The sequence below is a fragment of the Anaerocolumna sp. AGMB13020 genome, from assembly GCF_033100115.1.
In the GTDB taxonomy this organism is placed as follows: Bacteria; Bacillota; Clostridia; order Lachnospirales; family Lachnospiraceae; genus Anaerocolumna.
Genome location: NZ_CP136910.1, coordinates 2,597,672 through 2,655,342 on the forward strand (window position 1 = coordinate 2,597,672; position 57,671 = coordinate 2,655,342).

The 57,671-nt window shown below is 39.4% G+C and carries 49 protein-coding genes, 1 pseudogene and 1 other annotated feature (2 of these 51 running past the window's edge); of the genes and pseudogenes, 6 read left to right on the forward strand and 44 right to left on the reverse strand.

The genetic code is table 11. From position 1 onward, the window contains the following. The 7 genes from secA to R2R35_RS10440 form a co-directional block, all read right to left on the reverse strand. Positions 1 to 148, reverse strand: partial view of a preprotein translocase subunit SecA gene (gene secA, locus R2R35_RS10410; protein WP_317734453.1) — the 5' end (the start) only. Its footprint begins 2,423 nt before the window's first position; only the first 148 of its 2,571 coding nucleotides appear in the window; it begins with the start codon at positions 146 to 148; its stop codon lies off the left edge, out of view. Between the two features lie 250 nt (positions 149 to 398). Next, positions 399 to 926 (reverse strand): ribosome hibernation-promoting factor, HPF/YfiA family, encoded by a 528-nt coding sequence (gene hpf, locus R2R35_RS10415; protein WP_317734454.1) that lies wholly within the window; start codon positions 924 to 926, stop codon positions 399 to 401. A gap of 990 nt (positions 927 to 1,916) precedes the next feature. Beyond that, entirely contained in the window at positions 1,917 to 3,203 is a 1,287-nt protein-coding gene (locus R2R35_RS10420; protein ID WP_317734455.1) for a C40 family peptidase, read from the reverse strand. A 238-nt stretch (positions 3,204 to 3,441) separates the two neighbouring features. Continuing rightward, complete coding sequence (gene trxB, locus R2R35_RS10425) at positions 3,442 to 4,365, reverse strand: thioredoxin-disulfide reductase (RefSeq protein ID WP_317734457.1); 924 nt, start codon at positions 4,363 to 4,365, stop codon at positions 3,442 to 3,444. Between the two features lie 296 nt (positions 4,366 to 4,661). Beyond that, positions 4,662 to 5,708, reverse strand: coding sequence for a CPBP family intramembrane glutamic endopeptidase (locus R2R35_RS10430; RefSeq protein WP_317734458.1), 1,047 nt, complete (start codon positions 5,706 to 5,708; stop codon positions 4,662 to 4,664). 4 nt (positions 5,709 to 5,712) lie between these two features. Next, on the reverse strand, positions 5,713 to 6,312 hold the full coding sequence (locus R2R35_RS10435; RefSeq protein ID WP_317734459.1) for a class I SAM-dependent methyltransferase: 600 nt from the start codon (positions 6,310 to 6,312) through the stop codon (positions 5,713 to 5,715). Positions 6,313 to 6,371: 59 nt separating this feature from the next. Further along, positions 6,372 to 6,749 (reverse strand): RidA family protein, encoded by a 378-nt coding sequence (locus R2R35_RS10440; protein ID WP_317734460.1) that lies wholly within the window; start codon positions 6,747 to 6,749, stop codon positions 6,372 to 6,374. 251 nt (positions 6,750 to 7,000) lie between these two features. Between R2R35_RS10440 and R2R35_RS10445 the strand changes: the two genes are divergently transcribed. Beyond that, positions 7,001 to 7,705 (forward strand): acyl-[acyl-carrier-protein] thioesterase, encoded by a 705-nt coding sequence (locus R2R35_RS10445; protein ID WP_317734462.1) that lies wholly within the window; start codon positions 7,001 to 7,003, stop codon positions 7,703 to 7,705. Between the two features lie 15 nt (positions 7,706 to 7,720). After that, positions 7,721 to 8,698, forward strand: coding sequence for a CvfB family protein (locus R2R35_RS10450; protein ID WP_317734463.1), 978 nt, complete (start codon positions 7,721 to 7,723; stop codon positions 8,696 to 8,698). A 117-nt stretch (positions 8,699 to 8,815) separates the two neighbouring features. Here the strand turns inward: R2R35_RS10450 and R2R35_RS10455 are convergent, their stop codons facing one another. From R2R35_RS10455 to R2R35_RS10495, 9 genes are all read right to left on the reverse strand, one after another. After that, the gene (locus R2R35_RS10455; protein ID WP_317734464.1) at positions 8,816 to 9,229 is read right to left on the reverse strand and encodes a flagellar protein; all 414 of its coding nucleotides are present in this window, start codon (positions 9,227 to 9,229) and stop codon (positions 8,816 to 8,818) included. Positions 9,230 to 9,240: 11 nt separating this feature from the next. Beyond that, positions 9,241 to 9,963: a ComF family protein gene (locus tag R2R35_RS10460; protein WP_317734465.1), complete on the reverse strand. Its 723-nt coding sequence runs from the start codon at positions 9,961 to 9,963 to the stop codon at positions 9,241 to 9,243. Positions 9,964 to 9,972: 9 nt separating this feature from the next. Continuing rightward, positions 9,973 to 10,872 carry a nucleotidyltransferase family protein gene (locus tag R2R35_RS10465; protein WP_317734467.1) on the reverse strand — a complete coding sequence of 300 codons (900 nt, stop codon included), beginning with the start codon at positions 10,870 to 10,872 and terminating at the stop codon, positions 9,973 to 9,975. A gap of 160 nt (positions 10,873 to 11,032) precedes the next feature. Next, the gene (recD2, locus tag R2R35_RS10470; RefSeq protein WP_317734468.1) at positions 11,033 to 13,255 is read right to left on the reverse strand and encodes an SF1B family DNA helicase RecD2; all 2,223 of its coding nucleotides are present in this window, start codon (positions 13,253 to 13,255) and stop codon (positions 11,033 to 11,035) included. A 254-nt stretch (positions 13,256 to 13,509) separates the two neighbouring features. Continuing rightward, entirely contained in the window at positions 13,510 to 13,845 is a 336-nt protein-coding gene (locus R2R35_RS10475) for a rod-binding protein (protein WP_317734469.1), read from the reverse strand. Between the two features lie 11 nt (positions 13,846 to 13,856). Continuing rightward, the gene (locus R2R35_RS10480; protein WP_317734470.1) at positions 13,857 to 14,672 is read right to left on the reverse strand and encodes a flagellar hook-basal body protein; all 816 of its coding nucleotides are present in this window, start codon (positions 14,670 to 14,672) and stop codon (positions 13,857 to 13,859) included. A gap of 21 nt (positions 14,673 to 14,693) precedes the next feature. Beyond that, positions 14,694 to 15,467 (reverse strand): flagellar hook-basal body protein, encoded by a 774-nt coding sequence (locus tag R2R35_RS10485; RefSeq protein ID WP_317734471.1) that lies wholly within the window; start codon positions 15,465 to 15,467, stop codon positions 14,694 to 14,696. 211 nt (positions 15,468 to 15,678) lie between these two features. Continuing rightward, the gene (locus R2R35_RS10490; RefSeq protein WP_033164486.1) at positions 15,679 to 16,668 is read right to left on the reverse strand and encodes a rod shape-determining protein; all 990 of its coding nucleotides are present in this window, start codon (positions 16,666 to 16,668) and stop codon (positions 15,679 to 15,681) included. 838 nt (positions 16,669 to 17,506) lie between these two features. Next, positions 17,507 to 18,601 (reverse strand): glycerol dehydrogenase, encoded by a 1,095-nt coding sequence (locus R2R35_RS10495; RefSeq protein ID WP_317734472.1) that lies wholly within the window; start codon positions 18,599 to 18,601, stop codon positions 17,507 to 17,509. A gap of 369 nt (positions 18,602 to 18,970) precedes the next feature. On the opposite strand from R2R35_RS10495, the gene R2R35_RS10500 reads away from it, so the two are divergent. Then, on the forward strand, positions 18,971 to 20,065 hold the full coding sequence (locus tag R2R35_RS10500) for a helix-turn-helix transcriptional regulator (protein WP_317734473.1): 1,095 nt from the start codon (positions 18,971 to 18,973) through the stop codon (positions 20,063 to 20,065). A gap of 233 nt (positions 20,066 to 20,298) precedes the next feature. Here R2R35_RS10500 and R2R35_RS10505 read toward each other — a convergent pair whose 3' ends face one another. Next, entirely contained in the window at positions 20,299 to 21,291 is a 993-nt protein-coding gene (locus R2R35_RS10505; RefSeq protein WP_317734474.1) for an ABC transporter substrate-binding protein, read from the reverse strand. A gap of 323 nt (positions 21,292 to 21,614) precedes the next feature. Here R2R35_RS10505 and R2R35_RS10510 point away from each other — a divergent pair, with 323 nt between their 5' ends. Continuing rightward, the gene (locus tag R2R35_RS10510) at positions 21,615 to 22,586 is read left to right on the forward strand and encodes a helix-turn-helix domain-containing protein (RefSeq protein ID WP_317734475.1); all 972 of its coding nucleotides are present in this window, start codon (positions 21,615 to 21,617) and stop codon (positions 22,584 to 22,586) included. 142 nt (positions 22,587 to 22,728) lie between these two features. Here the strand turns inward: R2R35_RS10510 and tuf are convergent, their stop codons facing one another. The 23 genes and pseudogenes from tuf to R2R35_RS10625 form a co-directional block, all read right to left on the reverse strand. Further along, complete coding sequence (tuf, locus tag R2R35_RS10515) at positions 22,729 to 23,922, reverse strand: elongation factor Tu (RefSeq protein ID WP_317734476.1); 1,194 nt, start codon at positions 23,920 to 23,922, stop codon at positions 22,729 to 22,731. Positions 23,923 to 24,097: 175 nt separating this feature from the next. Then, on the reverse strand, positions 24,098 to 26,218 hold the full coding sequence (fusA, locus tag R2R35_RS10520) for an elongation factor G (RefSeq protein ID WP_317734477.1): 2,121 nt from the start codon (positions 26,216 to 26,218) through the stop codon (positions 24,098 to 24,100). A gap of 134 nt (positions 26,219 to 26,352) precedes the next feature. Then, the gene (gene rpsG, locus R2R35_RS10525; RefSeq protein WP_317734478.1) at positions 26,353 to 26,823 is read right to left on the reverse strand and encodes a 30S ribosomal protein S7; all 471 of its coding nucleotides are present in this window, start codon (positions 26,821 to 26,823) and stop codon (positions 26,353 to 26,355) included. A 313-nt stretch (positions 26,824 to 27,136) separates the two neighbouring features. Beyond that, entirely contained in the window at positions 27,137 to 27,556 is a 420-nt protein-coding gene (gene rpsL / locus R2R35_RS10530) for a 30S ribosomal protein S12 (protein ID WP_317734479.1), read from the reverse strand. A gap of 277 nt (positions 27,557 to 27,833) precedes the next feature. Further along, the gene (locus R2R35_RS10535; protein ID WP_317734480.1) at positions 27,834 to 28,268 is read right to left on the reverse strand and encodes a hypothetical protein; all 435 of its coding nucleotides are present in this window, start codon (positions 28,266 to 28,268) and stop codon (positions 27,834 to 27,836) included. A gap of 135 nt (positions 28,269 to 28,403) precedes the next feature. Continuing rightward, the gene (gene nrdJ / locus R2R35_RS10540) at positions 28,404 to 30,497 is read right to left on the reverse strand and encodes a ribonucleoside-triphosphate reductase, adenosylcobalamin-dependent (RefSeq protein ID WP_317734481.1); all 2,094 of its coding nucleotides are present in this window, start codon (positions 30,495 to 30,497) and stop codon (positions 28,404 to 28,406) included. A gap of 458 nt (positions 30,498 to 30,955) precedes the next feature. Beyond that, on the reverse strand, positions 30,956 to 34,681 hold the full coding sequence (gene rpoC / locus R2R35_RS10545; protein WP_317734780.1) for a DNA-directed RNA polymerase subunit beta': 3,726 nt from the start codon (positions 34,679 to 34,681) through the stop codon (positions 30,956 to 30,958). Positions 34,682 to 34,740: 59 nt separating this feature from the next. After that, on the reverse strand, positions 34,741 to 38,574 hold the full coding sequence (gene rpoB, locus R2R35_RS10550; RefSeq protein WP_317734483.1) for a DNA-directed RNA polymerase subunit beta: 3,834 nt from the start codon (positions 38,572 to 38,574) through the stop codon (positions 34,741 to 34,743). Between the two features lie 1,085 nt (positions 38,575 to 39,659). Further along, complete coding sequence (gene rplL / locus R2R35_RS10555; protein WP_033164475.1) at positions 39,660 to 40,025, reverse strand: 50S ribosomal protein L7/L12; 366 nt, start codon at positions 40,023 to 40,025, stop codon at positions 39,660 to 39,662. 52 nt (positions 40,026 to 40,077) lie between these two features. Further along, positions 40,078 to 40,572 carry a 50S ribosomal protein L10 gene (rplJ, locus tag R2R35_RS10560; protein WP_033164474.1) on the reverse strand — a complete coding sequence of 165 codons (495 nt, stop codon included), beginning with the start codon at positions 40,570 to 40,572 and terminating at the stop codon, positions 40,078 to 40,080. 17 nt (positions 40,573 to 40,589) lie between these two features. After that, positions 40,590 to 40,802 (reverse strand) — a sequence feature (ribosomal protein L10 leader region). Between the two features lie 54 nt (positions 40,803 to 40,856). Next, positions 40,857 to 41,552 carry a 50S ribosomal protein L1 gene (rplA, locus tag R2R35_RS10565; protein ID WP_033164473.1) on the reverse strand — a complete coding sequence of 232 codons (696 nt, stop codon included), beginning with the start codon at positions 41,550 to 41,552 and terminating at the stop codon, positions 40,857 to 40,859. A 112-nt stretch (positions 41,553 to 41,664) separates the two neighbouring features. Then, positions 41,665 to 42,090, reverse strand: a complete 426-nt coding sequence (gene rplK, locus R2R35_RS10570; RefSeq protein WP_033164472.1) for a 50S ribosomal protein L11 — start codon at positions 42,088 to 42,090, stop codon at positions 41,665 to 41,667. 124 nt (positions 42,091 to 42,214) lie between these two features. Continuing rightward, positions 42,215 to 42,730 (reverse strand): transcription termination/antitermination protein NusG, encoded by a 516-nt coding sequence (gene nusG, locus R2R35_RS10575; RefSeq protein WP_317734485.1) that lies wholly within the window; start codon positions 42,728 to 42,730, stop codon positions 42,215 to 42,217. Between the two features lie 16 nt (positions 42,731 to 42,746). Then, positions 42,747 to 42,956, reverse strand: a complete 210-nt coding sequence (gene secE / locus R2R35_RS10580) for a preprotein translocase subunit SecE (RefSeq protein WP_033164470.1) — start codon at positions 42,954 to 42,956, stop codon at positions 42,747 to 42,749. Positions 42,957 to 43,027: 71 nt separating this feature from the next. Next, positions 43,028 to 43,177 carry a 50S ribosomal protein L33 gene (gene rpmG, locus R2R35_RS10585; protein ID WP_081848529.1) on the reverse strand — a complete coding sequence of 50 codons (150 nt, stop codon included), beginning with the start codon at positions 43,175 to 43,177 and terminating at the stop codon, positions 43,028 to 43,030. Between the two features lie 98 nt (positions 43,178 to 43,275). Beyond that, complete coding sequence (locus tag R2R35_RS10590) at positions 43,276 to 44,286, reverse strand: LacI family DNA-binding transcriptional regulator (protein ID WP_317734487.1); 1,011 nt, start codon at positions 44,284 to 44,286, stop codon at positions 43,276 to 43,278. A 561-nt stretch (positions 44,287 to 44,847) separates the two neighbouring features. Then, the gene (locus R2R35_RS10595; RefSeq protein WP_317734488.1) at positions 44,848 to 45,360 is read right to left on the reverse strand and encodes a Gx transporter family protein; all 513 of its coding nucleotides are present in this window, start codon (positions 45,358 to 45,360) and stop codon (positions 44,848 to 44,850) included. Between the two features lie 124 nt (positions 45,361 to 45,484). After that, a complete protein-coding gene (locus tag R2R35_RS10600) occupies positions 45,485 to 46,528 on the reverse strand; it encodes an FAD:protein FMN transferase (RefSeq protein WP_317734489.1) in 1,044 nt (347 codons plus the stop codon). 272 nt (positions 46,529 to 46,800) lie between these two features. Then, the gene (locus R2R35_RS10605) at positions 46,801 to 47,814 is read right to left on the reverse strand and encodes a hypothetical protein (RefSeq protein ID WP_317734490.1); all 1,014 of its coding nucleotides are present in this window, start codon (positions 47,812 to 47,814) and stop codon (positions 46,801 to 46,803) included. Positions 47,815 to 47,911: 97 nt separating this feature from the next. Further along, positions 47,912 to 48,814 carry a UbiA family prenyltransferase gene (locus tag R2R35_RS10610; RefSeq protein ID WP_317734491.1) on the reverse strand — a complete coding sequence of 301 codons (903 nt, stop codon included), beginning with the start codon at positions 48,812 to 48,814 and terminating at the stop codon, positions 47,912 to 47,914. Positions 48,815 to 48,828: 14 nt separating this feature from the next. After that, positions 48,829 to 49,809 carry a polyprenyl synthetase family protein gene (locus R2R35_RS10615; protein ID WP_317734492.1) on the reverse strand — a complete coding sequence of 327 codons (981 nt, stop codon included), beginning with the start codon at positions 49,807 to 49,809 and terminating at the stop codon, positions 48,829 to 48,831. Next, positions 49,802 to 51,778 carry an NAD(P)/FAD-dependent oxidoreductase gene (locus R2R35_RS10620; RefSeq protein ID WP_317734493.1) on the reverse strand — a complete coding sequence of 659 codons (1,977 nt, stop codon included), beginning with the start codon at positions 51,776 to 51,778 and terminating at the stop codon, positions 49,802 to 49,804. The genes R2R35_RS10615 and R2R35_RS10620 overlap by 8 nt, the downstream gene beginning before the upstream one ends. 302 nt (positions 51,779 to 52,080) lie before the next feature. After that, a pseudogene (locus tag R2R35_RS10625) lies at positions 52,081 to 52,242 on the reverse strand (sporulation transcriptional regulator SpoIIID); the annotation flags it as partial. 165 nt (positions 52,243 to 52,407) lie between these two features. Here R2R35_RS10625 and R2R35_RS10630 point away from each other — a divergent pair. Beyond that, positions 52,408 to 52,632 carry a helix-turn-helix domain-containing protein gene (locus R2R35_RS10630; RefSeq protein ID WP_033164462.1) on the forward strand — a complete coding sequence of 75 codons (225 nt, stop codon included), beginning with the start codon at positions 52,408 to 52,410 and terminating at the stop codon, positions 52,630 to 52,632. Between the two features lie 56 nt (positions 52,633 to 52,688). Here R2R35_RS10630 and R2R35_RS10635 read toward each other — a convergent pair whose 3' ends face one another. The 3 genes from R2R35_RS10635 to R2R35_RS10645 form a co-directional block, all read right to left on the reverse strand. After that, positions 52,689 to 54,155, reverse strand: a complete 1,467-nt coding sequence (locus tag R2R35_RS10635) for a recombinase family protein (RefSeq protein ID WP_317734494.1) — start codon at positions 54,153 to 54,155, stop codon at positions 52,689 to 52,691. Next, entirely contained in the window at positions 54,152 to 54,319 is a 168-nt protein-coding gene (locus tag R2R35_RS10640) for a hypothetical protein (protein WP_317734495.1), read from the reverse strand. The genes R2R35_RS10635 and R2R35_RS10640 overlap by 4 nt, the downstream gene beginning before the upstream one ends. A 463-nt stretch (positions 54,320 to 54,782) precedes the next feature. Beyond that, positions 54,783 to 56,204, reverse strand: a complete 1,422-nt coding sequence (locus tag R2R35_RS10645; protein ID WP_317734496.1) for an NCS2 family permease — start codon at positions 56,202 to 56,204, stop codon at positions 54,783 to 54,785. A 324-nt stretch (positions 56,205 to 56,528) separates the two neighbouring features. Between R2R35_RS10645 and R2R35_RS10650 the strand changes: the two genes are divergently transcribed. After that, positions 56,529 to 57,461 carry a magnesium transporter CorA family protein gene (locus tag R2R35_RS10650; RefSeq protein WP_317734497.1) on the forward strand — a complete coding sequence of 311 codons (933 nt, stop codon included), beginning with the start codon at positions 56,529 to 56,531 and terminating at the stop codon, positions 57,459 to 57,461. On the opposite strand, the gene R2R35_RS10655 is transcribed toward R2R35_RS10650, so the two are convergent. Beyond that, positions 57,456 to 57,671 carry the 3' portion of a hypothetical protein gene (locus tag R2R35_RS10655; RefSeq protein ID WP_317734498.1) on the reverse strand. 117 nt of this gene lie beyond the right edge of the window, so only the last 216 of its 333 coding nucleotides appear in the window; its start codon lies off the right edge, out of view; its stop codon occupies positions 57,456 to 57,458. The genes R2R35_RS10650 and R2R35_RS10655 overlap by 6 nt on opposite strands.

Genomic DNA, 57,671 nt, shown 5'->3' on the forward strand with positions numbered 1-57,671 from the left:
TTTTAAACTCTGCGGTCTTGTTTTTTAGTTCCGCATCGGACAATACCTTTATAGAGGGTTCCAATGCTTCAATCTTGTCAACTATGGGCGTAATAAGCTTTATTTCCCTTTGACTGTGTGTACCAAATATTTTCGTTACGAGACTCATACTATTCACTCCTGTATTTATTTCAATGGATACTAAGTCAATTCCGGTAAAAATAATTTTTTCATAAAATACATTGTATCATTTCCCCAGTTAGTAATCAACCTTTTTGTAAGAAAAGACGATAACAGGCAAAAAAAGGGGCTGTAAAAACAGCCCCCCTGTAATCATTTTTAATTTGCTTCATTCAGAATCCAACACCATGAGAATAATTATTAACCAGCCTAATGGTTCGTTATTTCTATTCCACGTATTAGAATTCAGGTTCAATTAAACCATAAGTATTACCTTTACGTTTATACACAACATTTACTTCATCTGTTTCAGCATTCCTGTATACAAAGAAATTATGTCCTAAGAGTTCCATCTGTACACAAGCTTCTTCGGGATCCATGGGTTTAATGGCGAACCTCTTTGTACGGAATATCTTAATATTGTTCTCTTCTTCATAGGAATCATCAATAAATTCCTGATTAAGATTAATGGTTGCCTGCTTTTGTTCGATTAATTTATTCTTATATTTTCTTAACTGACGTTCAATAATCTCTTCGACCAGGTCAATGGATACATACATATCAGTGCTTGTCTGCTCTGCTCTTACCATACTACCCTTCATTGGGATAGTGACCTCAATTTTCTGCCTTTCTTTTTCCACACTCATCGTTACATGGATTTCAGTATCAGGAGTGAAATATCTTTCTAGTTTACCGATTTTCTCATATACAGCTGTCTTAAGACCCTCTGTCACTTCGATGTTTTTGCCACTTATAATGTAACGCATTCGAATCAACTCCTTTTAACTTATTTAATGCTTAAGCTTAATATTACTTAGGCTTAACATTATTATAACACACCCCAGAATTTGTGACAAGTTATTTCCCTTTAAGAATTCTTCCTACTTGGTAACTTGTAGCTACTATATCTTAAATTGTTCGCGAATTCTCATTCATTGTACGTCATATGTGATAATTTTTTGACAGTTACAAATTATACCATTTTACAAAAGGTAATTTACATAATTTTTATATTATCATAACTTACAAAACAAATTTTCTACCTTGACATCCCCTCCAGATTCCACAATAGTGGTTAAAAATTGTGGATAATGTGGATAACTCCGTGTATAACTTTTTTTATGAGTAAAAATAGGCCTTTTTTATTGTGGATAACTTTTGGATAAACTCGGCCAACTTTTTTGCTTCCATTAATTAACTTAGTCTCCAAACTAGATTTTGTGCATTTTGTATATTTTAGCTTTTGTCAATAAAATTCACTCCAGATTTCTTTATTCCGCAAATAAGCTGATTTTGAACAATTATCAAAAAATTCTATTAAATGATTATTTTGAGGCTCTTTTTTAGAAAATTAAATGAATAACAAAGGTTTTGCCAGTCATAGCCTTGCCTCCCTGAAAGAAATAAGAACAGCAATGTTATTTTTCATTTCAATCCAGATGCACATGGAACTGTTGGTATCTGGCATGGGTATATTGGGAGGCAAAAAAGATCTGTATCTTCCTGCCCTTTGGTATTACATAACGCACCATTTCACTATACCCAGGTAGTAAATGGGTTCGGAAACAGCGTATAATTCCAATTTTTGTTCTGATTTTACAGACTCGAACGTTGTTTTACCGTCATTCATATGGCAATCTGTCTTAAGTGTTCCTAAAATTCATCCCACAGAGCTTTTTCTATAATAAGGCAATCTCCGAGTACATAAAAAGTACCGCAGATAGTGTAACCTATCTGCGGTACTTATATACTGTTTACTATTTTACGATTCGTTTTACCTTATAAGGAGAACGGTAATTGTAGCTGGATACTTTGATTCCTGTCCTAGCTGTGCTGGCATTAACAACCTTACCATTTCCAATGTACATGGCAACGTGATTAATTGAGCCACTGGAATTTGTATAAAAAATTAAATCTCCAGGCTGCACATTGTTGATGCTTACTTCATAACCTGCACTTGAGGCCTGATCTCTGGAGGTTCTTGGAATACTATAACCAAAATGGGCATACACAGATTGTACAAATCCGGAACAGTCTGCACCATTTGTTAAGCTTGTCCCACCCCAAACATAGGGATTTCCAACAAAGTTTAATGCATAATTTGCTATTGTACTTCCGCTTCCTGAACCGGATGCAGAATTATTTGAGGAGCTTGAGCTTGATGAGCTTGAAGAACCGGAATTGGAGGAGCTTGAATTCTTGGAACCATTGCTCTTGTTGGAATTGGCGGCTGCATTAGCTGCCGCTTGTCTCTGTCTCTCAGCTTCTTTATCTCTTGCTAATTGTTCAAGTCTTTCCGCTTCTGCCTTCTTCGCTGCCTCTTCTGCAGCAAGCTTGGCCATCTCTTCTTCTATTGAAATAGCATATTTGAATTTTACATCCAATTTAATAAAATCTTTTGATACGTAACCTGTCTCGCCTTCATCGATTTCAACTTTTACCCACTTGTCGTATTCTTTGGTTACATAATAAGATTCTCCGAGCGGTATCATAGTTGTTATGGCACTATCTTTCGTTGGCTTCTCTCTTACAAATAATGTTTCCGTATCAACAGTAGCATACTTATCTGCAAATTCATCTACCTGCTTCTCCGCTTCTTCACCGATTGCAAGAAATTCTGATTTGATATAACCTTTGACCTTACCGGATTTTATCTTTACCCATTCGCCTTTTGTTTCCAGGATATCTGTAGCACATCCTCTGTAGAGCTTACCGACAATTTCACTGTCCGTATTGGGTTCCTTTCGAATATTAACATAGTCATTGGCTATGGAAATTCCTAAGTTTTCGTAAGGTGATTTCACTTTTTCCACTTCACTGCTGCTTGGCTCGTCCTTTTGTTTTACCAATGTTTCAAGTAATTGTTCTGCTTCGCCTTTCTCCTCAGTGGCTGTAGCTACATAATAATTATCCAGAGCAGGCATAATACCTGCCAAACCAACATCTGATGCACTCTCCGCTGCCTGAACCTTCACTCCCATTCCTAACGAAAAGAGCAGCGCAGCTGTACACAAGGATGCTTTAACAGCAGTACTTCTAAGCATTTGATATGTAACCTCCTTACGGTTTTCTCGAATGTGACAAATAATTAAATAGAAATTAAATATATGTTATCGCGTATTATAATCATCATGAAATGTTACAAATTTATTAAATATCCTGTGATAATTATATCAAAGCATACTACTGCTGTCAACGCATAATTTAACATATTTTAAGCTTTATTTGTTCATATTCGTAAAACCGTCTCAAATGTTACAAATTGTCTATATATATTTATTTTTACAGACTATTAAGGTATTTTTCAACCCCGGTAACTGCATTTGCGCCATCGGAAGCTGCAGTTATTATCTGTCTTAACTCTTTTGTTCGAATATCTCCCGCTGCAAATACACCCGGAACATTTGTTATTCCAGATTCATCCGCTTTGATATATCCGCCGGGTGCCAGTTCAAGCACATCTTTATAAACCTCTGAGCTGGGATTATAACCTACTGCAATGAATATACCATCCACCGCCAATTCCTTCTTATCTCCGCTTTTTAGGTTCTTAACCTGTATTTTCTCAACGACTTCGCCGCCGTTAATTTCTTCTACTACACTATCCCAGATTACTTCCACATTCTCCATGGATAACAGTTTACTGATATAGGTCTTGGCTGCCCTGAATTCATCCCTTCTGTGTATAACATATACTTTCTTACATAACCTTGCCAAGAAGATTGCATCCTCCACTGCTACATCTCCGCCGCCGACTACGGCTGTAACTTTATTTCGGAAAAAAGCTCCGTCGCAGGTAGCACAATAAGATACTCCCATGCCCGCAAGTCTTTCCTCACCTTCTACCATCAGTTTTCTGGGATTAGCACCTGTTGCAATTATGGCTGTTTTTGAGCGTATAACAGTTCCATCATCCAAGGTTATGACTTTAATATCCTCTTCTAACTGGAAGTCCTTCACTTCACCGGTTACAAAAGGCAGATTCATCTTATCACAATGCTCCCTGAATCTGGTTGCCAGCTCAAAACCGCTGATTCCAGGTATGCCAGGATAATTGTCAACTTCATAAGTGTTAATTATCTGCCCTCCGCTTATTGGTGCCTTCTCTACTACAACTGTATCCAGTTCTGCTCTTCCAGCATAAAGTGCCGCAGTTAATCCTGCCGGGCCTGATCCGATAACAGCCAACTCATATATCTTACCCATGATAAATCCTCCATTCATTGAACTTATAATACCCTGATGTAAAAACGGATATACATTTGCTTATTAATTGCTTACAATTTAATTGCATCTATATTGTATCACATTTTACAAAAAAGAAAAGCCCTAAATTATCAAAAGAGAGAAGCTGCATCATATTACCTGTTGGTAACAGGAATGTCAGGCAGCTTCTCTATCTTTCTTTAACTGCAGTCCGCTGATTTGTTCCTTATCAGGAACTTTTTAAAGCTACTGCACCTTTTATTCTTCGCGATTTTAGAATATCTGACTGCAACATATTATATCAGATAATTCTTAATATTGTATATAAATCCTAAAATGACTGTTGTATATCCTTCTCTGGAGGCTGCTTCATTTGCTCCGCTTCCTGCCAGTTCACTGGCAATCATAATAAGAATACAGACAATGATTCCAATTACCAGGCTGGGTGTGACAAATCGTACTTTCTCAGATTCATCTCCATTCTCTGCCACAGGTTCCTTTTTTCTAAAAATGCTTTTTATATGCTCCCATCTTCCTGAATTATCAGCAAGCACCCGGAATACAAAGAAAGCAATAACAGTGGATACCACTGCAAGGGGTAATAACACCGAAATTATATACACAGGTGTAATTTCTGCTGCTGCCTGCATTACCTCTTCCTGACTTACACCGTTACCGGTCATTCCATCGGACAGTTCTAAAAGCTTGGGGTACAGGGTAAGGCTGACCACTGAGGTTCCGTTTATAATAAAATGAACTATCATTGTTGACAGGATAGAGCCTGTTGCTTCTATAATAAGCGCAAATATCATACCCAGTACAAAAGCATAAGAAAATTGATTAAAATTCTGATGAATCAGTCCAAATAACAATCCGCTGATAAAAATACCTTTCAAGGGATTGGCTTTACGGTAATTCTGAAACAATACACCTCGGTAAACGCTTTCTTCAAATATACACGGTACGACAGCAACCATTAGGAGACTTATCCAAAATCCATTGTTACCTATAAGATTATCAATAACAGCCGTTGTATCGTTTCTGACAAAAAGCATGGATATTGAATTTATCAATCCCATAAGAGGCATGATCAGGAAGGTCAGAATAACCAACAACACCACATTTCCGACGCTTATCTTATGGAATCCAATTGCCTGAGAGAGCCCCTCCTTACTCTTTATAAGGTAAATTACAGAAGGTATGATCAATAGCAGCTGAGATATTATCAGAGCAAAAATAATGTTATTTGTTCTATCATATACCCAGGGATTAATTATTATTCCGGCAAAAGTAATCAATACTGTTGCCAGGAACACTCTGTTAACCGATTTTACTTGGTTCATAAACTTACTCCTGCTTCTCTTCCTGCTTTTTTATTATGATATGCAGCCATTCGTCAAGATTTGCTTCTCCAAGGTTCTCTGTACTCTTCCATATTTCAAGAAGCTCAAGTCCCGCGTAACCGGCCAGGAAATCCTTCATCGCTTTTGTCTTAAAATTCTGAAAGTATCTCCCGTTAAGATATCCTGTAAAGTCACCATGCCCAAAGGACATATATAATATTCCACCGGGTTTTAACGCCTTGATGACTTTTTCAAAGACCCCTTTTAATTCCTCCGGGGAGATATGTATCAGTGCCGCACTGGCCCATATCCCATCAAATACTTCATCAAAATCCAGCTCGTCAAACTGCATGCAGAGTACATCCTGTCCAATATGGATGGAAGCAAGCTCACAGAGCTCTTCTGCTCCGTCAATGGCTGTTACATCATATCCGCTTTCGATAAACTCCAGGCTGTCCCTTCCGGAACCGCAGCCAAGATCTAATACTGCAGCACCTTCTGGTATGGCTGACATGAATTTGTTTCTGTTTTCTTCTGTATTGATATCTACTGTGTTCTCAAAATAAAGACTAGCATTCTTATTATAATAATCTATCGAGTCCAAAAAAGTCCTTCCTTTCAAATATAACCCCTTCGCAGACTATCCGCGATATTGTTTTCTTCTTATAGATACGCCACTGCTTCCACTTCTATGAGGACATCCTTAGGAAGTCTTGCAACTTCAACGCAGGAACGCGCCGGATAATTCTCTGTAAAATAGGAGGCGTAAACTTCATTTATGGTGGGAAAATCTTCCATGTTCTTTATAAATACTGTTGTTTTTACTACTTTCGTGAGATCCGAACCGCTGTCCTTTAGCAATGCGGAAAGACTCTTTAGAACCCTTTCTGCCTGCTTCTTTATATCTCCCTCCACAATGGTTCCGTCTTCAGGATTAATGGGAATTACACCAGAGGTATAAACCATGTTGTTAATGATAACAGCCTGTGAGTAAGGGCCGATTGCTGCAGGTGCATTTGTTGTGCTTACTATTTTCTTCATTTATATAACCTCCGTCTATTCATATTAAGAACTATTATATACTATACCGAAAGGTTTTTCACTATTTTTTATAAAAAATGCATCATTAATTCATTTTTATGCGGACAACCAGGGAAACATGAAAGAACTTCTATCATAATTCCATTACTTATGGTACAATTAGACATATGGGCTAAACATGTTTATATAAGTTCCAGCAGGCAAATAACAGGTTGTCTGCTTGGATAGGATATTCAGAAAAGAGGTTATATATGTACAGTTTTAACAGCAGAATACGCTACAGCGAAGTCTGCAGCAATAAGGAACTGGATTTTTTCTCAATTATTAACTATTTTCAAGACTGCAGTCTCTTTCATTCAGAATCAGTGGGACAGGGTTTTGATGACTTGGAACAAAGACACCGTATCTGGTTAATGAATGCCTGGCAGATCCAGGTTGCTCGTTTCCCTGTATTCGGTGAAGATATAAAAGTATCCACCTGGGCATATGATTTCAATGCTATGTATGGTTACCGAAATTTTCTCATAGAAGATAAACAGGGTAAAGTTTGTGCTAACGCAAATTCTATCTGGATATATATGGACACGGAAAATAACCGTCCTGTTAAGATTGATGAAGCTGTTGCCAGAGCCTATAAACCCGAGGAGCCTTATCCTATGGATTATGCCCCTCGCAAGATTTCTCTTCCTGACGACCTAATGGAAAGTACTCCCTTTCCGGTTCTCAGAAGAAATCTGGATACAAATAATCACGTAAATAATGGTGAATATATCCGTATGTCAGAAGAATTTATTCCCGATAATTTTAAACCTGCCGGTATGAGGGCAGAATATAGAAGATCAGCTGTTATGGGTGATATAATAATCCCTCTGATTCATCAGAGCGAAAGTGCTCTTACCATCGTACTTGCCGATGCAGCCAGGAAACCATATACCATTATTGAATACACCGCATAACCAAGAGGAGGTCTTATGATAAAATTAGGTGAAATACAAGAATTAGAAATGATAAAAAGTACTGATTTCGGTGTCTATCTGAAGGAACCGGGTAACACTACTGACGAACGTATCCTGCTGCCCAAAGCTCAGGTTCCAAAAACTTTAAAAACCGGTGACAGGATATCCGTATTTATTTATAAGGATTCTGATGACAGACCAATAGCGACGACCCTTACGCCAAAACTGACTTTAAGCGGAATCGAGGTAAGCAGACCGGAAATTCATCAAGTTGATGAGAGCGATGCGCTTGATAGCCAGAGTACTGAAAGTGCTGTTGATCAAAATAGCATTTCTGATAACAAAGTTACGCAGAGTAAGGTTGCTCTGAGCAAAGTTGCTCTTCTGCAGGTAAAGGAAGTGACTACCATCGGCGCCTTTTTAGACTGGGGATTGGCCAAGGATCTGCTTCTTCCCTTTAAGGAACAGACTGAAAGAGTTCATACAGGAGAACAGGTACTGGTTGCCTTATATATTGACAAAAGCAGCCGTCTCTGTGCCACAATGAAGGTGTATGAATATCTAAGACAGGATTCCCCTTATAAGAAAGGCGACAAAGTTCTTGGAACCGTTTATGAGATAAGCAGTAACTTCGGTGCTTTTGTAGCTGTTGATAATCTCTACAGCGGATTAATTCCACAAAAGGAATTAAAACGACCTCTGAAACCAGGTGACAGTGTAGAGGCAAGAGTTACAGCTGTTAAAGAAGACGGCAAGCTTGATCTAAGCCTTCAGGAAGCTATTCCTGTTCAGATTGATTCCGATGCAGAAATTATATACAGGCTGCTAACTGAGGCCGGCGGTTCTCTGCCTTATCACGATAAAACCGATCCCGCTATTATCTCCGAAAAATTCGGCTTAAGCAAAAATGCTTTTAAGCGCGCGATCGGAAGACTTATGAAAGAGCAGAAAATTAGAATAACCGCTGATGGAATTGAAGCTCTGGAAAACTAACAGAACAGCTAAAGCTAGTAAAAGTTCCGATTACCCCATCCCTGCAAAAATTTGTTATCCCAGGCAGCTACGAGGTATCGGAACTTTTATATTTTACCTTATATATATTGAAGCTATTTATTTTCCTCCTCTTTGAAGGAAATGCATTTTCTTCTCTTTCTCCTTAAATTCTTTCTTCTTCTCTTCCGAAATGTCCTCATAGAGACTGCCGAAATGGCTGGACAGCTTATCTTTGCAGTTTTTACAAAAACGTCCTGTTCGAATGGAAGCACCGCACATCTCGCATTCCAACGCTACCATGGAATCCTCCGTAAAAGCAAGTCTTTCCTCTCTGATCCATTTATGAATCTGCATCGTAGTTACTTCATTCGCTTCCGCTACTTCTTGAACTCCTGCTCTTGGGTTATCATAAATGTATTGTTTTACCTGATCGAATTTGTCATCAAGAGCCTTAAGACAGGAGGGACATAAAGGCGGACCTCCTATATAATTATATATCTTACCGCAGCTTTTACAATTTCTAACATCCATTGCAATCCTCCTTAGTAACCTTTTCCAATACATACGGTGACAAAGTAAACCTCATCTATACTATTTTTTTTGAGTATTCTGGAACAAGCTTCAATTGTACTGCCTGTAGTATAGATATCGTCTACTAAAAGTACTTTGTTTAGCTTATTACGAAAACTGTTTCTTTCTGTGAGGGAAAAGTCAAATGCTTCTGCCAGGTTCAGCGTACGTTCCTTATCATTGAGTTGTTTCTGGGGAAGCGTATCCTTTTTTCTTATAAGCAGATCAGATAAGACTGGTATCTCCAGTTTATCCCCTAAAATCCTGGCTAATACCTCTGCCTGATTATACCCTCTTTCCAATAACTTGCTTTTATGAATAGGGACCGGGATCAAAGCATCCGGTGAGATTTCCTCCATCTCCTCCCTATATGTTTTTAACAGCTCTTCGATATAGAATGCAGCATACTCTCTTCTTCCATAATTCTTAAACTCAGCCATGGATTTCTTCATTTCTTTGTTATATAACCATAGAGCTATGCCTCTGGTAAAATCACGGCTCTTCTTTTCACAGTCATAACAGTATTCTTTATTAACTTGTTCCATTGGTTTGCCGCAGCACTTACATTTCGGTTCCTCTATAAGAATAAGTTTTTTACGGCATTCTTTGCAGGATAGTTCTCCCCGTACATCTACGATTTCAGAGCATACGGGGCATCTGCGAGGGTAAAGGATATCCAGCAACGAGTTGAACATATAGGCTCCTTAGAACAACTTTGTTGGATATAACCCTTTATTTACAAGTTCTTTAATTGATTCCATAACAATAGGCTTATCTTCTTTGTAAGTAACACCAAACCATTTGTCATTGGTCGAAAGGACTTTTACAGATGCCTTACCCTTCTTAATCAAGTCTCCTACTTCCTCGGGAAGTAAGTATTCTGATTTTAATTCCTGACCATTTTCTTTTAGGAAAGTTACGAAACCCTCCTCCAGATCTGCTAACAAGCCCGGCTGAAATCCCCACATATTCATAGATACAGGGGTACTTAACGCAAGCTCCGTCTCCACGCCATCTTCAATAGCAATTGCGTTTGTGCCCTTTTTCTCAATGGCTTTGGTTTCTTTAATATCAATCAGATTGCCCTCGGCGTTAACCTGGCATACACCTCTTGTAACAGTACCATTTTCACTTAAGGTATTCCCAAGGATAAAACCGGCCATACAGTAATCACCCTCATTCTCACTTGCCACCAAATAATCATGCACCTTTACAAAGGCTTCGCTGCCATAATAATCATCTGCGTTAATTACTACAAAAGGTTCTTTTATAAGTCCCTTACAGCTTAATACTGCCTGTCCGGTTCCCCATGGTTTTGTTCTGCCTTCCGGTACGGAAAATCCCTCAGGTAAATTTGTCAACTCCTGAAAAGCATACTCCACCTCTACCTTCTCAGCTATTCTATTGCCTATTACTTCTTTAAAATCTTTTTCGAGATCTTTTCTTATGATAAATATTACCTTATTAAACCCTGCTTTTATCGCATCATATATGGAATAGTCCATAATGATCTCGCCGCTTACTCCCACAGGTTCTAACTGCTTAATACCACCAAATCTGCTGCCAAGACCTGCTGCCATAATAACTAATGCTGTTTTTTTCATTATCTCCTCCATTTCTGCCTTCACCCATATATACTTTAAAGACTTATTTAAGCCCCTTACTTATATTATTGTATTTAAATTATACCTTATACAGGATGAATACGCACTAATTTTTTTAATAATTACTATATATTTCCTATTTTACTTATTTTAGTTGACTTTATTTTTTTTCCAGCTCATTGATGCGTTTTGCAAGGCCAGAGTACCTTCTCTGCTCACTTTCATTATCAATCATAAACTGGATAGTATCTGAATTCCCTACAATGGTAACACAATTTTTCGCTCTGGTTACAGCAGTATAGAGAATATTACGGTTTAGAAGCATCCTGGGCCCGGTTAACAGCGGAAGGACAACAGCCGGATACTCACTTCCCTGGGATTTATGGATGGTAATTGCATATGCCAGCTCTAATTCTTCCAACTGACTGTAGGGATACTCAACCTGCCTGCCTTCGTCAAATTCTACGGTCAGCTGTTCCGCAAAGTGGTTGATTTCCCGGATGATACCTGTATCCCCGTTATAGATTCCAGTGCCGCTTTCATTGGTTATGCCGTACTTACTCTTACTCTCCCAGGTAAGCTGATAATTATTCTTGATCTGCATGACCTTATCCCCTTCACGAAAGATTGTATTATGGAATTCCTTTTCTTTCTTATCGGCAGATGGCGGATTCAAATACTGCTGAAGCACACCATTTAATTTCTCTACTCCCAGCTCACCCTTACGCATGGGGGTTAATACCTGAATATCATAAGGAGAAGCATTTACGTACTTTGGCATCTTATCTCTTACTAAAGCAATAGTAACACCTACTACATCATTAACTTCTGCTCTTTTTAATAAAAAGAAGTCCTTTGACTTATTGTTAAGCTCAATCTGCTCTCCATCGTTTATTTTATGAGCATTGACAATGATATCACTTTCTTTTGCCTGACGAAAAATCTTTGTAAGCTTTACTACATTGAATACATGGGAATTAATGATATCCTTAAGAACATTTCCAGGCCCCACAGAAGGCAGCTGGTTAACATCACCTACCAGTATCAGCCTGGTTCCCACCGTAATGGCACGCAGGAGGGAATGCATCAGGCTGATATCAACCATGGACATCTCGTCAATAATTATTACATCGGTTTCCAAAGGATTCCCTTCATTACGTTCAAATACCAGCTTGTTCTCCATATCACCGGACATTTTGGAGATTTCTAAAAGCCGATGAATTGTCCTGGCTTCATAACCGGTTGTTTCTGTCATACGTTTAGCAGCTCTTCCTGTAGGTGCAGCTAATAACAAGTCCATTCCTTCCGCTTCAAAGAAACGAATAATCGCGTTAATAGTGGTGGTTTTACCGGTACCTGGTCCTCCCGTTACAATCAGGACACCATTTTTTGCCGCCTCCATAACAGCTGTCCGCTGCAATTCATCCAGCTCTATCTGAAATTGCTTTTCTACTGTTTTTAACCGGCGTTCAATTTCAAGAAGAGGCAATTCATATTTTATATTAAGATCACTTAGCATTTTAGCAGTGTTCAATTCCAGATAATAAAGGCTTGCACCATATATAAGTTTCTGCTCGCCTTCGGTCTTAATAATAACCTTTCTCTCCATAGAAAGATTACTTATCTGATCTTCAAATCCCTTGGGGGAGATACCGAGAAGCTCACATACTTTCCGGTATAATATATCCTCCGGCAGATAAACATGCCCATTTGTAGTTCCCTGCACCAGTACGTATAAGATGGCTGCTTTGATACGGTAATCCGACTCTGTTCCGATACCTACTCTCGCAGCTATTTCATCTGCCAGTTTAAAACCAACACCATTAATGTCTTCTGCCAGTCGATATGGATTTTCTTTTATCACCTGATACATTCGCATTCCATATTCTTTATATATCTTAACAGCCAGAGCTGTGGTAATCCCATATTGCTGAAGGAATATCATAGCTCCTCTCATATCTCTTTTATCATTAAATTGAGAAGCGATTTCTCTTGCCATATGGTCACTGATACCTTTTACTTCTGCCAATCGCTCAGGCTCTTCCTCCATAATACGAAAAGTATCTGCCTTAAACCTTCTTACTATACGTGCCGCAAGAGCACTTCCTACTCCTTTAATAGCCCCTGAGCCCAGATACTTCTCCATAGAGTCTAAATCCTCCGGCTCCTTGAATTCATAGGTCTCCACCAGAAATTGTTCCCCGTATAGCTGATGTGCAGTGTATTTGCCGGTACAGTGTATAAATTCCCCTTCATTGATAAAAGTAAAAGTTCCCACACAGGTAATTTCTTCTTTTTCTTTTGTAAGGGTTAATACTGTATAGCCATTTTCAGCATTACGGAATACGATTCGATCTACATACCCTTCTAATTCTTCAGCCAATAATATTTCACCTGCCTTTAGACTTCAACTATTTTATAACAGATTTATTCTGACACTCCTATATACCACATCTGCTTTTAAAGTGGTACTGCTGCAATCCATGCATACCTCATTCCTGTTTGCAATTCTGCTAAATAGAAAGTGTGAAATGTTTTTAAACTTATAAATAACGCCTAGAAAACAACTATACCCCATTTCATAACAGAAATGCAATACAGAAATTCTCTAGGCGCAAGAAAAATCATATTTATTCATTATATATTACGTTTCATGGATTCATACAGCATCTGGGCAATTCCCATGCCGCCAGTCTCTACAAGGTCATCAGCGTATTTTTCATATAGCATATCACCAAAGTAGGAAACATATTCCCCCTGGTCTTCTTCTGACCCAACACTTTTCTTCATTTCCTTAAACATCTGTTCAACCAGATAGGATTCAAAGTCTTTACATACTGACATTAATTCATCATCAGTAGCCTTGCTGAGATCCTGGGTCAGCGTTTCTTGTAATTTCGTAGTACTCTGCTTTGCCTGTGTTTGAGCAAGAGCTGATTCTACGGAGTAATTATTAGCGATTCCTATACTCATTTGTAGCCTCCTTATCTGCGAAGACTATTCGCTTGCTGAAGCATTTCATCTGCTGCATTAATGGCCTTGGAATTCATCTCATAAGCTCGTTGGGCTACAATAAGATCTACCATCTCATTTGCTGCCTGTACATTAGAGTTCTCCAAATATCCTCTTTTCACAGTGCTCCTTTTTAACGTTGCATCCTGCCCTTCAACTCTGGCTGTTCCAGAAGCTGCTGTTTCTAACATTATACTGTTGGAAGTCTTCTCAAGACCGGTCGGATTATTAAACTGAGCAATTCCTATCTGCTTACCTGTAGTTACCAGATTACCGGATGCATCGGGATAAAGAAAATTTCCATATTCATCAACCTCGAGCAAAGAAGCATCGATGGTGCTGTCAAACACCAGAGGTTGTCCTGCTGTATCAAGTACGGGATACCCTTCTGTGGTTGCAAGGGTTATACCATCACTTCCTACTGAAAGGCCAAATGTACCGCTTCTGGTGTATCCAATACTACCATCGGCTGTCTGTACCATAAAGAAACCATTACCCTGTATAGCAAAGTCATAATCTCCTTCAGTCTGCTTCAAAGATCCCTGGGTATACTGGGAGACGATAGCAGAATTTTTAACTCCCAGACCTGTCTGTGCTCCCACAGGCTTTGCTTCGCCTGTACTGTCTGTTGATTTATTCTGAATTGTCTGATATAACAATGATTTAAATTGAGCAGTTTCCTTCTTAAATCCGGTGGTGTTAATATTAGCCAGATTATTTGATATGGTATCAACATTTGTCTGCTGAGAGATCATACCCGAAGCTGCTGTCCACAGTGAACGCATCATAGAAGTTTATCCTTTCTCGTATTATACCTTACCTACGGAGCTTACGGCCTGCTCAAGAGAACCGTCAATGGTCTGTATCACTTTTTGATTTGCTTCATAAGCTCTTGTTATGGCAATCATGTTGGACATTTCTCTTACAACATTAACATTAGACTGCTCTGTATATCCCTGCTGAATGGTTGCCGTACTGTCTAACTGTGTTGCACCGTCAAGAGCCAGATAAAAGCTGTCTCCCTGTTTCTTCAGATAATTATAATCTGTAAAATCTGTAAGCTTTATCTTATCAATAAATACACCATCTGCATAGATATTACCGCTCTCATCCGCCCTTACTTCTGCAGCATCGGAAGGTATCGTAATTTCTCCGCCTTCTCCCATCAGTGTATTTCCGCTCACGTCCATGAGCTTACCATCCTGATTCACTGTAAAAGAACCATCTCTAGTATATTTAACTGTCTGATTTCCTGCACTGTCAGTGGTGGTTACATTAAAGAAACCGGAGCCTTGAATAGCAAAGTCATAGGTATTGCCTGTGCTTCGCAGGGACCCCTGGTTATAATCTGTATACACCTCACCGATTCTAACACCCAGACTCATTGAACCAATCTTTTTATTAGAATAATTTTCAGAAACATCTTTTATTTTGTAGGTTAAAAGATTTTTAAAAGATTGGTTTGTTACACCATCTTTCTTATAACCTACTGTAGAAGCATTGGCCAGATTATTTGTTATGACATCAAGGCGCTTCTGTTCATTTACCATGCCGGTCCAGGATGTGAATAATCCCTTTACCATTCTAACCCCTTCCTGCAATATTCACGCTGTGAAACAATAAGATGAATACCGCACTAATCAGTAGTTGAAGTTCTATTTGTACAATCCTCAAGTCTCCTTGGGATATTACAGTAATTTCTAGTTTAATGCAATCTGTGTAATACCTCAATCCGGCATTGTTCCTATGCACTGCATACCGATGTATATATTATCGGCCATTCACTTCAAATACTTAATCCCTGGAGCCACTTAAATATTCAATATATTTTCCGGTACCAATGGCTACAGCAGTCATGGGATCTTCCGCTGTCATGGTATTGATACCTGTCTTATTCTCAATTAACTCTTCCAGTCCGTATAAAAGGCATCCACCACCGGTAAGTACAATTCCTCTGTCTGCAATATCTGCTGCAAGTTCCGGGGGAGTCTTCTCCAGCACGCTGTGTACCGCTTCAACTATCTGGGAGGTGGTTTCCTTTAACGCTTCTTCTGTTTCATCAGAGGATACCGTTATTGTCTTCGGAAGGCCTGTTACCAGATTACGTCCTCTGACATCCATCGTAACAACCTCTGGTCTCTTAAAGGCTGAACCGATTTTGATCTTTATCTCTTCTGCAGTTCTCTCACCGATTAAAAGATTATGTTTTTTACGCATATATCGAACAATTGCTTCATCAAAATCATCACCGGCAATCTTAATAGAAGTACTTACAACTGTACCTCCTAATGATATAACTGCAATATCTGTTGTTCCGCCTCCGATATCTACGATCATATTACCGCAAGGTCTGTATATCTCGATTCCAGCACCGATAGCTGCTGCAATGGGTTCTTCTATTATCTTGACATCTCTGGCACCTGCCTGATAGGTTGCATCCTCAACTGCCTTCTTCTCAACCTCTGTTACACCACTTGGTACACATACACTGATGATGGGCTTACGGAAACGATGTTTGCCCACAGCTTTCTGTATAAAATATTTTAGCATTTTCTCAGTTACTGTATAATCGGAAATAACGCCCTGTCTTAAGGGACGTACCGCTACGATATTACCAGGCGTTCTTCCAAGCATTAATCTTGCTTCTTCACCTATGGCTCTGATTTTATTTGTATCTCTGTCAAAGGCAACTACAGAGGGCTCTTTCAGCACAACCCCTTTTCCCTTTAAATAAACCAGTACACTTGCTGTTCCTAAATCAATCCCTATGTCACTACCTAACATATCTAATCTCCTTTCAGATTCTCAAGGTTATTCTTTGGCTGCTGCCAAACCTCAGACCGCCGCCGGTTCTGCATCTATCTTATACTGTCAATTTACTTTGTTAAAAACAAAAAATGCTTGTATCCAATTTATGATAAGCACGATTAAAACTGCTGAATTATTCTTTGTTATTTCTATTATTGCCGACTTTTCAGGAAGCTATCAAAATACTGATATACACTTGACATTTCGATTTTTTCCATAAACCTGTCAATTAAACACACTCTTTTTTATTATATACATATTTATAGTTTTTTTCAAAGGAAATTTTAGAAATATTGGAATATTAATATTTTCTTAAAGAAATATGCTGTTTTACCTGATTTATAAGCACATTTCTACAGTCACCTGCAAAAACACCTTAAGAAAACGCTATTTGAATCCTTCGACTGCAAGACAATTAAGTGCGCTGTTTCCAGTGTTATGGCAGGATGAAACTGTTTTTAAGATAATCAGGATATAATAAGAATTCAAAGCAAGAGAAGGGAGAATTAAATTGGATACTATCAAACTATTTACGAGAAAAGCAGAAGAAAACAATAGAAAGGAGCGGTTGCATTTTTGATTCCTGTTGCTGCAAAAAAATTTCTTGACTTTCCCATACACCGGATTCAAACACCTTCCCAATCTGCACTGTTTTCGCACATAAATTCTTTGCTTCCAGCACACGAAATGGTCAGTGTCTTTCATCAGTTCCTCACAGGAAAGCCAAAAGGTTTTCTTACAACATTACATTATTCTGCAACAGCTCCTAAATCTATTATTCATGAAATAAATAATACTACTAATAATTAATATCTTATCTGAAATATTCCTGTCCTAATAAATCCGCTGCCAGAAGTGCATCGTAGAGCTGATCGGCAGTTACATCTCCCGCCATATTATGTATGGTCTCACCTGGTATACAGGCTTTTTCAGCCGCTATCCTTACTCTTGTCACTTCTGTTACCCCTAACTCCTTAAGGGTAACCGGCAATCCAACCTTATGACAGAAGTCCATTACTTCCCTGATTTCCTCTAAGGGAGCACTCTCTAACAGAAGCTGCGTTATAGTTCCATAGGCCACTACAGAGCCATGCATTGTTTCTTCACATTCAGGAAGGGCAGTAAAACCGTTGTATACGGAGTGTGCTGTTGCCAGTCCACCATTATCAGCTCCAACACCACTTAGATAAGTATTCGCTTCAATAATTGCTTCCAGGGCAGGTGTTACCAAATGATTTTCACAAGCAAGCTTTGCCTGGTACCCATTTTTTAAAAGAGTCTTATAACACAATTCACACAAAGCCATTGCGGAAAGGGCAATACCTCCATTTTCAAGACTGGGGGAATCTGTTCTGACACATGCTCTGGCCTCAAAATAAGTTCCTAAGGCATCTCCCATACCAGCAATCAGGAATTTGACCGGTGCATTGGCAATAATCTCACTGTCCACAATTACAGCTTCCGGATTCCTAGGGTAGAAAAGATAACTGTCAAAAGCTCCATCATCCTTATAGATAACAGATAACCCCGTGCATGGTGCATCTGTGGCTACAACGGTGGGTACGATTACAACCGGAAGTTTTTCATAATGGGCAGTGGCTTTGGCAGTATCAATCGCCGATCCACCGCCAATACCAACCACTACCTGGATCTGTTTAGCCTGAACAATTTCTCTCATCCTGTTAATTTCACCAACAGAACTTATACCTTTGAATATTTCAAAATGAAGCTCACAATTACTTCCTTCAAAACTTTTCTTTATTTTATCAGAACAGTTCTTATAACCGCTGTTACTGCAGACAAATAAATAAGAGGTTCCTAACTCCTTTGTTTCCTGATAAAAATGCAACAGTGCACCTTTTCCCTGTAAGTATTTTAATGGTGCTCTTAATAATTTTAATACAGCCATGATGTCCCTTCCTTTTCCTGTGTTTATACAACCTTTATTCTCGTCTGGTATATTATTGATACTTTGTTATTATCTTGACAATCTAATAATAGCACCTATATAATAAAGTAACAATTACCCGCACCCCCTATTCTTCTAGGGTAAATGCCCTAAAGAGTATCCGAAAAATACCAGCACGGGGTAATATTCCAATTTTAAAGCAAGGTAAGCTTTAAGGATTGGGCGGTGCCTTCTTAAAAGTCAACCTGCTATGCTCCTTAAAGAACTGCCCGAAGGGTACAATGACTTTAGAGGTACACGAGAAGCGTTTTTTTAAATCATAACTTGAGGAACGCAACAATATTACCTGTACAACTATTTGGAGTTATTATGACTGAGATTAATACATTAACACAAGAAGATTATAGACGGCTGCTTTCTTTCTCGGAAGGCCTAAATCCCTACGATATGAATTTCCGCAAGACCGCAATGGATGATCTGCTCCATTACTTTCCTTTTGATGGTGCTGCCTTTCCTCTGGTAGATGGCAAAGGCTATTATAAACATCTTATCTATGTGAACTTTACACCAATTTCGATTGAATCCTACGAACGGGACTGTTACAAAAATGATTTTTTTGCCCCTGCTAATTTAAAGGAAACAAAACAGAAGTCTGTTTATACCATAGAAGATTTTACCTCCTATGTTGAATATGAAACATCCTCTTTGTACAGTCAATGTTTATACTTTAATGGATTCTATTATGAGGCTCTGGTACTGCTCAGAGATGAAAGAGGTAAACCTTTAGGCGCTGTTGCCGTATATCATGGAAAAAGTACCCCCGGATTTACCCTACGGGAGCAGCTCCTTCTCGAAGAAATAGGAATTATCATGGAGAAAGCTATACGATTACATCTGAATTATCTCTCTATGCAAAATAATCTGAACTTCTTTAGCAGGATATTTGCTCGTCACCCCATTGGAATGATATTATGTGATGGTAATTTTTCTATACAGGAGATCAACCAGGAGGCTCTTCATATCTTAGATCAGATTGGTCTGCCTTCCAATGAGGATGGGGCAGGTTTACTCTTAAAGGACTACATCCTTCCTGTTTTCCAGGAGGGTACCACACACAGATTCTGTCTGCGCTTGGCAGAGGGAGTCGAGGTGTTTCTGGAGAATATTATTGCAAAAGAGCATATAACAGACAGTTTTGTGACCCGCTATGCAATCTTTTTGAATCTTTCTGCCGGCAACAGCAGAACTTCCTGGGTTGCATATCTCAAAGAAAGAGAACTTACGAAACGGGAATGCGAAGTAACAAGTTTATTATGTCAAGGTTATAAGCTCATAGAAATAGCTGATTTGTTGAAAATAAGCTTGAATACCGTGAAACGTCACAAAGAAAGTATTTATTCCAAAATGAAGGTAAATAGTTCCAGCCAATTAATACTATTATATCAGGAAATAAAGAATTCCTGATAGTTAACAAAGCTTATTTATTTTACTGCAGAGTCTCGTTATGAGCAGTATACAATCTAAAATCACTTCTGTCCCGGTAACTCTTTCAACTACGAGGCATGAATATAAAATCCAATTGTGTGGAGCCTGAGATAAAAGGGGATGACAGAGAAACTGCTACCAGCTTTAACCCCCATAGTTTACGGCATAAGGAGCAGCATACAATATTTCAATTGTATACTGCTCCCTTTCATTTAATCCACCAATGTATTAAGCGCTTCCACTAAATAATCCAGCTGTGCATCGAGACTCAGAACATCATCATAATAGAATAAACCTTGGTATTCACCGGGAATCTCCAATACATGACCTTCTGCAACGGCAGGTATGCTCTTCCAGATATCAGACTGTGCATATTCCGATTCAATACCTTCCTGGCGGCACCAGATAATGTAATCGCCGAAATATTCATGAGCGACCTCATAGCTGATGGTTCCTCTTCCGTTGCCGGTGGTCTCAATCAATTCTCGCAGCTTATCCGGATATTGCTGTTCAAGGTATGTGTATAAAAGTGTCCCGCCTCTTGACCCGGTTTCATAAGAAAGCCCGGCCCACTCGCCGGAAGAACCCCAATCCTCCAGAATGCTGAAGGTTTTTCCGTTAAATGCCTCTTTTTTAAATATTTCTTTGGCATTCTTTAGCTTTGTTTCAAACGTAGTAATTGTTTTTTCTGCTGTTTCAAGAGTTCCGGTGGCTTCACCGATGATTCTTGTACGTTCTGGAGATAGAGTACTTTCCTCAATTACAAGCACCGGGGCAACTTGGCTAAAGGTATCATAGTCCTCTTTACTGTATGTAATGATCAGATCTGGTTCCAACGCCATGACCTCTTCCTGTTCCCAATTTTCGATCTTTGTTATCGCCATCAACTGATCATAGAAAGGCATGGTTTTTTGCATCCAGCCGTTGTACCCTACAACATTGAGACCAGCTGCCAGAGTTTCTCCAATATACCAGTTGACAACAACCCGCTGTGGATTGACTGGAATTTCAATATCGCCCATTACAGTATGAACTGTGCGGGTGCCACTTTCTTCGGAAGACTCTGTAGACATCTCTGCCTCCGCCGTTGTATCAGGCTCTTCTGTTACCTGAGACTCAGTGGGTACCTCAGTCTGACTTTTTGCGCAGGCGGAAAGCGTTAGTACAATGGTTAGAGACAAAATAAGTGGCATTAACTTTTTCATAATTATCCTCATGTTGATTCTCCTTGACAGGTGTATTGTTTTGTTGCGGCTCGCGTCGCCAAATGTTAGAGTTATCTAACTCAACTGTTATTTTACGGTGTCGTTGGTTGACTGTCAAGAACAAGATAGAGTGTATATGTTAACTGCCTTCTATGAATAAAATCTATAAAATCCAGATATTATAAGCTATTCATGGTTCAACCCGGCTCTCATTAATCATTATTTTGGAGTTGTTGCATCATATTTTGGATTGTTTTTAGGATTGTAAAATACAATGATTTAAAGTATACTTTGCATCAGAGACGTTTTTAAAGGAGGGCATAATGCAATACACAAATGAATTTGCTCTGGGCTGGGGTGCGATGGCAGAGCACCTTGGGTTTAAAACGAGGCGAAACGGAACATATTCACATTATGATATCCCGGATATTTGGGATAACGGATGGATTACCCAGGTAACGCCAGTAGAAGGGCTGCATATTGCCAGCGCATGGTTTACTGCCAAAGAGCAGATTGAGTATACCATGCATACGAAAGAGCCCTGCTTGTGGGTCTTTTGCATTGATAATGGCAGCCTCACCTTTACACGGCAGGGCGTACCCTCCCGGCAGCTTTCCCCATTTACCCAGCTGATTATCAGTAATGGCAAACCCCTGCGACTCAACATTGCAGCGGGTGAGCCGGTCTGCTTTACCAGTCTCCTAATCTTTGATTCCTGGATCGAGTCCTTTCTTCGGGCAAACAGCATAACCTACCCCATCCGGGTTTCAGATGCCAGGCAGTGGCTGCCACAGCATGTGGATACGCCTATTGTAATGCTCGTAATGGAGCAGCTTCGCTGGGGAGTACGTGGAAACAGGCTTCCACCGCCTGCTTATTTATGGAAAACGGGTGAGCTTCTATGTCTGTTTGCACATGAGCTCTCCCAGGAGCATCTTAAAAAACCGCGTCGCCTTTATGTCACCTGGGAAAATGAGCAGAAACTCCATCGGATACGTGAGCTTATTGATAATGATCCACTTAATACACCAAATACAGAGATGCTTTGTCAGCTAGCTGAAATGGGCGAAAGTAAATTGAGAATAGCCTTTAAAGGTCTCTATGGCAAACCTCTCTATGCATATATTCGAGAGGCTGTTATGAAGCGGGCAATGCAGCTGCTAGCCTATGACGAGCTGAGTATTAAAAATATTGCAACACTCTGCGGTTATGAAAACCCGGCAAAATTTACAGCAGCATTTAAAACCGTTCATGATATTACACCCAGTGAATTCCGAAAGGGATTCGGATTATAGCGTTATTTCACAGAAATTCTTTTAGTAAAAGTCTTCCGGATACGTGTCAGCATAAGCATTGGTTCCTATTTTTATGCTAGTGATAATATTAAAAAAACCCCAAGTCCTTATAAATAAAGACTTGGGGTATTATTTATTTTAATTACTGAACGATAGTAGCAACTTTACCAGAACCTACAGTACGTCCACCTTCACGGATAGCGAAGCCTAAACCTTGCTCCATAGCGATAGGATGGATTAACTCGATGCTCATTTCGATATTGTCGCCAGGCATACACATTTCAACACCGTCAGGAAGGTTGCAAACACCAGTTACGTCAGTTGTTCTGAAGTAGAACTGAGGTCTGTAGTTGTTGAAGAAAGGAGTATGACGTCCACCTTCATCTTTAGTTAAAACGTAAACCTGAGCTGTGAATTTCTTGTGGCATTTGATTGAGCCGGGTTTGCAAAGAACCTGTCCTCTTTCGATATCAGTTCTCTGAACACCACGAAGAAGTGCTCCGATATTATCTCCAGCCTGAGCCTCATCAAGAAGCTTTCTGAACATTTCAATACCAGTAACAACAACTTTACGTGTCTCTTCTTTGATACCAACGATTTCAACTTCTTCAGATACGTGAAGAACACCACGCTCAACACGGCCTGTAGCAACTGTACCACGTCCTGTGATAGAGAAAACGTCCTCTACTGGCATTAAGAAAGGCTTATCTGTCTCTCTCTGAGGATCGGGAATCCAGCTATCAACAGCATCAAATAATTCAACAATCTTATCTCCCCAAGAGCTAGTAGGATCTTCAAGAGCTTTTAAAGCAGAACCCTGGATGATAGGTGTATCATCGCCAGGGAATTCATACTCTGTTAACAGATCTCTGATTTCCATCTCTACTAATTCAAGTAATTCAGGATCATCAACCATATCACACTTGTTCATGAATACTACGATGTAAGGAACACCTACCTGACGGGATAACAGGATGTGCTCTTTTGTCTGAGCCATAACACCATCAGTAGCAGCAACAACAAGGATAGCACCGTCCATCTGAGCAGCACCAGTGATCATGTTCTTTACATAATCGGCATGTCCAGGGCAGTCAACGTGAGCGTAATGTCTAGCTTTTGACTCATACTCAACGTGAGATGTAGAGATAGTGATACCTCTTTCTCTTTCTTCGGGAGCTTTATCGATCTGATCGAAAGCTACAGCCTGACCAGTACCTAATCTCTCATGAAGAGTTTTAGTGATAGCTGCTGTTAAAGTAGTTTTACCATGGTCAACGTGTCCGATGGTACCGATATTACAATGGGGTTTGTTTCTTTCAAATTTAGCTTTAGCCATTTTTGTAACGTCCTCCTTTAAATAAATGCATCTTTGTGCATATACTTTTTTATCGCCTGAAGAAATGACTCAAAGTCATTATCTGCAGGCATTTGATTTTGAGCTCATAGCTTTATTATATTTCAGTTTAGAAATATTTTCAAGCATAATTAATGATTCCACGTATATTTGTGGATTAGTTCTTTCCTTTTGCTGCAAGAACCTTTTCCTGAACGTTCTTAGGAACGGGATCATAGTTGGAGAAGAACATGGAGTAAGCACCACGGCCCTGAGTTCTGGAACGAAGGGAAGTGGAATAACCAAACATTTCTGAGAGGGGAACAAATCCTCTGATAAGCTTTGTACCGTTGATATCTTCAGATCCTTCGATACGTCCACGACGGGAACTGATATCACCGATAACATCACCCATATATTCATCGGGAACTGTTACTTCAACTCTCATGATAGGCTCTAATAAAACAGCGCCTGCTTTGTTCATCGCATCTTTAAACGCCATAGATCCGGCAATCTTAAATGCCATTTCGTTGGAGTCTACTTCATGGTAGGAACCGTCATAAACGGTAGCCTTGATACCAAGAACAGGATATCCGCCAAGGATACCAGCTTTGGAAGCTTCTTCTATACCAGCACCAACTGCAGGGATGTATTCTTTAGGAATAGCACCACCAACAACGGTAGATACGAATTCGAATGTCTTTTCTGCATTAGCATCCATAGGCTCGAAACGAACCTTACAGTGACCGTACTGTCCACGTCCACCGGACTGCTTCGCATATTTAGAGTCAACTTCAACAGATTTTGTAAAGGTTTCTTTGTAAGCAACCTGAGGTGCACCTACATTTGCCTCTACCTTAAATTCACGAAGAAGTCTGTCTACGATAATTTCAAGATGGAGCTCACCCATACCGGCGATGATTGTCTGACCGGTTTCTTCATTGGTGTAAGTTCTGAAGGTAGGATCCTCTTCTGCTAACTTCGCTAAAGATTCACCCATCTTATCCTGTCCTGCTTTTGTCTTAGGCTCGATAGAAACCTCGATAACAGGTTCAGGGAATTCCATGGATTCAAGGATAACAGGGAATTTCTCATCACAGATAGTGTCACCGGTTGTGGTGCCCTTTAAACCAACTGCTGCAGCGATATCTCCTGAATATACTTTCTCCAGATCTTCTCTCTTGTTAGCATGCATCTGAAGGATACGTCCAACACGCTCTTTCCTGTTCTTAGTAGAGTTAAGTACATAAGAACCGGAATTTAAAGTACCGGAGTATACACGGAAGAATGCAAGCTTACCTACGAAAGGATCGGCCATAATCTTGAATGCGAGAGCTGCAAAAGGTTCTTCATCAGAAGATTTTCTGTGAACTTCGTTACCATCTTCATCCACACCTTTGATATCAGCGACATCAGTAGGAGCGGGTAAGTACTCGATAACAGCATCCAGTAACTTCTGAACACCCTTATTTCTGTATGCGGAACCGCATGTTACAGGAATAATGGTAGTTGCGATAGTAGCATTTCTTAAAGCAGCTTTTAATTCAACTGTTGAAGGCTCTTCACCTTCTAAGAATTTCTCAAGCAGATCGTCATCAGTCTCACAAATAGACTCAATCATAGCTGCTCTGTATAATTCTGCCTGCTCTAATAAATCAGCAGGTATTTCAGAGATGCTGATGTCATCTCCCTTATCATCATTGTAGAAATAAGCTTTCATTTCAAACAGGTCAATAATACCTTTGAATTCATCCTCTTTACCGATAGGTATCTGGATAGCAACAGGGTTCTTGCCAAGTCTTGTTTTAATCATGTTTATTACATTGTAGAAATCAGCACCGGAAATGTCCATCTTATTAACGAAAGCCATTCTGGGTACCTGGTATTTATCAGCCTGACGCCATACTGTTTCAGACTGAGGTTCAACACCGCCTTTAGCACAAAAAACACCAACAGCACTATCAAGAACACGTAAGGAACGCTCTACTTCTACAGTAAAGTCAACGTGTCCCGGCGTATCAATGATATTGATACGATGAGGTAATGCGCCAGCTAATTTCTGGTGCTCAAATTCCTGAGTCCAGTGACAGGTGGTAGCGGCTGAAGTAATTGTGATACCTCTTTCCTGCTCCTGTTCCATCCAGTCCATGGTAGCAGTTCCTTCGTGAGTATCACCAATTTTATAATTAACACCGGTATAGTATAAGATACGCTCAGTAAGAGTGGTCTTTCCGGCATCAATATGAGCCATGATACCGATGTTTCTGGTTCTGTCTAACGGGTATTCTCTTCCAGCCAAGGAAATTCCTCCTTATCTTAAAGTCACATGTGATTTATAATCACAGAACAATATTTATTTACAGCAAACCATAACAGTTTGCTGCATTTAATGCTATATGGGTTCTGGCATAAGCCATAACCCATATCAGAAGATTACCAGCGATAATGTGCAAATGCCTTATTCGCGTCTGCCATTTTATGCATATCTTCTTTCTTCTTAACAGCAGAACCGGTATTGCCAGCAGCGTCTAAAATCTCGTTCGCTAACTTCTCTTCCATGGTCTTCTCTCCTCTTTTACGGGAGTAGAGAGTTAACCAACGAAGTGCTAATGCCTGTCTTCTGTCGGGTCTAACTTCGATTGGTACCTGATAGGTAGCACCGCCGATACGTCTTGCTTTTACTTCAAGAACCGGCATGATGTTATTCATAGCTTCTTCAAATACTTCGATAGCTTCTTTTCCAGCTTTCTCTGCTATTCTTTCGAAAGCTCCGTACACAATCTTCTGTGCAGTTCCTCTCTTACCATCTAACATAATGTTATTGATAAGCTTAGTTACAATCTTGCTGTTGTAAATAGGATCTGCTAATACATCTCTTTTCTGTATATGTCCTTTACGTGGCACGTTTCTTCCCTCCTTAATAATCCTTATTGCCCGTGTAATAAATTATTCTTTCACGGACCAGTAAAACAGTTATCACTGTCTCACATAAATAAGTTCACTTAAATCATCGGTACTCACATTCCCTGCTACATACGGGGCAGTATAGGTTAACCCTATACTCTTTAACTGTGTTCGCGCTCAGTTTAACTTATCTTTCAAATCTATACCACTGATGAAACATTCTTCCTCTGGGGTGATAAAACGCGGCTCCCTTATTTTATCCTAATCTGAAATAAAAATTAATCCGGCACTTAATGATTAGCGGAAAACTTAATTATTTTGCTGGCTTAGGTCTCTTTGCTCCATATTTGGAACGAGCCTGTCTTCTCTTAGCAACACCTGCTGTATCAAGTGTACCTCTGACGATATGGTAACGGGTACCAGGTAAATCCTTAACCCTTCCACCTCTGATCAGAACAACACTATGCTCCTGAAGGTTGTGGCCTTCACCGGGGATATAGCTTGTTACTTCGATTCCGTTAGAAAGACGAACTCTGGCAATTTTTCTAAGAGCGGAGTTAGGCTTCTTAGGAGTAGCTGTTCTAACCGCGGTGCAAACACCTCTCTTCTGGGGTGAGGACACATCAGTAGACTTCTTGTTTAAGGAGTTAAATCCTTTTTGAAGAGCAGGAGAAGCAGATTTCTTCTCAACCGTCTTTCTACCTTTTCTAACTAATTGATTAAATGTAGGCATTAATTTTCACCTCCTGATTTTTGTATGAATACTTTGGGCCGCCTTGCATTCTTGCTTAAAATAAACATAAACATTGACGCAATATAAAATCGCGCTATATGATTATACTTTAAATTTGAGAACTTGTCAAGAGTTTAAATATGAATTTTGGCTGTATAGCAGCTATGGTATGTTTTTCCAGTATCAATAGCTCTTATATTACGGTTCCATCATAGACCCTTCAAACTTCATATGCTCATCAAGTACTCTTAATCTTTGCCTTTTACCATTAGAATTCTTATTTTCTGCTGTTAAAGACAGTTCTTAAGATGTTCATGGGAAAGAGTTTTACCTTATACAACGCTACAGCTGCACCTGTCACCACAGCCAGCCCTAGGATAAAGTAGATGATATGCAGGGGATGTACGCTTCTCATGATAAGCACCTGTACACCAATCCAGATTACCAATGCTCCTCCGAATACACCGCTTATATAACCCTGATATTTTGAATGAAATCTTACTGTAAAACCTGCCAGTAAATTTCCAAGGCCTATTACTGCAAATAATATGAGGCTTGGGTAAAAATAATTGGTAAAGGGCGAACCTTTCAGCAGGTCATTTGTTATCCCCATTGGATTATCCGGATAAATCATACCCATGGTTCCACCGAATATAGCGCCTATTCCAATAAAGAAATGCAGAATTGCTAAATACATAAATACTTTTTTCATACACTTATCCTCTCCTGCTGTATATTAGTGGTAAAGCCTGATACAGCTGCTGTTTGAACTAATAGGGTTTTCTGTATAATCATACCAACTTTTGTATTTATGCGCAATATTCTATAAATTTTTTCAATTCTGCTTTTATCTGACCGGGCAGGCTCCGGTTTCACAGTCCTCCTCCAGAAGTTCGCTTTCTTCCGCATTCTCTAATGCTTTTAATAAAGAATAATCTATTGGTCTGCTTAAGCTGACGCGTCTATCGTAGTCTTCTTTTGTAATGGTTTCATAAGGAAGAAGCGGATATGTCTCTTCCAGCAAGGGAAGAAAGGTAATTCCTACAACACTGTCAAAGTTAGCAGAAAGCCATTCTGCCACCTCCTCCCATTCCTCTTCTCTTACATGAACCGTAATACTGGTATTATGATCCGTCCAGGCTTCCATGGTAAGTTTATAAAGGTTAAGCTGCTCTATGGCACCCACCTGATACTTCGTCTTTCCTTCCGGTGATTTCATCGGAAATTCAATCACCTTGACAGTACAGTTCTCATCTGTCTGCCCCACTTCGTTATAGACCGGATAACACCCCAGAAGTTCGATCATCTTATATAAAGGGTCTGTTTTTGAAACACGGACTCTCCTGATATAATAAGGGGCATGGGCATAATGCACCCCAGAACTTACCCCTGGCAGATTGGATAGAGTTCCTTCCGGCTTGATGGTTGTCATCAGCTGAGGTTTTTCTATCCCAAGTTCCCTGCAATAACGTTCTCCTTCTTCATGAACCGCTTTCTTTAATGTTTCCAGCAATTTTCTTAATTCATTGTAATCCATACCGGTACGATTCATCATATCCATCATTCCCGTTAAGGATACCCCTACAATACGATCCTCCTGCATGACCTTATTCCATTCCGGAAGTTCGACATCAACCAGTGTCATTCGTAAGGTAACCCTTGCTGATAACCTGATTACCTCTAGCAGCCCTTTCATATCAAGGGTATTATCCTCCTTTACAAAAGCTACCAGATTGTTGGTGGATAAATTACAGCACTGCTTGGAACGCAGAAGGATTTCACCACAGGGATTACAACCCAGAAAAGTTTCTTTCCGTCGAATTGCTTCCCGGTTATTCAGAAAACCCGGTTCACCGTTAATACGAATCGAATCAAGCATCGCTTTTATTTCTTCTTTCCCGGGAATACGGTTATATAAAACTGAATTATTGCTCATTTTTCGATGAGAAATCTTTGTGTCTTCAATCCATTGACCGTCTATTACTTTGTATAGATTCCTTTTCGCTTCGATAACCTCTGTATCATCCTCTTCACAGATTACCATCATTGCACTTCTTCTAACTCCACCGGATACCACATTCTCACTAATAATAGTTGCAATATCCAAAAGATCGATTGTTCTTAACCCCTCACCTGATTCAACCATTACTTTATTGATTTTCTCAAACATTCTCTTTAAGGATTTATGTCCTGAAGCTCTTCCGCCAAAACGTTTAAGTCGTTCGCCCTCCGGTCTTACATAGCTGTAATCAATGATTATGTTATGAATGTTCTCATACTCTTCAAGGCTGATAAGATCAAAATATAGTTCCAGTCCCTTGCACCAGCCTTCTTTACTGTCACCAATAAACAAAACTGCTGTGTTTGCCTCAATAGAAAGGAGTGTATTCTCCCGTTCTTCCTTCGTCAGCTGGTTATAAAGCCCTTCTTCGTATTTTCCAAGTAACTGGACCTTTCGCACCTCTGGCATAGAATCCGCTGCTTTTTTCTCAATTCGAACTCCAACTCCACAGCCTAACATCAGCAGGTAAAATACATCCGTATAATCTTTAAGCTGATCTATGGTAGTAAAGCAGCAATTATAGTTGGAGAGCGGATACTCCTTCACTATTTCTGTTCCTCCCATATAAAGAGTTCTGCCGGAAGGAAAGGTTCTCAGGGAAAAAAGATGATCAAAAAAACTTTCTGCCTCTTTTCTCTCTTCTGTCACATCTACCCGGATACCATGCTTTACTTTATATTCTATGCCTAGCATAACATTATACTGTACTGTACGGTAGACGGTCTCAAACCAGTTCTCCCTACGGCCTTTCTCTTCCACGTATCTGGCGTAAGTTCGCAGATAAACAAACTCACCGATTCCTGTCATTGGATTATCTTTCTTATGGTATTCCGACAAAAACTCTTCTGTCAACAAATCTTCTATTTGTAATTCATTCATGTTTTCCATTCCCTGCTTTCCAGATCAGTAGTTCACACTCTTTACAGTGTAAACACTTCATAAATGTTTAGTTTTTCCAAAGGTCGTATTTTTATGTAGGTACTATATATAGTATATAAATTATATAACTATACCACATATATGTCAATGCCGCCAAAAAAGAAATATTCTCATTCAATTTTTTTCTCTTTTTCCTTACCACCGACGTATCTTGCAGCCTCCCAGTACTAAATACTTAATCCCAGTAAATGGATAAGACTCACAATAGCACTAAATTATAATATATAACCATATGTCATAAATATTAAAACAGCGCAAAAGCTTTGTAAAATGCTCCTGTACTGTTTTGATTATATTGTTAGGTACCGCACCCTATCAGCTCCTGATCCAGCACACAGCAAAAAAGCCTCCAAAGAATCATTCTTTGGAGGCTTTCGTTATATTATTTTTTGTATTCCTTATTTGTCGGAATCATCCTCGAAATCAGCATCATCAAAATCTTCATCGGATAAATCCTCGTCTTCAAATTCATCCAACTCAATGCTGTCTAAATCATCATCCATGGCATCCTCTGAATAATTGAAGCTCTGATAATCATCATCCTCAAAATCTTCAGAAAGAATTAACTCTTCTTCCATATCGCTGTCAAGCTTAACAGAACGGTATCTTTTCATACCAGTACCGGCAGGTATTAACTTACCGATAATAACGTTCTCTTTTAATCCGATTAGTGGATCGACCTTTCCGTTAATAGCAGCTTCTGTTAATACCTTCGTGGTTTCCTGGAAGGATGCTGCTGAAAGGAAGGAGTTTGTTGCCAGGGAGGCTTTTGTAATACCAAGCATTACCTGCTTTCCGTCTGCAATGGTGAGTCCCTTTTCTTCCAATATCTCATTGGCATCATCGAATTCCAGAATATCAATCAGCTTACCTGGTAAGAATTCAGAATCTCCGCTGTTTTCAATACGGATTTTCTTAAGCATCTGACGTACGATGACCTCGATATGCTTATCGTTGATTTCAACGCCCTGTAAACGGTAAACGCGCTGTACTTCCTGAATCATATAATCCTGTACGGCACGAACGCCTTTGATCTTTAAGATATCATGAGGGTTAACGCTACCCTCTGTCAATTCATCTCCGGCCTCTAATACATCTCCGTCGAGAACTTTGATACGTGAACCATAAGGGATCAGATAAGTCTTAGCTTCTCCGGTCTCATTGTTTGTTACGATGACTTCACGTTTCTTCTTGGTATCCTTTATAGTAACAATACCGCCGAACTCTGCAATAATTGCAAGTCCCTTGGGCTTTCTTGCTTCAAATAATTCCTCTACACGGGGAAGACCCTGTGTAATATCATCACCGGCAACACCACCGGTATGGAAAGTACGCATGGTAAGCTGTGTTCCGGGTTCTCCGATGGACTGCGCAGCAATAATACCAACTGCTTCACCTACCTGAACTGCTTCACCGGTAGCCATGTTGGCACCGTAGCATTTAGCGCATACACCGATGTGTGACTTACAGGTTAAAATGGTACGAATCTTTAACTTGGCATTAAAGCCCTGTTCGTCGATTTTCTTTGTCGCAACGATTCTGGCTGCACGTTTTGGTGTAATCATATGATTTGCCTTAACGATCACCTCGCCGCTGTCATCTGTAAGAGTTTCACAGGAATATCTGCCGGTAATTCTCTCTTCAAGACTTTCGATTAATTCGCTGCCATCTGCAAAAGCTTTGATCCACATACCAGGAATTTCTTTGCCTTCACAGCAATCAACTTCACGGATGATAAGATCCTGGGATACGTCTACCAGACGACGGGTTAAGTAACCGGAATCGGCTGTACGAAGAGCAGTATCGGAAAGACCTTTTCTCGCACCATGAGCTGACATGAAGTACTCGAGAACGTCGAGACCTTCACGGAAGTTGGATTTAATAGGGAGCTCCAGAGTACGACCGGAGGTATCCGCCATAAGTCCACGCATACCGGCAAGCTGTTTGATCTGCTTATCGGAACCACGGGCACCGGAGTCTGCCATCATGTAAATGTTGTTGTATTTATCAAGTCCTGTAAGAAGTGCCTCTGTAATATCATCATCGGCCACCTTCCAGGTGTCAATAACTGCTTTGTGTCTTTCATCCTCTGTCATAAGACCACGGCGGAAGTTCTTAGAGATTTCTTCAACTCTTGATTCTGCCTCTGCAATAATGGTCTTCTTCTGAGGAGGAACGGTCATGTCGGAAATGGAAACGGTCATAGCTGCTCTTGTAGAGTATTTATAACCTAAGGATTTAATAGCATCCAGAGTTTCCGCTGTTTTAGTGGCTCCATGAGTATTGATACATTTCTCAAGAATCTTCTTAAGCTGTTTCTTACCAACATGGAAATCCACTTCAGGAATCAGGAAGTTATCGGGGTTCGTTCTGTCAACAAATCCCAGATCCTGGCTGATGATTTCATTAAAGATAAAGCGTCCCAGCGTGGATTCAACTGTCTTTGTAATAGTCTCACCACTGTTGTTTACACCAGTACGTCTTACTTTGATCTTTGCATGAAGGGTAATTGCAGCATTCTCATAAGCAAGGATTGCTTCATTTACACTCTTAAAGAAATGTCCTTCTCCCAAATCACCGGGCTTTTGTAAAGTCAGGTAATAGATACCAAGTACCATATCCTGTGAAGGAACGGCAACGGGACCACCGTCGGAAGGCTTTAAGAGGTTATTAGGGGAGAGCAGAAGGAATCTGCACTCTGCCTGAGCTTCTACGGAAAGAGGTAAATGTACAGCCATCTGGTCACCGTCGAAGTCAGCGTTGAAGGCGGTACAAACCAGAGGATGAAGCTTAATAGCCTTACCTTCTACCAATACCGGCTCAAATGCCTGGATACCAAGTCTGTGGAGTGTTGGTGCACGGTTAAGCATTACCGGATGCTCTCTGATAACCTCTTCTAATACATCCCATACCTCAGACTGAAGTCTTTCCACCATTTTTTTAGCGGATTTTATATTATGCGCGGTACCTTTGGCAACCAGCTCTTTCATAACAAAAGGTTTGAATAACTCAATTGCCATTTCCTTTGGCAGACCACACTGATAAATCTTTAATTCCGGTCCTACTACGATAACAGAACGTCCGGAGTAGTCAACACGTTTACCAAGTAAGTTCTGACGGAAACGTCCCTGTTTACCCTTTAACATATCGGATAGGGATTTTAAAGCACGGTTTCCGGGTCCTGTAACGGGTCTTCCTCTTCTTCCGTTATCAATTAAAGCATCAACAGCTTCCTGAAGCATTCTCTTCTCATTTCTCACAATGATATCAGGTGCGCCAAGCTCTAAAAGTCTCTTTAAACGGTTATTACGGTTAATGATTCTTCTGTATAAATCGTTCATATCAGAGGTAGCGAAACGTCCACCATCCAACTGAACCATAGGTCTTAAATCCGGAGGAATTACAGGTACTACGGAGAGAATCATCCACTCCGGTCTGTTTCCTGACTCACGGAAAGCTTCTACTACTTCCAGTCTCTTGATTACTCTGGCTCTCTTCTGTCCAGTAAAATCCTTTAAGCCTTTCTTTAATTCTTTGGATTCTGCTTCCAGATCAATTGCCATCAACAGTTCCTGGATTGCTTCCGCACCCATTCCAACACGGAACCTGTTTCCGTATTTTTCATAGGCTTCTCTGTATTCCTTTTCATTAAGAACCTGTTTATACTGCAGATCACTGCTTCCTTTATCAAGTACAATATAGGAGGCAAAGTAGAGCACTTTTTCCAGTGTTCTGGGTGATAAGTCCAGAATTAATCCCATACGGCTGGGGATACCTTTAAAGTACCATATATGAGATACAGGGGCAGCGAGCTCAATATGGCCCATTCTTTCCCTGCGGACAGATGCTTTTGTTACTTCAACACCACATCTGTCGCACACAACGCCTTTATAGCGAATCTTTTTATATTTTCCGCAATGACACTCCCAGTCCTTGCTGGGTCCGAAAATTTTCTCACAGAATAAACCGTCTTTTTCAGGCTTTAAGGTTCTGTAGTTAATGGTCTCCGGTTTTTTTACCTCGCCTCTGGACCACTCTCTGATTTTTTCAGGAGAAGCAAGGCCAATCTTTATAGCATCATAGGTTATTTCCGGACCACTTTGGTTATTTACCACTTCTGGCATCATCTGGCACTCCCTTTCATAGTAACGGACCTTTTAAACAGTCCTTTTCTTACAGTAGACTAGTCTTCGAATTCTTCTTCCTCAATATCGCTGATCTCTACCGTCTCCTCATCAAAAGGATCAAAGAAACTTTCCTCTTCCTCAGGTGTGGTCTCACGGTATCCCGCATCCGTATAATCCTCGTCATAACGGAAGTTGTTGTCTCCCTCGATAAGAGGTGTCAAGTCACCTTCACCATAGTCGATATTTTCAGTCATCTTGATTTCCTGACCATTTTCATCCAACACGATAACATCCAGCGCTAAAGACTGAAGCTCTTTTAAGAGTACCTTGAAGGATTCCGGAATTCCGGGATCAGAGATATTCTCTCCCTTAATTATTGCTTCATAGGTCTTAACACGACCGGTAACATCATCGGATTTCACTGTAAGGATTTCCTGAAGAGTATAAGCAGCGCCATATGCCTCCAACGCCCAAACCTCCATTTCACCGAATCTCTGTCCACCGAACTGAGCTTTACCACCAAGTGGCTGCTGTGTTACTAAAGAGTAAGGACCTGTGGAACGAGCATGGATCTTATCATCTACCAGATGGTGGAGTTTTAAGTAGTGCATGAAGCCCACTGTAACAGCTCCGTCAAAGAATTCTCCGGTTCTTCCGTCACGGAGTCTTACCTTTCCATCTCGGTTAATGGGTACACCTTTCCATTGTTCTCTGTAAGCTTTATTATTTTCCAGATAATCCATAACCTCAGGGTCAAGGACATCATTGTATTTATTTTGGAATTCATCCCACTCAGTATTTACATAGTCATTAGCCAGCTCAAGAGTATCCATGATATCATACTCGTTTGCACCGTCAAATACCGGTGTTGCCACCTTAAAGCCAAGAACCTTGGAGGCAAGACTTAAGTGAATCTCAAGCACCTGACCGATGTTCATACGAGAAGGCACACCCAGAGGGTTCAGCACGATATCAAGAGGTCTTCCGTTGGGAAGGAAGGGCATATCTTCTGCCGGTAATACACGGGAAACAACACCCTTATTACCATGACGTCCGGCCATCTTATCTCCAACCTGAATCTTTCTTTTCTGTGCTATATATACTCTAACGGTCTGGTTTACACCAGGAGAGAGTTCATCACCGTTTTCTCTTGTAAATACTTTGGCATCGACAATAATACCATACTCACCGTGAGGAACACGTAAAGAGGTATCTCTTACTTCTCTTGCTTTCTCACCGAAAATCGCACGAAGAAGTCTCTCTTCTGCTGTAAGCTCAGTCTCTCCCTTAGGAGTTACCTTACCTACCAGAATATCTCCGGCACGAACTTCTGCACCGATACGGATAATTCCGCGCTCATCCAGATCTTTTAACGCATCATCACCGACACCTGGTACGTCCCTTGTGATTTCTTCGGGTCCTAATTTGGTATCTCTGGACTCTGCTTCATATTCTTCAATATGAACGGAGGTATATACATCCTCCTGCACCAGTCTTTCACTTAAAAGAACCGCATCTTCGTAATTGTAACCTTCCCAGGTCATAAATCCGATCAGAGGATTCTTACCCAAAGCTAATTCACCTTGTGAAGTGGAAGGACCGTCTGCAATAACCTGACCAGCTTCAACTTTATCACCTTTCACAACGATAGGTCTCTGGTTGATACAGGTTCCCTGGTTACTTCTGGCAAATTTTAATAATTTATATGCTTTTTTCGTTCCATCATCATTTTTAATTATAATTTCTTTGGAGGTAGATTTTTCAACCATTCCTGCCTTTTCAGAAACCACACATACACCGGAGTCAACGGCTGCTTTTAATTCAATACCGGTTCCTACAACAGGAGACTCGGTTATTAATAAAGGCACGGCCTGACGCTGCATGTTAGATCCCATGAGGGCACGATTGGCATCATCATTCTCAAGGAAAGGAATCATGGCTGTAGCAACGGAGAATACCATCTTAGGAGATACGTCCATTAAATCAATTCTTGACTTAGGGAACTCAAGGGTATCTTCTCTAAAACGACCAGATACGTTTACATTTGTAAAATACCCGTTTTCATCCAGAGACTCATTTGCCTGTGCTACAACATATTTATCCTCTTCGTCCGCCGTCATATAGATAACTTCATCAATTACTCTGGGATTCTTAGGATCTGTCTTATCCACCTTACGATAAGGTGCTTCAATAAATCCATACTCATTAATTCTGGCATAGGATGCCAAGGAGTTGATAAGACCGATGTTAGGACCTTCGGGTGTCTCTACGGGACACATTCTTCCATAGTGGGAGTAATGTACGTCACGAACCTCAAAGCCGGCACGATCACGGGAAAGACCGCCAGGTCCTAAGGCTGAGAGACGTCTCTTATGGGTCAACTCACCAAGGGGATTATGCTGATCCATAAACTGTGACAGCTGGGAACTACCAAAGAACTCCTTCACTGCTGCAGTAACAGGTTTGATATTGATTAAGGACTGAGGGCTTACACCTTCTAAATCCTGTGTGGTCATTCTTTCTCTAACCACACGTTCCATTCTGGAAAGACCGATACGGTACTGGTTCTGAAGTAATTCTCCAACCGCACGGATTCTTCTGTTTCCTAAATGGTCAATATCATCAGAACCTCCTACTTCATATTCAAGATGAATATTGTAGTTGATGGAAGCAATGATATCATCCTTGGTTATATGTTTAGGAATCAATTCATTAATATTTCTCTTAATCGCTAATTTGATTTCTTCAATATCTTTGAATTCATCTAAGATACTTTTTAACACAGGGTAATAAACTTCCTCGGTTACCCCTAGTTCTTTTTTATCTACATCCAGGTAATAGTTCAAATCTACCATCTGGTTCGTAAGTACTTTAACATTTCTTTCTTCCGCTTGTACCATTATGGAACGTACTGCCGCATTCTGAATCTCTACGGCCAGCTCTTCGTTAATTGTGGTACCTGCTTCCGCTAAGATTTCTCCTGTTTCCCTGTTTACGACATCTTCAGCCAGAATAGCTCCGATGACCCTATTCTTTAAGGAAAGTTTCTTGTTGAACTTAAATCTTCCAACCTTCGCAAGATCATATCTTCTGGGGTCGAAAAACATGCTGTTAATTAAAGACTCCGCACTTTCTACAGAAAGAGGCTCGCCTGGACGCAGCTTTTTGTACAGCTCAAGTAAACCATCCTGATAATTGTCAGAAGGATCTTTTGTAATACTGGCAAGAATTTTAGGCTCTTCACCGAAAAGTTCCTGAATTTCAATATTGCTGCCGATTCCGAGGGCACGAATCAGTACAGTAATGGGAACTTTTCTGTTACGGTCTACACGAACGTAAAATACATCGTTGGAATCTGTTTCATACTCCAACCAAGCTCCTCTGTTGGGGATAACAGTGGAGGAGAAAAGTTTCTTACCGATTTTGTCATGTCCAATTGCATAATAGATTCCGGGGGAACGTACCAACTGGCTAACGATAACTCTTTCTGCTCCGTTTATTACGAAGGTTCCGGTTTCCGTCATTAAAGGCAAGTCACCCATAAAAATATCGTGTTCATTGATTTCATCGTTCTCTTTGTTGTGAAGTCTGACTTTCACCTTTAAAGGTGCAGCATAGGTAGCATCTCTTTCCTTGCACTCTTCAATTGAATATTTGACATCATCTTCGCACAGCGCAAAATCAACGAATTCTAAGCTCAAATGCCCACTGTAATCTTCTATTGGAGAAATATCTTCAAAAACTTCCTTCAGTCCTTCATCTAAAAACCACTGATAGGAATTCTTTTGAACTTCAATAAGATTTGGCATTTCCAAAACTTCTTTTTGCCTAGAATAGCTCATTCTTACGCCGTTACCAACTTTGATTGGACGTATCCTGTTTTTATCCATTGACGTTTTCACCCCTTGAGTTTTATTTTTATTTCCAGAAAGATTCTAGAATAATTTGTTTAAACCACTTTTCTTTTACACTTATATGTGCTATAATAGATATTGTAGGCATATCTTCGCACAATAGTGCATCTTTCATACTATCACAAGTTTGTCAAGATGTCAATATGTTTTTGTCCTTTTTTTCTATTCCCATGCAAAAAAGTTCCCTATCTTAAGTTTATTCCCCAATTTGATAAGTCTATACCAGGGACCCCTGTAATTTTTTGTGTCTTGAATTTGAGTATTTTAAAATACATATTAAGATTTTCATTTTTATTGTAGTAAGTTCGAGATTAAAAGATTAAAGTTCTAGGTTATAATTTGAAATTTTAGATTTTAAGTTCTTGGTTAGGTCTCTAAGTTTAAAGTTTTAGGTTCGTAATGAAAGCACTAAGTTTTAAGTTCTACTTTGTAGTTCTAAGTTAAGGGCTCTAAGTTTAAAGTTTTAGGTTTGTGGTTCTAAGTTATGTGTTCTAAGTTTAAAGTTCTAGTTTTGTTGTTCTAAGTTAAGAGCTCTAAGTTTAAAGTTCTAGGTTTATAGTTCTAAGTTAAGAGCTCTAAGTTTAAAGTTCTAGGTTTATAGTTCTAAGTTAAGAGCTCTAAGTTTAAAGTTCTAGGTTTATAGTTCTAAGTTAAGAGCTCTAAGTTTAAAGTTCTAGGTTTTTAGATCTAAGTTAAAAGATCTAAATTTAAAGTTCAGCTTGAAGTTCTAGGTTAAGAGCACCAAATTTAAAGTTCTCGTTCTGAAGCTCTAAGTTAAGAACACTAAGTCTAAAGTTTATAGTTCTAAGTTTTAGGTTTTAGAGGTTCTAATTTAAAAATCCAATTAACTATCTAATTAAGTGATATCCCAGATCCTGACAGCCTGATAATAGTAAGACCGAATATATTAGAATCAATTAATCTTGGACAGCAATGGCTTCATAATGTCCTTACTATATAATAATGTTTGAGTATATGATAGATTAATAAATACTGTATCTGCGAAATAAAAAAGTCTGTCCTGGCATTTGTCAGAACAGACTTTTATCATTTGCTGTAAATTATTTAACTGTAACTTTAGCGCCTTCTGCTTCAAGTTTAGCTTTGATATCAGCAGCTTCATCTTTAGATGCAGCCTCTTTTAATGTCTTAGGAGCGCCATCTACAAGGTCTTTAGCTTCTTTTAAGCCTAAGCCAGTGATTTCACGAACTACTTTAATAACCTTAACTTTGTTAGGGCCGCAGTCTGTTAACTCTACGTCAAATTCTGTCTTCTCTTCAGCTTCTGCTGCACCAGCTGCAGGACCAGCAACTACAACACCAGCTGCTGCGGATACACCGAATTCTTCTTCACATGCTTTTACTAAATCATTTAATTCTAATACTGTTAAGCTCTTAATAGCTTCGATAAACTCTTGAGTTGTCATTTGAAAATACCTCCGTTTAATAATTTATTGTACTGAAACTAATTTTTGATCCTTATGCCACTTCAGACTGTTTCTCAGCGATCTGCTTAAGAACACGAGCAAAGTTGGTAATAGGTGACTGTAAGCTTCCAAGTAACTTGGAAATAAGTACTTCTCTGGAAGGAATTGTTGCGATAACCTGGATACCTTTTTCATCATAGTAGGTTCCTTCAACAACACCTGCTTTGAACTCTAACTTAGGAGCAGTCTTGATTGTATCATTGATGATTCTTGCAGGAGATGTTGCATCTTCGATGCCGAAAGCCACTGCTGTAGGTCCTTCTAAGTGTTTAGCAAGACTCTCATAAGCAGTTCCTTCAAACGCACGCTTTAACAAAGTATTCTTATATACTTTATATACAACTCCAGCTTCTCTTAACTGCTTACGAAGCTTTGTATCTTCTTCCACAGTAAGTCCACGGTAGTCAACTGCAACGATTGATTTCGCCTGATCAACATAACCTTTAATCTCATCGATAATAGGTTGTTTTAATTCTACTTTTGCCATTCTGGTATACCTCCTTATAGATTTTTAAAAAATCCCTTACTGCCGGACAGTAAGGGATTCGAAAATTCGTATCAGGAACGCGGGGTAAACAGAAATATTTCTATTTATCTTAAGTTCCGTATGAATTAAAGTTCGTAAGATCATATAATCTTAAAAACCATTCCCTCGGTAGGCGTTTTCTCCTTATGCCTTACGGCACCTACTGTCTACGGCAGTTATTGCTAACGTATTATAACATTAATCTATTATAGTGTCAACCATAAATTAAAATCTTTTTAAAACTATTACTGAGCAAGCTTCGCTGTATTTAATTTTACACCAGGTCCCATAGTGGAAGACAGTGTAACGCTTTTTAAATACTGACCCTTTGCTGCAGAAGGTTTTGCTTTATTGATTGCACCGATAAGCGTCTGGAAGTTGTCCGCTAATTGATCTTCGCTAAAAGAAGCTTTTCCCAACGGCACGTGAATGATATTTGTCTTGTCTAATCTGTATTCAATCTTACCAGCTTTGATTTCCTTAACAGCCTTTGTTACATCCATAGTAACAGTTCCAGCTTTAGGGTTAGGCATTAAGCCCTTAGGTCCGAGTACACGTCCTAAACGTCCTACTACACCCATCATATCAGGAGTTGCAACAACTACGTCAAAGTCAACCCAGCCATCGTTCTGGATTTTAGGCACTAACTCTTCTCCGCCTACGTAATCTGCTCCGGCTGCTTCAGCTTCTGTAAGCTTGTCACCCTTTGCAAATACTAAAACTTTAACATCTTTACCAGTTCCGTGGGGAAGTACAACTGCTCCACGTACCTGCTGATCAGCGTGACGACCGTCAACACCAAGTCTGATATGAGCTTCTACTGTTTCATCAAATTTAGCAACTGCTGTTTTCTTAACTAAGCCGATAGCAGCATCTGCATCATAAAGAACAGCCCTGTCGATAAGCTTTGCAGCTTCTGCGTATTTCTTTCCTCTTTTCATTACATTACCTCCTAGTGGTATTATCGGGAGCTTAAAGAATCTGTTCATTTCGCTAAACAGTTCCATCATGGAATAATAAAACCTTCCATTACCCTCCCACACTTAAAATAAATTAGTCAACTACAGTGATTCCCATACTTCTTGCAGTACCTGCAATCATACTGGTTGCTGTTTCAATATTAGCTGCATTCAAATCAGGCATTTTTAATTCTGCGATTTTCTGAACTTCAGCTCTTGTGATTGTAGCAACTTTAGTCTTGTTAGGAACAGCTGAACCGGACTTTAAATTGCAAGCTTTCTTTAACAATATAGCAGCGGGAGGAGTCTTAGTGATAAAGCTGAAGCTTCTATCCGCATATACTGTGATAACTACAGGGATGATCATTCCTTCCTGATCTGCAGTTCTTGCATTAAATTCCTTTGTAAACTGCACAATGTTAACACCGTGCTGACCTAAAGCAGGTCCTACGGGCGGTGCAGGTGTTGCCTTTGCAGCGGGAATCTGTAATTTAATATATCCTGTAACTTTCTTTGCCATTATAGCATACCTCCTGAATTTGTGGTTTTATCGGGATTGCCCTCCCACCATCCGGTTTTTTGCAATAGAAGTATTTTCTACCGGATGCGTTTGTTTACAGTTTGTAACTATTCAGTAATAGTCACTACATTTTTCTAATATCCGTGAAACTGATCTCGACAGGAGTTTCACGACCAAACATATCGACACTGATTGTAACGATCTGCTTGTGAGTATTAATCTGCTTAATGATGCCGGTTGTATTTTCCCACACACCGGAAACAACCTCCACCATATCACCGATTTCAAAATCAATAACAACATCATCTTTTCTGATTCCCATGGCCTTCATTTCTAAGTCCGTTAAGGGAACCGGTTTGGAGCCAGGACCGACAAATCCGGTAACGCCGCGGGTATTACGCACAACGTACCAGGTATCGTCGTTCATTTCCATGTTAAGTAAAACATATCCAGGGAACAACTTCTTCTGAACTTTTTTCTTAACACCGTTCTTTACTTCAATAACATCCTGAAGGGGAACGGATACCTCTAAGATTTGATCTTGAAGCTTTCTGTTTTCAATTGTTTTCTCAATGTTGGCTTTAACCTTATTCTCATATCCTGAGTAAGTATGAACAACGTACCAATTCGTCTTTGACATATGACCACCTTTATTTCTATTTAATAATAAATCCGAATCCGAACTTAATGATAACATCAAGTAGAGATATTATTAAACCTAAAGCAACAGATGCTACTAAAACAGCTGTTGACTGCTTTACAAGGGTTTCTTTGTCAGGCCAGGCGATTTTTGAGAATTCAGCTTTCAGTCCTGAGAACTTGCTTTTCTTTGGAGCCTTTTCTGTTGTAGTTAAGTTTTCTCCCATATTCTCTTATCCTTTCCTATCAGTATAACCGGATTAGACCGGCAAATAACTGATGAGACTATTCGATTCCGTTATTTTGTTTCTTTGTGTGTTGTGTGTGATTTGCAGAACTTGCAATATTTCTTTGTTTCCATTCTGTCTGGATGTGCTTTCTTTTCTTTTGTCGTATTATAATTACGTTGTTTGCACTCCGTACATGCCAATGTGATCTTTACGCGCACAGCTTCCACCTCCGCTTGAAATTTAAATTTAAAATTTTAGGCATAAAAAAAAGACCTCTTCCATCGCCAATCTACTATAACATACTTATGAGTTCCAGTCAATGAATTTTTTTTACAGTACCGCCCTCTATCAGACTGACACCAAGGCTGATAGAGTCCAGGGATGTAGTCATTGGACTCTCAATCAGATTGATGAGCTGTCTGGCAGCCTCTGAACCCAGCTTGTCCGTATCCTGCTTCACAGTGGTAAGCTTAGGCTCTATAGCCTGTGATACGGATACTCCATCGTAACCGGCTACGGATATATCCTCTGGCACCTTAAGTCCCATTTTCTTCGCACAGTTCATAACCCCCATGGCTGCATAGTCATCCGGAGCGATAATACAGGTGGGAGGATCAGGCAGAGAAATCAGACTCCTTGCCAGTTCCTCACATTTTTCCGCATTTCGATAGATTCCCTCCACCAGATACTCTTCCTTTACGATCAGACCGTTCTCTCTCATGGTATTGTGGAAGCTGACCAGGCGGTTATGCGTAACAGAAGACTTACTGCCGTGGATATAAGCTATTTTACTGTGTCCCGAATTTATGATATATTGTGTAAGCTGCTTCATTCCGTCATAGTTATCTGACAATACAGCAATCACTTCATTAAATACCTGGTCAATGGTAACCGCAGGAAAAGAACTGTTGACCAGTTCTATCACCTCAGTCTCATTAAAATCCGCACAGACAATAAATACCCCGTCAAAATCTCGATATCTGCAATGCTCCAGATAACTCATTTTCCGCTTACCAATATTATGCTCAATAAAAGTTATGTCATATCCTTTTAAGGCAGCTTTTTCTTTAAAGGCAGCAAGAATATGAGCAAAATATTCATTTCGCATTCCATAATTAAACAGAGTGGAAAACAACACTCCAATATTATATGTCTTTTTTGATTTCGGTGCCTTGCCGCTGTCTGTTGACAGATACCCAAGCTCCACTGCCGCTTTTTTAATTTCTTCTCTTTTATCGTCACTGATATCACGATATCCGTTTAGGGCTTTACTGACAGTTGAAGTTGATACACCGCATTTATTTGCGATTTCTTTAATGGTAGCCATATCTTATCACCACTTTTTATAATTTATTTAGAATGAACTTGACATTCCGTACTCTGTACCGGGTGTTCCGCTCTGTGAAGGGGCAAGGCACTGGTTAAGGCTTGTACTGGTTCCAGTACTCCAAAAAGTGCGATGCTATAACATAATAAAGCGAACCTTTAGAACAATATCATAATCATAGGTTTCCAGACTCGTCCTAACCCGGTGCAGCATGCATTATCCTATCTGCCCATAAGACGTTTTATACTTTAATTTAACTTATATATTATATAACAGGTGATAATTTTTCAAGTAAAATTGATTTTCTTCCTGCATATTTCTCTTTGGCTTTCTACTGCACATACTAATCGAATGTACGAGCATACTTTTCTTCGTGTATTCTTTTCTTCGTGCATTCTTTTCTTCGTGCATTCTTTACTTCATGCATTTTTTTCTTCATGCATTTTTTTCTTCATGCATTTTTTTCTTCATGCATTTTTTTCTAAAGTATAATTCCATTGGTAATTTTTTATTAGATCATGCTCATCAATCATACTTAATCATTTTGCAGCCAAACTGCTCCTATCCAAGAGTATTCTTAAGTCTGAGCTGAGCTTTTAAAAGTATTCCACCAAGAATTCCAATTAAAACTCCGGTAACCGTACCGGCGATTAATAATACCGGCAGATAATAAATTACACTTGAGGTCTTTAACATAAGTCCTGCCACAAAAATCTGACCTATATTATGCGAGATACCGCCAGCCAGGCTGACTCCAATCATACTAAATCCCTTAATTCTCTTTAACAGGCACATAACCAGCCAGCTGAGGATTCCCCCTGCCAGACTGTAAAGCAGTGCTGCCATATTTCCAAAGGTAAAGCCCACCAACACCACCCGGACACAGGAGATAAAGAAGGCATCCTTAGGCCCCATTGCATAGAGCGCTGTAAGCACTACAATATTGGCAAGCCCAAGCTTTATACCCGGTATACCAAGAGATATGGGAACAAGCACCTCAACAAAGCTAAATACAAACGCAAGGGCTACGAATATACCGTAGTATGCTACCTTACCGGCTACGGATTTTTTCATTTTAACCTCTATTCTTGCGCACGCTTTTTGTGCATACCAAGTTTGTGGTGCGCAAGCACAAACTTGCGGTTGAAAAATTTATTTTTCAACCTAACTCCCATCTGTGCATTTTGATGCACGTACTTTATTCTCTGATATACTTTTCAAAACCAGAGCTGTATTTTAAGTCACCATTTTTAAACACCCATAAGGCTTCAATATCAGGGTGTGCTTCCACAAACTTCATGCCATCCTCATAAGACATGTTAAAGATTGCTTTGGTATAGGCATCCGCCATTCCCGAATCCTTACAGACAATTGAAACTGCTGTAAAATAAGTAGAGGGCATCAGTGTTGCCGGGTCTATTATATGATGGTATTTCACACCATCGACCATGTAAAACCGTTCATAATCACCACTGGATACCAAGGAGGCTTCGGTTAGATTTAAGATATAAAGATTCGCCTGTTCACTGGTCAAATCCGGGTTCTGGATACCTACACGCCAGGGATCGCCTTTGCCATCTCTGCTGCCGATGACTCTGACATTTCCGCCCACGCTTACCATACCGTTAGTAAAACCATTCTCTTCAGCATACTGGCACACCTTTTCCGTAGCATAACCCTTTCCTACACCTCCTACGTCAAGAGACATTTCGGGGTCATTCAGATATACGGTGGACTCTTCTTCATTGATTATCATATCTTCTATATTGGTATGCTGATTCTTTTCTTCCAACAATTCCATAGGAGGAACTTTAGCTTTTTCCGGATTGTCTATTCCTTCTTCCCTGTATTCATGCCATACCTTAAGCACTGCACCCAGAGCTATGTTCAATTTGCCGTCCGTTTCTTTGTATGCCTCCTTGGCATAGGTGAGCATATCTATAATTTTCTTATCCACCTTAACGGGTTTTATTCCTGCATTGTCATTAATGGTCTTTATATTATTAATCCCTTCATAATCGTTATAAATATCATAAAGCTCGTGATATACCTTAAGCTCATCATAGATCATCTGGGCATATTTATCGAAGTCTTCTTTGTTGTCTGCATAACCGACGATTTTTGTTACCGTATTAAATAAAACCAGAAACTCTGCCTGATATCTTTTCTGCTCGGACGCACAGGAGGTGAGGGTAATTACATTTACCAATATTAATACAATCGCTATAAGTCTCTTTCCCACATTGATCTCCATTCTACATTAGTATATATATTTTTCTATACATAGTTTTGCCTATAAATAACCTTTGCCTTTACATATCTGTTTCTTTTAAGGTTCCTATATTATATATTAATTATTTTTCATTGTAAATTTGTTTGTTCTATATGTTACATCTTAAGTTTATCCGTTCTTTGAAAAAACTTTATTATAAGTATTTGGTTTTCTGCATTCATATCGTTAAAATAGGGAGGTAGTAGAACTACCTCCCCAAAATTATAGTCTGTTGACTGAAATTATTTAGCGTTAGTTGCAGCTTTTTCAACAATTCCCATGAAAGGAGCTACGTGTACTGTTACAGAGCTTGCAAGATCTGCATCGCCAGTTTTTCCTTCTTCATTAACAGATAAACCTTTCACTTCATCAGCAGTTTTTCCAACTACGAATTTAGCAAAGGAGTTAGCCTGCTCAAACCACTCTTTTCCAATAGAAGAAGCAGCTTTCATACCATAAGCATCTTTTAACTCCTGCTTAGACTGTACTTCTGCGTTGATATCACTGGTAATAACACCTTCCGTACTGAAGTTTACATCAGCGATAGAAGCATCAATTGCACAGCTTGTAATCTTGTTAGAAGAATCTACAGTTACTGCAGAATAGAAAGCATAAGCTTCTGCTAAGCCATCTCCTTCAGCAGATGCATCTTTGGACTTATCAGCTGTTGTTGTAGTTCCAAGACCTAATTTATCTCCGGATTTACCACCTAAGTCCTGAGCGTTGGATACTGCTTTGGAAACAACTGCTACGAAATCACCGATATGTACAGTTACAGAAGAAGCAAGATCAGCATCACCAGCTTTTCCTTCTTCGTTGATAGCGATACCTTTTACTTCATCTAAAGTTTTGCCTTTCACATACTCAGCAAAGGAATTAGCCTGCTCATACCACTCTTTACCAATACTGGAAGCAGCTTTCATACCATAAGCATCTTTTAATTCCTGTTTTGTCTGGAAACCAGCAGCAAGATCTGTTGTGATTTTTCCTTCTTTTGAGAAGTTGATGTTAGTCTGAGCAGCGTCAAGTTTACAATCAATAATCTTGTTGTCAGAACCTACTGTTACAGCAGCGATGTAGGAATATGCCTGAGCTAATCCATCCTCATCTCCTGCATTTGTGGATCCTGCTACTGATGTTACAATACCAAGACCAGTCTTAATTGCTTCCCCACCTTTGGATTCGCTCTTACCGCATGCGGTGAGTGTGGTAAATACAAGTGCTAAGCTTAGTACGAGTGCTAAACTTTTTTTCATATTTTTTGTCCTCCATAAATTTATTTTTTATTTTAAAATCAGCATTGCTGATAAAAATAAACCGAAATACTACACACTTAAACAACAAGTGAGTACCTTAGGGAAGCAAGGTACTGATAAAGATCAGTACCGTCAGGCTTCCCATGATAATTATATAATTTTTGATTGATAATATAAAGGTTTCGCTCTTGCTCTGTTTATCTCTGAAAGCCTTGATATTCTTCCCTACAGGATATATTGTTAATAGTGATATCAGACATAAGGGTGATAATATTTTAACAATTGACATTACAATAACCGAAAGATAGCAGGCATAATAAAGAAAACCAAACAGGTCTAAGGATCTCCTGCCAATATAGTAAGGCAATGTGTGCCGCTTAACTTTTATGTCTTTTTCTACATCACAAATATTGTTGGCCAGCATAATGTTCGCCGTACAGCAGAAAGGAATCACTGCAAACAACAGAACTGCCAGGACTGGCATTATTTTCACACTTAAATTTATCTCTTTTAGGCTTATGCTGTAAGTTATAAATGTACCTTCTGGTGTGTTGATATAAAACATCAGGAATGGAATAAACAATCCATAGAAAATACCTGATAACAATTCTCCCAGTGGCTGTCTTGATATGGGAACAGGCCCATAGGTATAAAAAATACCGCACAAGAAACATACCGCGCCGACTGCAAGCACTACCAGGCCATTTTTCCAAGCCAGATAAAGTCCTAATAAAGCGCCGATTAATAATAAAATGTATATTATATGCAACGCGGTCCTTCTGTTAAAGGGAAGCTTCTGATCTCCCGCCTTTGTATCAATATAATTATTGATGGCCGTTGTTGCAAGGTCCAGCAAAAACATGGAACAAAAAAATACCAGTGTGTTTATGATGCTGATTTCCTGCTCCTTATAGAGCAGGAGACCAAGAGACATCAGGAACGCAAAAAGACTGGTTATCTTGGTCCGGATTTCAACATAGTCCAAAAACCTTTTTATCATGTCTTTAAGCTCCTTTAGCTATTACGGGATGCTTTGTTTAAAAGCTCGATAAGCTTATCCTTTTTCGCTGAAGTAATCGTTAATTCCTCTATTACTTTCATAGACTTCTTATAATATTTCTCAACCATCAGCTTTGTTATCTTAAGTCCGCCGGATTTCTCCACAGCCTTGTTAATTTCCTGTCTGGTTATGTCCTTATCTTTTGCTTTCTGCTTAAAATCCGTCAAATTCTTTAGAGCATGAATCAGAGGCAGGGTTATCACACCTTGTTCATAGTCCGATTGTACCGGCTTAAGGCTTACTTCCTTGGTAGATTCAAAATCCATACAATCATCTGTCAACTGAAAGATCATTCCTATATAAAAACCTAATTGTCTGTAACTTCCGCATTCTTTCCGGTCATAATCACCAAAAACAGCGCCAGCAAAAAACGATGCTTCAAATAACGCAGCTGTCTTACCAGATATAATCTTAAGGTACTGATACACAGATAAGTTCAGATTATAGTTGTTGATATGCTGTTCTAATTCACCGGTACATATTTTACCGGCATAATCAGGCAATGCAATTTTCAGATATTTTTCCTTGTCTTCTACACTTGCCGCTAAGATCAATGCTGCACAGAGAAGATAATCACCGCATATAACTGCGGTCTTCTTTCCATACTTTTTCTGCAGAGTTACTTCTCCCCTGCGCAGATCCGCATCATCGATTACGTCATCATGCACAAGAGTTGCCAGGTGGAGCACTTCAATTGCCGCTGCTATCTTAACGGCACCGGGGTGCACCAGCCCATCCTCATTCTCGCTGCAGGTAATAACCGATGCAGCGCGAATATATTTTCCTCTGGAGGAAAGAAAGTGAGTGGTATATCGCCTAACTGTCCTGGGAGCTTTGGTAATAACGGTCTCCATTTCCTGAAGCACCGCTTCAAAGGCTTCAGAAGCGGGTATCAGGACAGTCTCATCCTTGCTGTTTATTTTTTCATTAGTCATTATAAATGTACAACTTTCTTACGATAGGTAACTTCTTCCACCATTTTTTAAGACCGGGCATAGCATAGTAATCTAAACCTAAGGTTCTTCCTGCACCGATTAACAGAGCAACACCACCGAAAATCATCCAGAAGGTATTGAGGTACAGACCGGTTGTGCATACGAACATGAACTGAAGCACTAATGATACGAAAGCTGCAGGTCCGGTAAGCAATCCACCCATTAAAGCAAGACCAATTAAGACTTCAGCTACTACAATGAATATCTGCATAAACATCTGCATACCGTCAAAAGGAAGAATTAAATGGTTAACAAACCAGTTCATTAAAGGTATATCTAATTTAAATGCATAATCACTTATAGTAGATTCTGCAAGGCCCTTACCGCTTACAAAAATAAATCTGATAAGTCCTAAAAAGTCAAAGTTCATGATTACATGGCCTAAAGCTTCAGCCGCACCTTCGGATCCGCCGGTTGCTGTTGCGGAAGAGGTTGCATCTGCTGCACCGGAAGCTGCTGAGGTAACGCCATTTAAAATGCTTTCATACCAGGAATTGGCACCGCCAAAGAATCCGGTAAGTTTAGGTGCCTTAAACCAGCCCTCAACTATCTTCATAACGCCTTCGAATACCCATACAGCACCAAGCCATACTCTTAAAGGTACAAGCAGGAAGCTGGGTGTTCTGTTGGAGAAATGTCCTCCCACGAAGCTTCTGCAGTTTCTAACGGTAAAGAATTCATGTTTTAGGTAACTGAATACTTTATTCCAACCAAGTACCTGAATAAAGTAAACGATATTGATAAAATGCTTTGTGAACATGGCAAAGAAAGAAGCCAGACTGAACATATGCTTCGGTGTTCCTACCTGAGCAACACCATATCTTCCTCCTATACTTACCATAACACCATGGAAAGAAGGCTTATAAACTTCCATCTCTCCCTGTCCTCTGAGGGAACATGCAACATTGTGAGCTATTACATCTGCACACTGCTCGCAGTTTTCTACCATCTGAGGAACGGGACGATCTTCACCTTCCGGAACAAAATACATATTATCTCCGGCGATGAATACTTTCTCATCCTTGCTGGAACGTAAGTAACTGTCAACCTGGATACGGGCACCTCTGGTAAGCTCAAGATCTTTTCCCGCTTCCTGGGTAATATCGGCACTCTGAATACCAGCTGCCCAAATTACGGTTCCAGCTGTATAGTGATTTACTTTATCATTCTGTTTTAATTCAATGAAGTCACTGCCTACTTCTGAAACAGTGGCATTCATTATTAAAGTTACGCCCATCTTCTCAAGACGTCTTGCCACCTTAGCGGAAAGCTTCTCTGTAAGATTGGGAATAACACGGCTTAGACCATCTACATCAAAAAGTGTTACTTCACTTCTGTCAATTTCGTACTTCTCGCAAAGGAAGGGAACATATTCTGCCAGTTCTCCCACCATTTCCACACCTGTAAAACCTGCACCTACTACATAAAAGCTTAAAAGCTTCTTTCTTTCTTCGATATTTGTTTCACAAGCAGCCTGACGAAAAAGGTTATGAATACGGTCTTTCAGTATTACCGCATCCTCATAAGACCATAATTTAAAGGAGTGCTCCTCTGCTCCGGGAACTCCGTAAAAGGTAGGTTTGGAACCAGCTGCAAGAACTAGGATATCATATTGATAATCGCCTGCATTTCCTACAACTTTTTTACTTTCAAAGTTGATTGAAGTAACGGTATCATGAACTACCTTAACTTTTCTTCCGGCAAAAACCTTCTTTAGACTTATCTTGATACTATCTTCATCCACGCGGCTTGCCGCTACTTCATGGAGTTCAGTAAGCATTGTATGAAAAGGGTTTTTGTCTATAATTGTAATGGTTACTTCAGGATTTTTTTTGAATTTCTTGGCTAATTTTTTCGCTGTCAGAATACCTGAATATCCGGCACCGACGATAACAATATTTTTCTCCATTTTGTTCTCCTTTGCTAATTTACAGATGAATTGTAACAAATAAAAATTGATTCGTCAACTATATTTGTCAGTTTGTTAATTTCTTAATAAAGATTGTCAAAATGTAGCTATTTTTCTTCCAATCCCTAACAATTTTTAAAATTTTACTTGATTTAATCAAAGTAAATTATATCATACCTATAAGAAAAATCAATTATATATATCTACCTATATATATGAATTATGAAAAAAGCCCTTCTTTTTTAAGAAGAGCTTTCCTTATGGGGAATTATTGTTTTTTCTAATTAATAGACTGCTACTCATTAGTATGCTTGACTATATTTCGTTTTATGTAAATACTTTTCTTTTGTGGCTAAACCGCCTCTGATATGCCTTTCCGATTTGTTTAAATCCAGCACGATCCTTGCACGGTCTGCAAGCGTAGGATTAAGCTGCCCTAAACGTTCCGTAACATCTTTATGTACAGGTGTAACAATTATGAATGTAAAACGTATTTATGTGGCATACTGATAAAGCAACAATTGATTTCTAATTTTTTGTCGAGCGATTTGCTCTATAAGCAAGATATTCGCATTTACATCTTTTATAATCAAATTGTTGCTATATTTTAGAAAAACGGAGTGATACATATGAAAAATCTTATCGGCGATCGGGTTAGAGAAGCAAGATATAAGAAAAACCCGAAAATTACACAAGTTGACTTGCTTGCCAGACTGGCTATACGAGGTGTCTATATGGAGAGCACCTCCATATCTAAAATCGAATCCTATAAGCGGCCGGTAACAGATATCGAACTGGTAGCATTGGCGGACTCTTTAAATGTAAGTATTCTATGGCTCTTAAATAAAGAGTGATGTAAAATCCAAACCAAAACTGCACATACCTTCATTAGCAGGTATGTGCAGCTTGGTTAAAAAAATTTCTTCTTGAGGTAAATATCAACATTCCCCTCGTCATCAGCTTCAAGTCTGTCAAGTATACGCCGCAGGTTCACATTATCAGAAAAAACTTCTTTCACATAGAATTCAGGATTGCATTTTGGTGGTGGTGAAGGATAATCCTTTTCCTCTGTCTCCTGCAATTGTTTTTTTAATTTTTGAATCTCATCAGCAAGATTATATGTCCTCTCCTGTAATTCTTCCATTGAGATGATTTCTTTCGTATAAAGCTCTATGTACTTTTGACGCTGCTTCTCTTTTTTATTGATTTCGCTTTCAATCTTTTCCTTATTATAGTAATCAGAAGAATCTGACACACTATAACAGCAATCTGACAAAGTACGCAGAGCATTAGGACTTTGCCTGATTATATCCGTCAAGCCGTTTATAAGTGCTTCCAGCAGTTCCTCTTCCTGGATTGTTACATTATTGCAGCAGCTTTGTGTTCCATTCTTATTACGGGTGCTGCATACCCAGGTTATCACAGATGTTTTGTAATTCCTGGTAAGTCTTCTGAAATAGCCTCCGCAATGATTACATTTGATAAGCTGGCTGAAGGGGTGTTTATTAGATTCTCTGCTCTTGTTAAGCTTTTTGTCTGTATTCCTCTTATTCTTTATCTCCTGTGCCCGCAGAAACACCTCATCTTCTACTATCCGAAACTCCGGCTTACTGGTAATCTGCCATTGTTCCTTATCCAACACCTTTCTTTTACCTGTCAGAAAGTCTTCTATCTCCTCTTTTCCATTTATTATCTTACCGGTATAGATTTCGTTGCCAAGTAAACGGCAAATCCCAATCTGGCTCCAGGAACAGCCCCTTTTCGTCTTGATATCCTCACCATTGAGTATGTCCGCAATTTTACCTGCCCCTTTTTTCTCTTGCGTATACAACATAAAAATACGTCTGACTACTTCCGCTTCTCTATGGTTGATCTTTAGTTCAAAGTAATCTCCAGGTATTTTATCGTAGCCATAAATGAGATTGGGAACTCTTCCAAGCCTTGCATTCTGCTGTTTTCCAAATCTGACCCGTTTAGAGGTATTTGCACTTTCCTCCTGGGCTATGGCACTTAACATGGTCAGCATGAACTCCGAACTTTCCGAGGAGGTCTGGTCATAATTCACAAAGATTACTTTAATACCCTTTGATTTTAGTCTGCGGATACTGGTAAGGAAATCAACAGTATTTCTAGCCAGTCTTGATATATCCTTTATCAGAACCAGATCAAAGGCATTCAAAGAGGCGTCCGCCAGCAATCGAAGCAGCTGCGTGCGGTTTTTCATCTTGGTACCGCTCTTCCCCTCATCCGCATAGATGTTCACCAGCTCATAACCGTTCCTTTCTGCATAGTCCTGAAAAAACTTCTGCTGACTTTCCAAACTGTCAAGCTGCTCTTCTCTTTTGGTTGATACTCTGCAGTACGCCGCTGCCCTCAAAAAAAGTCATCCCTTTCTGTCCCCTGTTTATGTTTTTTCATAATCACTTCTTTTATTATTTCGACCAGATATTTTGCAGTACATGCTTTAGGGTCCGTATCATGGAGAGTAACTTTAATTTTTTTTCTCCCAGCCAGTTGTTTCTCTTGTTTTAATTGTTTCATTTTTCCAGCCAATTGTTTTTATTTAATTTTATGATAACTCTTTCTGCGATATGTTTATTTTGTGGACAAATTTCCACCAGGAAAATTATCTCAGGCAAAAGGAGAATCCGTACAAAGAAAACTGATAATAGTTGGCGATTTTTTATTTGTATGCATTAATTGTGTCATAAAAATAGTGCTCTTTACAAAGTACAAATTGTATGTCAAAACACTGGGCGGAATCTTTGGTTATGCCAACGGAATAATACCAATATTTTTCATTTATTTTTCTGCAATTGCAACCGCTGCTGTTTTTGGAATCCTATGAAACCTGCTGCTGTCCATTGGAGAAAAGCCTGAGATTGCAAAGAAGATTTGTAAAAAGGAATCCTTGCAAAACCAAAAGAAGGTCAACGCCTATGCGTGACCTTCTTATATAAGATTATCGTATTTAAATACGCTTATATGTCATTTCCTGAATTTATTACTGAATTACAGCTAATACAATGAAATTTAATACAAATAAGCCAGTTACGACCCAAAGGATAGGATGAATCTTCTTTGCTTCTCCCTTGCAGATCTTTACAATGCAATAGAAGATAAAGCCTGCAGCGATACCATAAGATATGCTGTAGCAGAAAGCCATGAAAATGGATGCAAAGAAAGCAGGGATTGCTTCATCCAAATCTGTCCAGTTAATTTCCTTAAAGGAAGACATCATCATGATACCCACAGAGATAAGTGCAGGTGCAGTTGCCTGAGGAGGTACAATGTTAACAATAGGTCCAAGGAAGATACTTAAAAGGAACAGCAAAGAGGTAACTACGCTTGTAAGACCAGTACGTCCGCCGGCTCCGATTCCAGCGGCACTCTCGACATACGTAGTGGTATTAGAGGTTCCGAAGATGGCACCAATTGAGGTCGCAACAGAATCTGCAAATAAAGCCTTGTCCATCTTAGATTTAAATCCGGTTCCCTCCTGAAGAGCTTTCTCATCAGCAGCGTCAAAGATACCGGTTCTCTTACCTGTACCAACAAAAGTTCCGATTGTATCAAAAGTATCGGATAAACTGAAAGCAAAGATTGTCATCAATACCAGGGGAATTCTTGAAGCATCACTGAAAAGTGAACCAAGACCATCTGCGCCAAGTGCAGCGCCAAAGGTTGTACCAAGCTGTGAGAAAGATTCACCCAGTCCTGTAGTACCACTTAAATCAGAAACATTAACAACGCTTAAAGGAATACCAATGATGGTGGTTGCAGCTATACCTATGAGAATAGCTCCTTTTACCTTTAAAACCAGAAGTATGACAAACAGAGCAATTGCAATTATGGAAAGAATAACTGCCTTGTTGTCAAAATCTACAAGGGCAGGTACAGCGCTGCTTCCGCCGATAACAGTTCCGCCTTCCAAAGCAGTATAAGTACCCGGATCTAATGTGAACTTCAGTAATCCGGCATTTTTGATACCCAGATATGCTATGAAAATACCAATTCCGCCGCCGATAGCACTCTGAAGGCTGGAAGGTATCGCTTTGATGATTAACTTACGAACTTTGGTTACAGTGATTAAAATATTAATAAGGCCACACAGGAAAACCATTGCCAATGCTTCTTTCCAGGAAAAACCAAGAAGGAATACAACGGTATACGTAAAAAATGCATTAAGTCCCATACCAGGTGCCTGCGCATAAGGCACGTTAGCAAAAAGTGCCATTACCAGGGTGCCGGCTACAGAAGCTATAATGGTAGCCAGAAATACCGCCCCAAAAGGTATACCTGTCTGACTAAGCATCTGTGGATTTACGAAGATAATATAAGCCATCGCAAAAAAAGTTGTGATACCAGCTACAATTTCTGTGGAAACCGTGGTGCCGTTTTCTTTCAGTTTGAAAAACTTTTCCATAACTTTCTCCTTTAATTGTAAAATATATAAACTGCCCCTTTGCAGGCGAACATTGTCTATTATAAAGGATAGGGACAGTTTTTAATAGTTCTATGAGCATAGGTTTTTTATTAAATATAATAATGCTATTTATATGTTTTGCTAATATATAATTTATTTTCCATAACTTAAAAAAAACAAAGAAAATTACTTCCATATACTGTATTTCCTATGGTCAGCTGCCGCTTATGCTTCCCACATCGAAAACTTTCTTTTATTTAGATATTTTAACCATTGTATTTATATGGTATACTCTTGAAAAAGAAATCAGAAAGGGAATTTTCTATGTTCTATCAACTTCAGGACAGTCTCAGACCTATAGACGTAAAGGATTATAATCCCTCCCTCCTAACTCTTGGTATAATAAACCTTAAGGAACTCTCAGAACTCTATAGCTCCTTTGGTTTTGCTGAGGCCACTGTATTGGAATGCCAGGATGTTACCAGAAAGTTACATGGCGGTATGGGAATTTATGATGATTACCACTTTGGAATCATCCGCGCTATTGATACAAAATATTTTATTCATCTGGAGGACAGGATTGGAATCTATATTAAAGAGAACCTTCTTCTGCTTGTAATTATAGAAGACCAGGATAATAGTATTCATAAAGATTTAATGGATTCCTTAAGCCAGATTAATTTTACAAAGATTTCACTGGAGCGTTTGCTTTATGGATTCTTAGAAAGGTTTCTGACGAATAATTTTATTATTCTTGAGGAAATAGAAGACAGCATCAGCAGCTTTGAAGACAGTATAGATGAAAACAGATTTCCCAAGGACTTTTATCATCAGATTACAAAGACAAGAAAAAGACTGCTTCTTCTGGGTAATTATTACGAGCAGCTTATTTCCATTGGAGATGAGCTGATGGACAATTCCATCGGACTGTTTGAAGAGGACAAGTTACGTTACTTTAAACTGTTTACTGACAGAGTCACCCGTTTAAGCAACAATGTGAGAAAACTGGAGGACTACAGTATCCATGTAAGAGATTCCTACCATTCACAAATGGATTATAATTTAAATAGCATTATGAAGCTCTTTACCGTTGTTACTACGATATTTCTACCGCTTACTCTGATTGTAGGCTGGTACGGAATGAATTTTAATATGCCGGAGTTCGGCTGGAGATATGGTTATCTTGCGGTTATTATATTAAGTGTCTCCGTCATAATCATTTGTATCTTATACTTTAAGAAGAAAAAGTTCCTATAAGGGATTCTCTCTGAAATATTCATCCGTTATGAACTCTGCACTCTCTACCCACATTAGAGAGCCTGTTTTCTGCAGCATTTCATAAACTTTTGAGCGATAGAACTCATAGAGACAGTCATCAAAGGGTTTACCGGTTTCTCTGGCAATCAGTCGTACTACATGCTCAATTTTAATGATAACATCCAGGGTAACATCTTCGTTTCTGTATAT

What these genes read in the sequence shown, in the direction of transcription:
- R2R35_RS10495 (WP_317734472.1), bottom strand. Translation starts at nt 18,601, where the DNA reads ATGGCTGTATTAAAATTATTAAGAGCACCATTAAAATACTTACAGGGA.
- R2R35_RS10490 (WP_033164486.1), bottom strand. Translation starts at nt 16,668, where the DNA reads ATGTTAGGTAGTGACATAGGGATTGATTTAGGAACAGCAAGTGTACTG.
- nusG (WP_317734485.1), bottom strand. Translation starts at nt 42,730, where the DNA reads ATGTCAAAGACGAATTGGTACGTTGTTCATACTTACTCAGGATATGAG.
- R2R35_RS10610 (WP_317734491.1), bottom strand. Translation starts at nt 48,814, where the DNA reads ATGATAAAAAGGTTTTTGGACTATGTTGAAATCCGGACCAAGATAACC.
- R2R35_RS10475 (WP_317734469.1), bottom strand. Translation starts at nt 13,845, where the DNA reads ATGAGTATAGGAATCGCTAATAATTACTCCGTAGAATCAGCTCTTGCT.
- R2R35_RS10590 (WP_317734487.1), bottom strand. Translation starts at nt 44,286, where the DNA reads ATGGCTACCATTAAAGAAATCGCAAATAAATGCGGTGTATCAACTTCA.
- rplA (WP_033164473.1), bottom strand. Translation starts at nt 41,552, where the DNA reads ATGAAAAGAGGAAAGAAATACGCAGAAGCTGCAAAGCTTATCGACAGG.
- rpsL (WP_317734479.1), bottom strand. Translation starts at nt 27,556, where the DNA reads ATGCCTACATTTAATCAATTAGTTAGAAAAGGTAGAAAGACGGTTGAG.
- R2R35_RS10445 (WP_317734462.1), top strand. Translation starts at nt 7,001, where the DNA reads ATGTACAGTTTTAACAGCAGAATACGCTACAGCGAAGTCTGCAGCAAT.
- R2R35_RS10605 (WP_317734490.1), bottom strand. Translation starts at nt 47,814, where the DNA reads ATGAAAAAAAGTTTAGCACTCGTACTAAGCTTAGCACTTGTATTTACC.
- rpoB (WP_317734483.1), bottom strand. Translation starts at nt 38,574, where the DNA reads ATGGATAAAAACAGGATACGTCCAATCAAAGTTGGTAACGGCGTAAGA.
- R2R35_RS10500 (WP_317734473.1), top strand. Translation starts at nt 18,971, where the DNA reads ATGACTGAGATTAATACATTAACACAAGAAGATTATAGACGGCTGCTT.
- R2R35_RS10615 (WP_317734492.1), bottom strand. Translation starts at nt 49,809, where the DNA reads ATGACTAATGAAAAAATAAACAGCAAGGATGAGACTGTCCTGATACCC.
- hpf (WP_317734454.1), bottom strand. Translation starts at nt 926, where the DNA reads ATGCGTTACATTATAAGTGGCAAAAACATCGAAGTGACAGAGGGTCTT.
- R2R35_RS10595 (WP_317734488.1), bottom strand. Translation starts at nt 45,360, where the DNA reads ATGAAAAAATCCGTAGCCGGTAAGGTAGCATACTACGGTATATTCGTA.
- R2R35_RS10430 (WP_317734458.1), bottom strand. Translation starts at nt 5,708, where the DNA reads ATGAACCAAGTAAAATCGGTTAACAGAGTGTTCCTGGCAACAGTATTG.
- R2R35_RS10460 (WP_317734465.1), bottom strand. Translation starts at nt 9,963, where the DNA reads ATGTTCAACTCGTTGCTGGATATCCTTTACCCTCGCAGATGCCCCGTA.
- R2R35_RS10450 (WP_317734463.1), top strand. Translation starts at nt 7,721, where the DNA reads ATGATAAAATTAGGTGAAATACAAGAATTAGAAATGATAAAAAGTACT.
- R2R35_RS10485 (WP_317734471.1), bottom strand. Translation starts at nt 15,467, where the DNA reads ATGGTAAAGGGATTATTCACATCCTGGACCGGCATGGTAAATGAACAG.
- R2R35_RS10440 (WP_317734460.1), bottom strand. Translation starts at nt 6,749, where the DNA reads ATGAAGAAAATAGTAAGCACAACAAATGCACCTGCAGCAATCGGCCCT.
- trxB (WP_317734457.1), bottom strand. Translation starts at nt 4,365, where the DNA reads ATGGGTAAGATATATGAGTTGGCTGTTATCGGATCAGGCCCGGCAGGA.
- R2R35_RS10645 (WP_317734496.1), bottom strand. Translation starts at nt 56,204, where the DNA reads ATGGAAAAGTTTTTCAAACTGAAAGAAAACGGCACCACGGTTTCCACA.
- R2R35_RS10620 (WP_317734493.1), bottom strand. Translation starts at nt 51,778, where the DNA reads ATGGAGAAAAATATTGTTATCGTCGGTGCCGGATATTCAGGTATTCTG.
- R2R35_RS10640 (WP_317734495.1), bottom strand. Translation starts at nt 54,319, where the DNA reads ATGAAACAATTAAAACAAGAGAAACAACTGGCTGGGAGAAAAAAAATT.
- R2R35_RS10505 (WP_317734474.1), bottom strand. Translation starts at nt 21,291, where the DNA reads ATGAAAAAGTTAATGCCACTTATTTTGTCTCTAACCATTGTACTAACG.
- rpoC (WP_317734780.1), bottom strand. Translation starts at nt 34,681, where the DNA reads ATGCCAGAAGTGGTAAATAACCAAAGTGGTCCGGAAATAACCTATGAT.
- rplJ (WP_033164474.1), bottom strand. Translation starts at nt 40,572, where the DNA reads ATGGCAAAAGTAGAATTAAAACAACCTATTATCGATGAGATTAAAGGT.
- nrdJ (WP_317734481.1), bottom strand. Translation starts at nt 30,497, where the DNA reads ATGAATGAATTACAAATAGAAGATTTGTTGACAGAAGAGTTTTTGTCG.
- tuf (WP_317734476.1), bottom strand. Translation starts at nt 23,922, where the DNA reads ATGGCTAAAGCTAAATTTGAAAGAAACAAACCCCATTGTAATATCGGT.
- rplL (WP_033164475.1), bottom strand. Translation starts at nt 40,025, where the DNA reads ATGACAACTCAAGAGTTTATCGAAGCTATTAAGAGCTTAACAGTATTA.
- R2R35_RS10510 (WP_317734475.1), top strand. Translation starts at nt 21,615, where the DNA reads ATGCAATACACAAATGAATTTGCTCTGGGCTGGGGTGCGATGGCAGAG.
- rplK (WP_033164472.1), bottom strand. Translation starts at nt 42,090, where the DNA reads ATGGCAAAGAAAGTTACAGGATATATTAAATTACAGATTCCCGCTGCA.
- R2R35_RS10455 (WP_317734464.1), bottom strand. Translation starts at nt 9,229, where the DNA reads ATGGATGTTAGAAATTGTAAAAGCTGCGGTAAGATATATAATTATATA.
- R2R35_RS10630 (WP_033164462.1), top strand. Translation starts at nt 52,408, where the DNA reads ATGAAAAATCTTATCGGCGATCGGGTTAGAGAAGCAAGATATAAGAAA.
- R2R35_RS10480 (WP_317734470.1), bottom strand. Translation starts at nt 14,672, where the DNA reads ATGATGCGTTCACTGTGGACAGCAGCTTCGGGTATGATCTCTCAGCAG.
- R2R35_RS10465 (WP_317734467.1), bottom strand. Translation starts at nt 10,872, where the DNA reads ATGAAAAAAACAGCATTAGTTATTATGGCAGCAGGTCTTGGCAGCAGA.
- R2R35_RS10420 (WP_317734455.1), bottom strand. Translation starts at nt 3,203, where the DNA reads ATGCTTAGAAGTACTGCTGTTAAAGCATCCTTGTGTACAGCTGCGCTG.
- secE (WP_033164470.1), bottom strand. Translation starts at nt 42,956, where the DNA reads ATGGGAGAAAACTTAACTACAACAGAAAAGGCTCCAAAGAAAAGCAAG.
- R2R35_RS10650 (WP_317734497.1), top strand. Translation starts at nt 56,529, where the DNA reads ATGTTCTATCAACTTCAGGACAGTCTCAGACCTATAGACGTAAAGGAT.
- R2R35_RS10535 (WP_317734480.1), bottom strand. Translation starts at nt 28,268, where the DNA reads ATGAAAAAAGTATTTATGTATTTAGCAATTCTGCATTTCTTTATTGGA.